The sequence below is a fragment of the Massilibacterium senegalense genome (assembly GCF_001375675.1).
GTDB classification, from domain to species: domain Bacteria; phylum Bacillota; class Bacilli; order Bacillales; family Massilibacteriaceae; genus Massilibacterium; species Massilibacterium senegalense.
Map to the genome: position 1 here is coordinate 929,561 of NZ_LN831786.1, position 57,671 is coordinate 987,231.

Here is a 57,671-nt window from a genome sequence, read left to right on the forward strand (position 1 = left end):
TCTTTGACTGCTGTAATGTCTGACCATGCTTCTCGATTCTCGATTTTATACTCTACTTTTTCTACCATATCTCCATGATATAACGTAATAATCGTATCAGGATTCCATTCAATCACTTTTTCTTCTGAAATTTGTGGCCATCCTTCTAATTCCTTCGCTACATTTTCTGCATGAATAGTCGTTAAAAATTCATCGATAAACGTATTTTTTCCAGCTGTGTAAATAGATGGACTAGGAGAAACTTCTACATATACTTTTTTCGGACTTTCCACTTGTTTGGTTTTCTCCTCAATCGCTTTTAGTTTTGTTGTCATCGATTTTACAAGGTCTTTTGCCTCTTTTTGTTTACCAGTAGCCTTCCCAATCAATTCTATAGAATCATATACTTTGTCAAAAGAACTTGCTTCGTTCACTACCAAGACTGTGATTCCTGATTCTCTCATTTGATTTAACCCATCTTCTGCAGTACTCATTGCACTAGCATGCGCTAAAACTAAATCAGGTTTTAATGCGATGACTTTTTCTACATTGACATCTAGACCACCGATTTTTTCAATGTTTTTTACTTCTTTTGGATATGTATCATAATCGGTCACACCGACCATTTTATCTCCTAAACCTAAAGCAAACGCAATTTCCGTATTACTTGGAATTAAGGAAACAATTTTTTCTGGTTCCTTCTCAATCTTTACTTCTTTTCCTGTTGCATCTTTAATGGTTACTGGATATGCTTCGCTTTCTGTTTTTGTTTCTTTCTTTTTATCAGCTGTATTATCTGCACTACAGCCAATCAACAAACCGAAAGAAAGGACAAAAACAAGCATAAATTGCCAGAATCTTTTCATTTTGCTCCCCCTTTTTATCATATAGACATAAAATAAAAAACATCCCTCCACATGGAAGGGATGAAGATTAAACAACGTTATACATAAGAAGACTTTCTTCATCGCACGATTCCTTTTCCACGAGGCTGTGCTATTACAAAAATAAGGCAGGTTCCTGACTTTTATCCGCATGTTGGATAATTACAGTGGCGGGACCGTGTTGGATTTTCACCAACTTCCCTTTTATCTCTCATGAGCACCTTATCTGATTATATAATTACTTATCATTATACCTTGAAATTATGTTTATGCAATGCACTTTTTCATTTCTTGTTTCTTATTACTATATCATTATTTCCGTTTACTATTTGGGAATCGTAAAAGTAAAGGTTGTTCCTTCATCTTTCTTACTATTTACTTCAAGCATGCCACCGTGGGCTTGAATAATATTTTTAGCGATTGCAAGACCAAGTCCTGTACCAGATTGTCCCCTCGTTCTTGCTTTATCCGCTTTGTAAAAACGTTCAAATACAAAAGGCAAATCTTCCTTATCAATTCCGACTCCTGTATCTTTTACTTGAAATTCGTATTTTCTATCTAATTCTATCAGACTTAACGTAACCATCCCGCCATTTGGAGTATGCCTAATCGCATTATCAATCAAATTGGTTAACACTTGCTCAATACGATCTGGATCGAACATCGTATCTTCTTCTTTTATTTCTGTAAGAAGTCGTAAATGAATCTGTTGTTCTTTCGCTACTCCTTGAAATTTACGAATAATTCGCTCTACAAATAACGGAAGACTAACTCGTTCTCGATTTAATTGAATTTTACCTGACTCCACTTTCGCAAGGTCTAACAAGTCATTTACAAGCCTTCCCATTCGTAACGATTCATCGTGGATAATACTTGCCATTTCTTTTTTATCTTCTTCCGTTTCCGCAATATCATCTACGATTGCTTCGCTATATCCTTGTAACATTGCAATTGGAGTACGAAGTTCATGGGAAACGTTTGCAATAAAATCTTTTCTTAACTTATCCAATTGCCGTTCTTCTGTCATATCTCGAAGGACAGCAACTGCCCCGCGAATACGTTGTTGATCAATCAATGGGGTCATGACTATCGTATAAATGTGCCCCTGCACTTCCATTTCCGTCGTTTGCTCTTTTTCCGTTTCGACCACTGTTTGAAAAAGTTCTTTTAACCGTTCAGGAATCACAGGTGCATCTTCCTCCACTTCAAATTGCCATGCTTTTAAAAAACGTAAAGCTGGGGGATTCGTAATTAAAATATTTCCAATGCTACTGAAAGTAATAACACCGTCCGCCATACTTCGTAAAATACTAGCTAATTGCTCTTTTTCTTGATTTAATGCTAAAACGTACGTATTAATTCGCCTACTCATCCGGTTAAATGTTACCGCTAACTCCCCAATTTCATCGTTTGTTACAATTGGGATATTCGCTTCAAACGTTCCTTTAGACATTTCTTGCGCAGTTTGTTTCATTTTACGTAGCGGGGCAGTTACCCTTGAAGATAAAAAGAACGCAAATACAGTCGTCATGATAATCGCAATACCTGCACAAAGTAAAATTATTTTTTTTACATGGTTAATGGTATTATCTACAACCTCTAATGATTGATAAACAAAAACTGCACCTTGTTTCCCTTCAATAAAATCGACTGGGACACCAACAATTAACATTTGTGTCCGAAATTCTTGGTCATCTTTATATGATGCATACGTCGCTCTTTTTTTAATCACTTCTCGATTCGTTAATACTTTTTGTAAATCTGGATCTTTTTTAAATTCATCAGTGGATACGTGTTCTTCTTTTTTATTTTGATTTGGTGCAATCCATTCTTTTTCTTTATCTGGAACCACAATGATTTTGGTAGAATTAGCATCAACAATTTCCCAAGTTGTTGCTAAGGCCAAGGCTTTATCATCATTTTCCTCCATCACTTTTGCCACTTTTTTAGCTAAAGTAATTAATTGTGTTTCTGATTGGTTCACATAATACGATTCAAAAAGTTGTAACAATAAAATAGTTAGAATGGAAAGAATAACGGAAACGAGTAAAATGATTGTGATCCATAGTTTTCCAACGACGCTTTTCCAAATCATTCATCATTCACAACCTCAAATTTGTACCCTACTCCCCAAACCGTTACAATCATTTTAGCTGCTTGTTTAGAAATACGATTTAATTTTTCACGCAACCGTTTCACGTGTGTATCGACCGTACGTAAATCACCAAAAAACTCATAATTCCATACATCTTTTAATAATTTTTCACGGTCAAATACTTTGTCTGGAGATTTTGCTAAATAATATAACAATTCATATTCTTTCGGTGTTAAGTTAATTTCCTTTCCATCACATGTCACACGATGGGCATCATTATCAATTGTTAAATGAGGAAACACTAACACATCTTTTGTCGTCGTTTCTGTTTGCAAAAATTTCGTTGAAGATGCTCGACGTAATAGCGCTTTCACTCGTAACACGACTTCTCTAGGGCTAAATGGTTTTACGATATAATCATCTGCACCAACTTCAAACCCTTGTACACGGTTTGCTTCTTCGCCTTTTGCTGTAAGCATAATTACTGGTGTTGCTCTTTTTTTACGTAATTCTTCACAAACTTGAATTCCGTCGATTCCCGGTAACATTAAATCTAACACAATAACATCATATTCTTTTGCTAACGCAAGATTTAACGCCTCTTCTCCGTTCTCTGCTTCTTCTACTTCATAATTTTCTCTTTCTAAATACATTTTTAACAACCGACGAATACGTTCTTCATCATCTACAACTAAAATTAAACCATCTTTTTGCATTTTTATCCCTCCATCTATCTTTTATTTTCTACCCTTTTATCAAAAAATACTAGCAAAAGAAGCATACTTTCAAAAAAAGTTCCATCACTGAGATTATTGTATATAAATCCCATTAATTGTTTTACAGAAAAATAGCGTACCCTATCTCTCTTTGTATTAAATAAAAAACCTCCACAATCGTGGAGGTTTTTTTATGCATAGGAATGTAGACCCGCTAAGACAAGGTTTACAGCAACTAAATTAAACATAATAATTGCAAAACCACCAACCGCTAACCAAGCTGACTTCTTGCCTTCCCAACCTTTTGATAAACGCAAGTGTAAGTAAGCTGCATAAAATAAAAATGTAATAAATGCCCATACTTCTTTCGGATCCCAGCCCCAAAAACGGGTCCAGGCAATTTGCGCCCAAATCGCTGCAAATATTAGTCCGCCTAACGTAAAAATTGGAAAGCCAATCGCTACGGAACGATATCCGATTTCATCTAATAATTTGATATTAGCTGATTTGACTAATGGTTGCAATGCTGCACCAATTCGTTTACGTAAAATAAGTCGTAAGAGACCATAAATCACAAGTCCTGCAAGAACAGACCAAATAAGTGTATTAAATTTACGCGGGGCGGCAGACCCATTAAACCATGATGGCGCTTCGAATAATGGACCAAATTTTTCTTTTGTAATTAAAGTTCCTTCATATGGCCCAGCGATAGCTGGCATGTCATAGTCTAATTGTGCCTCTACGCCTCGTTCATTCACCCATGTAAAAGAGGCTTTATAATCCATGAATTGGAACGTAAATGCAACGACAACGAATCCAACCGTTGTAATAATAGAAAAAAGCACAAGTTCTAACCAAAACGTTTCTTTGCTCCGTTTTGATTGATCGATTACTTTTATTAAATAAATAAGCCCTGCAATGAAACTAATCGATAAAATCCCTTCTCCGAGCGCAGCCATCGATACGTGTATTTGTAACCAATAAGATTGAAGCGCTGGAATAAGCGGTGCGATATCACGCGGGAACACGCTTGCATAGGCAATGATAACGATTGCTACCGGTAATGCAACAATTCCTAAAAAATTATTTTTATAAATTTGAAAAATCACAATAAACCCTAACACTAACATCATACTATAAAAGGTTGTGTATTCAAATAAGTTACTAAGAGGTGCATGTCCTCCTGCAATCCAACGTGTAATAAAATATCCTAATTGTGCTAAAAAACCTACAATAGTGACGATATAACCAATTTTACCCCATTTTTGTTTATGTTCTTCTTCATGACCACTTTTGAATTTTTTCCCTGTTACAGCAATACCAAAAATAATCGTTGCCGCTACATAAATAATAAAAGCAGTTAAAAGAAGCGAACTACTTAATTCTGTCACTATTGTCCCCCCTCTCTTTTGATGAATCTTTGTCTTCTAACGCTTGATCAATCGGTAATATAAGAGATGTTCCTGCTAAAATTTCCTCCAAATCTCTTGATAAACCATGCCAGTTTTTATTAGAATGGGCACTTATCCATATTCCATCTTCCTGTTGTTTCAACCAAATACGACGATGATTCCAGTACATACCTTGGACAACCCCAATCATAAAGATAGCTGCCCCTAGAATCATAAATCCAAGCGTAAAGTCTCTTTTTACTGTTAAGACAGTAGAATAACTAGGTTCCATTCCCGCAAATTTCATTTTATATTGGGTTTCACCAAGTGGTTCAATTGTTTGTCGAATTGCAACGAAACTAGTTTCCCCTTCAGGTGTTTGCGGTGTAAACATTTCAAATACGAATGCTGGATTATTAGGAAACTTTGACTTTGTTGCAAGCTCATTATTTTTCCATTCAAAGTCTGGATAATAGCCATTAATCTTCACTTTACTTCCATTTCCTAAATCATATTCTTTTTCTGGATTATATAAATCAACTTTTACTAATCCAAGTCCTTCATTCGTTTGTTTATTCGTTAATTCAAAAATCATGTATTTCATTTCTTGTTGATAGTTCGTTTGATACAATGCATACCCATCAAATTTTAACGGCTGATTTACGCGAATTTTATGTTCTGCTATGTTTTCTAAATCTGGCTTTTCACCGATTACTTTCTCTCCCTTTACTCGGTAGAGTATCGCGTTCGTTTGATAGTTTTTCGGTGACATGCCACCCATTCGATTTAAAGCATCTTTGAATTTGGCATCTTTTTTAGCATCATACATTTCTAAAATGAATTTATCATTTTTCACATAGTATTCGTTATTTGTTCCAGGTACTGCAACGGTTTCACCCTCTCGGATTAACACCATTTCATCGACATACATACCTGGAAATGCTCGCAACATCCCACCGAGTAATAAAATAAGCAACCCAATATGATTGACATACGGACCCCAGCGTGAAAAACGATTTTTTTCAGCAAATAGATTGCCATTTTCTTTTTTTACATGGTATTTTTTTTGTTTTAACGCTTGTTCTACTTTTTGTAATGTTTCTTCTTTATTTTCTACTTTTGTTTGACTAAAAAGACGTTGACGTTTCATAAATTGATCATGACGAGTAACACTTTGTTTTTTTAATGCCCGGTGTAAAGGGATAACACGGTCGAGACTAGCAATTAAAATGGATAACCCTAGTAATCCAAGCAATAAGGTAAACCACCATGAACCGTACATTTTATAAAAACCAAATACATAGTACATCCTTCCTACAAATCCATATTGTTCTTCATAATAAGTCGCTGGATTCGCTCCTGCTGGGAGAAAGTATTCTTGTGGAAAGATGGTACCAAACGCTGCACCGACTAAAACTAAAATGATTAATATAACACCCACTTTAACGGATGAAAAAAAGTTCCAAACTTTATCCACTATCGTTTTGTTATAAATTTTAGAGCGGCGTGCACTACCGTCATATCGCATATCTAACAGTTCTTGTTGTTGACCTACATCTTGTAAAGGCTTGCCACAGCTTTCACATAACTCAGTACCGAACGGATTTGTATGTCCGCACTCACATTTTATCGCTTTCATTCACATCACCTAAATCGTCTATGGTTTAATTTTTTCCATCTGTTCTGCAATCGATTCGTCGTCTAAACTTGCTGTAATTTGTCCGACAATCATTCCATCTTTGTCAATTAAAAAAGTGGTGGGGATAGGACTGATTTTGTATGCTTCCATCACTTCGCCACCTTTATCAATCACAATAGGGAAACGCAAATCATATTGTTTGGCAAACTTTTGGACCACGACATCTTGTTCATCCACATTCACTGCAAGAATTTCTACCCCTTGGCTTTTATATTTTTCATATTGACGATTCATCGCTGGCATTTCTTCTTTACATGGTTCACAATATGTGCCCCAGAAATTCAAGAAAACTCCTTTTCCGCGATAATCACTTAACTTTACAGGATTCCCCTCTAAGTCTACTAATTTAAAATCCGGTGCTTCTGTCCCTAACTCAATTGCTTTGTCCTCTTTTGTAAGCGATGAAAAAACGGCATACCCAATTGCAAGCACCATCACAATTAGAATTGCTGTTCGCATATAAAGTCGATTTTTCTTATTCATAAAGACCTCCACGATTATCATAAACTTAAATATGACGATATGGTTGCAAAATTATGAAAATTTTGTGACGGCTAATTGTTTTAATTTTTTTACTTCATATGGTCGAAGCCGTCTATATTCACCAGAAGCTAACCCATCTAATATGAGAAAGCTATATCCGACACGTTTTAATCGTTTGACACGATGACCGATTGCTTCAAACATTCGACGAACTTGTCGGTTACGTCCCTCATGAATAATTAATTCCACCATCGCTGTTTTATTTTTCTTATCCACTGAGCGAAGTTTTGCTTTCGCTTTACTTGTTACCCCGTCTTCTAATTCAATGCCTTCTTCTAACTGTTTTATCTTATGGCGATTTGGAATTCCTTCTACTTTTGCTACATATGTTTTTTCTACTTCATGACTCGGATGCATCAGAATATGTGAAAAATCACCATCATTCGTTAAAATAATTAACCCGCTCGTATCATAGTCTAATCGTCCAACTGGAAACAATCGTGCTTTTTCTCCCTCAATCAAATCCACGACCGTTGTTCTTCCTCGATCATCACCAGAACTCGAAAGAACACCTACTGGTTTATGCAAGACATAATAAACAGGTTCTTCTTTTTCAATCGGTACACCATTTACTTCAATTCGGTCTTTCGGTGTGACTTTTACACCTAGTGTTTTTACTACTTCTCCGTTAACCGTAACTACTCCTTGTAAAATAAGCTCCTCTGCTTTTCTTCTTGAAGCAATTCCCGCATGAGCAATTACTTTTTGTAATCGTTCCATTCATTCACCTCCTATTGTCATCAACTATAAAAAACCTTTGCAAGAAAGGATAATGTTCCGACTAACATTTTATCATAGTTTGCCCCTACAAACCAAAAACAAGATTACTTATTTTACGAATAAAAAATAATTTTCACAAAAAAAATGGCCATTACAAACCCCAACAAATCAGCAATAAGACCAATTTTTAATGCATTTCCCATTTTTTTGATTCCTACTGCCCCAAAATAAACTGTTAAAATGTAAAATGTTGTATCCGTACTGCCTTGAATAACAGATGCTAACCGACCTACATAGGAATCTGGTCCAAACTCTCTTATTAATTCAGCTGTCATACTTAATGCCGCTGTACCTGATAAGACACGCATAAAAAAAAGCGGAAAAATTTCATTGGGAACAGAAAAAATTTGAGCGATTGGATCAATTGCTACTAGCAACATATCCATCGCACCTGAAACTCGAAACATTCGGATTGCTACAAACATTCCAACGAGAAAAGGAAGAAGAGAAAAGGCCATTTCTAGCCCTTCTTTACCCCCTTCTACAAAACTTTCATATACATCTACTTTTTTAAAAAAAGCCACCAAAATGATGGTTAAAATAAGGGTCGGAATAAATAAAATCGATATCCATTGAATCACTTCTAACATTAGCATCACCTACTTTTTTCGTTTATGTACATAATGGTCAATAATTAGTGCTAAAACGCACGCGATAGTCGAAGCTAAAATCGTTGCAGCAACAATTTCTTCTGGAGATTGCGAACCATATTTTAATCGAATGGCAATAACAGTTGTAGGAACGAGAGTAATTCCAGATGTATTCAATACTAAAAATGTGACCATCGAACGGCTTGCTTCTGTTTTATTTCCATTTAATTTTTTCATCTCTTTCATCGCTTTAATGCCAAGTGGGGTCGCAGCATTTCCTAATCCGAAAGCATTTGCTACTACATTTGAAACGATATAACTGCTCACAGGATGTCCTTTCGGGATATCCGGAAAAATTTTCATCATTAATGGATGAATCATTTTTGCTAAATTATTTAGTAAATGAGCACGTTTTGCAATTTCCATTATCCCTAACCAAAAAGTTAAAATACTAATTAAACTAAAGGAAATCGTAACCGCTTCTTCTGCTCCTTTAAAAATGGCTTCATTTAGCTCCTCCACTCTCCCATTCCATAAAGCAAAGAAGACACTGATGACAATCAAACCTACCCAAATTACATTGATCATCCACACACCTCTTATTTCTTTGAATAAACAGGCAGCTCCGCCAGTTGGTCTCCTGCTAAATAAATCTCGACTTTCCCTACTTTTTGTTCATCCGACACTTGATTGCGATAAAGAAAAACTTCTGTTCTCACATTCCTTTCTTCTAACGAGCGCAACGGATAGAAAAATGCTCGTCTCGTGAAAACGACTTCTTCTCGCCCCTCAAGTCTTACTTTTCCTTTAGGTACAATCATTTTTAATCGAAACTGATTGTATGCCCATTCGAATAAGGTCATATGGTCTGTCCAATCATCTGGTGCATTTAGCGTGACGCAAATAAGTGTCATATTTTTTTTTTGCGCAGTAGAAACTAACGTACGTTTTGCTCGTTTTGTGTATCCTGTTTTTCCCCCTGTACTATATGGATAGAGTTGCAACAATTTATTTTTATTTTTCCAATAGCGAGTTGGCCCATTTTTCGTTGCTCGTGATTTATATTGCTTTGCTCCTGAAATTTTTTCAAACGTCTTATTCCCTAACGCATATTGTGTGAGCAACGCCATGTCGTAGGCGGTGGAATAGTGTTCTTCATGATCATCTAATCCATGCGGGTTTTGAAACATCGTATGTTCCATGCCAATTTCGCTCGCCTTCTCATTCATTAGATAAACGAATCCTTCTACACTTCCGCCAACATGTTCACTAATTGCCACTGCAGCATCATTACCTGACCTAAGCATTAATCCATACACAAGGTCTTCTAATTTGATTTTTTCTCCTTTTTCTAAAAAAATAGACGATCCTTCTGTACGAATAGCACGGTCACTTACGATCACCCAATCATCCATTTTTCCACTTTCAATCGCTAAAATAGCGGTCATGATTTTTGTAATACTAGCGATTCTTTTTTGTTCATGTGCATCTTTATCAAACAATACTCGTTTCGAACTTGCTTCCATCACAATAGCGGTCGCTGCTGAAACATGAGGTGTTTGTTTTAATAACACTTGTTCCCACGTACTAAAAAAGAAAAAAAGTGCTAAAAATAATGACAGAAATTGTTTCATAAAAAAACCCTGCCTTCAATGTAGTTTGTACCACTATATGCAGGACAATCTTATCTATTCCAACACAAAAAAGACGAACCCCCCTCTATCGGTTGTTCGTCACATCGTTTGCTCCATTGTTTTTAAAAATAAATCTGCTTCTTCTTCTACTTCTTTTTCCGTTAAATCTGGTAATATAGGTAATTCCTTTAAGGTCGTTAAACCAAAGACTCGTAAAAATTCTTCTGTTGTCCCATATAAAATAGGTCGTCCTGTCCCTTCTTTCCGGCCAACTTCTGCAACGAGCGCTTTGCCAACTAACGATTGAATTGCTTTGTCTGATTGGACTCCTCGTATCTCCTCGATTTCCACGCGAGTAATGGGTTGTTTATAAGCAATGATAGCTAATGTCTCTAACGCCGCTTGCGAAAGAGATTGCATTTTATTTGTCGCAATTAACGTTTGAATGTACGGAGAATATTCCCGCTTTGTCGTTAAATAATAACGATCCATTGCTTTTTGAATCATAAATCCGTATTCTTCTTTTTCATATCGATTTATTAACTCGTTTAGCCCTTGTATTACGACTTTTTCTTCTTGTTCTAACCCCTTCATTAATTCTGAAATCGTCAGTCCTTCATCTCCTGCAACATATAACAAACATTCGATTACTCCAATCTGTTTCTTTTCGTCCACTTTTACTCCTCCATTTATCATGCTATCGATTGTTGAAATGTATAAAAATTTCTTCCCCTGTTCCTTTTTGATAACAAATAATTTCGTTTAATTTCATTAGCTCTAATACAGCTAAAAATGTCACGACAATCTCAGCTTTTGTCTCATAATCAAATAGTTGATAAAAGGTTGTTTTTTTCTTTTTTGAAAAAATCTTTCTCATTTCTTCTATCCGTCTTTCAATAGGAATGTCTTCTCGAGTTACGGTTGCTTTTTTCGGAATCTGAAACTTTTTTCTATGTAATAACTTCTGTACCGCTTGAAGCATATCATATACGGATACTTGTAAACATTTATCATCCGCTTGTTTTTCTAAATAAGATACATCTTCCGCTGGTTTAGTGAATATATGAAACATATCTGTCTCTTTTTCTTTTAACCAGTCCGCCGCCTCTTTGTATTTTTTGTATTCTATCAATTGCTCTATTAACACTTCTCGTGGGTCTTCTTCCTCATATTCCTCTAGTTCTATATCGGTTGGTGGTGTAGGTAATAACATTTTACTTTTAATCGATAAAAGAGTGGCTGCCATGACTAAATACTCACTCGCAATATCTAATTCTAATTCTTTCATTGTATGGATATATTCCATATATTGTGCCGTGATTTCACTCATTGGAATATCATAAATATCTATTTCGTATCGCTTGATTAAATGCAATAATAAATCAAGAGGTCCTTCAAAAACTTTAATCTTCACCTTATACTCTTCCATATGGTCACCGCTTTCTACTTGCGAAAAACTGGTGTTATTATAGCATATTTCGAAAACTTTCAACAATTTGCTTTTTAAAAAAGCGGCTGTTACACTGATGATAGATGATTGATAAGGGGTAGAGAAATGACAGAAGCATTTATCCAATACTTATATTACTTTCACGGTCCAAATGATTACTTTGAATGTCATGAAGTATTAGAAGAACATTGGAAAAAGAAACAAAAAAAACACGATATATGGGTTGGTTTCATTCAACTCGCTGTTAGTTTATATCATATGAGACGTGGCAATTATAAAGGCGCTAAAAAAACAATCGATCGTTCGAGTATCATTTTCAAACAACACTTTTCTGAAATAGAACAACTTGGCATTGATCCAGAAGCATTATATAAACAAACTCTTTCTATAAAAAAACAAATACTTGCAAAACAACCGTACCAATGTTTTGTGTTACCATTTCGCGATACAGGCTTACAAAAAGACATAGAAAATCGTTGTCGAGAAGGAGGGTATACGTTTGGCTCCCCTGACTGTTTAAACGAACAAATTATCCATAAACACCGATTACGTGATCGCTCTCAGGTCATCGCCGCTCGTGTCGATGCGTTAACGAAAAGACATCCATAAAAAAACCGCCCTTTTTAGGCGGTTTCACGACATATCTATCAGAATGGTGGAAACATTATTTATGATGGATATTTTTTTATTTCGAGCAATGACATTTTTCGATAAATTTATTCGTATCTTCCGTTGTCCGGACGAAAATTCCTTTAGAAGCAAACTTTTTTTCTAACTCCTGTACCATTTTTCGTCCAATCCCTTGATTTCGATAAGAGGGGTTCACACAAATATCTTGAATGGTAACAGTGGAATCATCTTCATAATGGATTCCCAGAACACCAATCAAATCCTCTTCTTTCCATAAATACAATTTCCATTTTTTTGATTCTTCATAACGTTCAATTGTTTTTTGCAGCTCTTTTACCTTTTTATGTTGCGGCATAAAAGATAGCAAACCCATCGCAATTTTTTTATTTGTTTGATTTAGACGAATAAACATAACAAAATCCCTCATTACTGTAAAGACATTGAAATTTTCTTCTTCTTTTTATTATACCCATCTTTCAATAAAATAACTAGCAGATAAGAAGATTCATTTTGTGTTTACCAAGGGACATTTGTTTACTCAAATGATTTTGATAAGTTTGCCATTTCAATCGCAGAAACTGCTGCTTCATACCCTTTATTACCTGCTTTTGTTCCTGCTCGTTCGATCGCTTGTTCAATGCTATCCGTCGTTAACACACCGAAAATTACTGGCATAGAATAATCTAATGTTAATTTTGCTACTCCTTTTGATACTTCACTACATACGTAGTCAAAATGCGGTGTTGCACCACGAATAACTGTGCCCAACGTAATAATGGCATCATATTTTTTACTTTCCACCATTTTTTTAGCAATTAGTGGGATTTCAAACGCACCAGGTACCCACGCTACTTCAATATTTTCTTTTTGCACACCATGACGGTAAAGACCATCTTCTGCACCCGATAATAACTTACTCGTAATAAATTCATTAAATCTTGCTACTACAATACCTACTTTTAAATCTGTTCCAACCAAATGCCCTTCAAATGTTTTTCCCATTGATTTTTCCTCCTTAAATGTGTAAATAGTGTCCTAATTTGTGTACTTTTGTTTTTAAATACGATTCGTTATGTTCACTTGCTTCGATTTCTAACGGTACCCGTTCCACAATCGTTAAGCCGTGGCCTTTTAACCCAGTAATTTTTCTTGGATTGTTTGTTAATAAACGCATGTTACCTACGCCTAAATCTTTTAAAATTTGAGCACCTATTCCATAGTCACGCAAATCATCTTTAAAGCCTAACTTTTGATTTGCTTCTACTGTGTCATATCCTTGTTCTTGCAATTTGTATGCTTTCAATTTATTAATTAATCCGATACCGCGTCCTTCTTGACGTAAGTATAATAATACCCCTTTTCCTTCCTGTTCAATCGCTCTTAAAGCAGCGTGAAGCTGCGGTCCACAGTCACAACGGTGCGAACCGAACACATCTCCTGTTAAACATTCGGAATGGACACGAACAAGCGTTGGTTCTTCTTCTTTTATTACTCCTTTTACAAGTGCAACGTGTTCTTTTCCATCAATTTTACTCGTATACCCAACCATTTTAAAATCACCAAATTCTGTTGGTAATTGGATTTCTACTTCTCTTTTCACTAACGATTCTGATTTTTTACGATATTCAATTAAATCTTTAATCGTAATCATTTTCAATCCAAATTGTTGTTTGATTTCATACAAATCATCCCGCCGTGCCATGGTTCCGTCTTCTTTAATAATTTCACAAATCACACCACTAGGATATGCTCCGCATAAGTTAGCTAAGTCTACCGCAGCTTCCGTATGCCCTGCCCGACGAAGAACACCACCTTCTTTTGCTATTAACGGAAAAATATGTCCAGGACGTTTGAAATCGTTTGGCTCCGCAAACATACTAATTAAATGTTTAACGGTTAATGCACGCTCAAATGCAGAAATACCCGTCGTCGTTTGAATATGATCTACACTTACCGTAAAGGCTGTTTTTAATTGATCTGTATTTTGTGGTACCATCGGAAATAATTCTAATTCTTCTGCTCTTTTTTCTGTAATTGGTACACAAACTAATCCTCTTCCGTGTGTAATCATAAAATTAATAGCGTCTGGTGTAGCCTTTTCAGATAAAACAATAAAATCCCCTTCATTTTCACGATCTTCATCGTCGACTACAATGACAACTTTTCCTGCTTTTAAATCTTCTAATGCTGATTCAATGGAATCAAACATAGTACGTCACGACCTTTCTCAATCTAAAAATCCGTAATTTGATAAATCTTGGAGCGTTATAGATGATTTTTTTTCTGGTTGTTTTTCTTTGAATTGAAGTAATCGTGCTAAGTATTTCATCAACATATCACATTCGATATTGACGGAATCTCCTACATCTTTTTCCCCTAAAATAGTTGCTTGACGTGTATGAGGAATAAGTGAAATAAGGAAAGTTTGCTCGCTAACTTCAAAAACCGTTAAGCTAGTACCGTCTACGGTTATAGAACCTTTCTCCGCGATATATGGCATCCAATCGGGAGACGGCAATTCAATTTCATAATATTTTGCATTTCGATCATATGTTGTTCGAATAATGTTCCCAATCACTTCCACATGACCAGATACAAAATGCCCACCAAATCGGTTGTTCATTTGCATCGCACGTTCTAAGTTTACCTTTGTCCCTTTTTTAAAAGCAGATAAATTCGTTGCTTTTACCGTTTCAGGCATTACATCTACCGTAAATTGAGAAGATGTAAAAGAAGTAACCGTTAAACAAACACCGTTGACAGCAATACTATCCCCAAGTTTAACATCTTCTAAAATATGATTCGCTTTTATATGAAAGGAGTAGTGCTTAGGATTTTCATTAATTGTAACAACTTCTCCAATTTCTTCTATAATTCCTGTAAACACATCTCATCTTCCTTTCGTTTATAGACAAGCTTCAAGTCTTCTCCGATTTGTTCAGTAGACTGCAAGGTAAACATCTTCGCGTCTATCATTTTTTTGATACCTTCTCCACCAAAAGCACTTGGCGCTTTTGCTCCTCCGATAATTTTTGGGGCAATATAATGAATGATTTCATCGATTAATTGTTCTTGTAAAAAACTATTATTAACAGTTGCTCCACCTTCTACGAATAGCGATAAAACCCCTCTTTCATACAACATAGCAAGCACATCTTGTAAGATTATTTTTTCAGTTGTAAGTGAAATAATCTCTACTTGAGGATTGGAAAGCATTTGTTGTTTCTTCGATTTATCATAGTTAGCACCAGTAAAAATAACAACTTTCGTTTGTTGATCATGTAACATCGGTTCTTGTTCATTTATTTTTAACGTAGTATCCAATACTACTCGAAGTGGATGAATTCCACCATTCGGTAATCTTGTCGTTAACGATGGATGATCTGCCTGAACAGTATGTATGCCTACTAAAATAGCATCATATTGATGACGATAACGATGCACATCAAGTCGCGCTGCTTCTCCCGTTACCCATTTAGAGTCGTTTATTTCTGTTGCAATTTTTCCGTCAATTGTCGTGGCAAATTTTAAGGTTACAAAAGGACGTTTCTTCCGTAATCCGTGAAAAAACCAGCGATTTACGGTTTTTGCTTCTTCCTCTAATACCCCTACTACCACTTCTATGCCGGATTGTGTTAATTTTCTGACACCATTTCCTGCAACTTTCGGATGCGGATCTAGTGTAGCAATTACTACTTTTTTGAAACCAGATTGTACAATTAAATCCGCACACGGTGGCGTTTTACCATAATGGCTACACGGTTCTAACGTGACATAAATAGTGGCATCCTGACATTTTTCACCGGCCATCCGAATAGCTTGTACTTCTGCATGTGCATCCCCACTTTTTAAATGGGCACCAATCCCGACAATCATCGAATCCTTCACAACGACGGCACCCACTAATGGATTCGGGCTTGTTTGGCCACGAGCTGCTTCTGCTACTTGTAATGCCAACTTCATATATTCTTGATTGGTCATGCTATACCTCCTCTCTTGTCGATGAAAAGAGCAAAAAACCCCGAAGAATATCAATTCTCCGGGGTTTTGTCAACACAAACTAAAGGTATACCTATTATAGTATAGGAACCTTTCACGTTTTACACTCACTATTTTTCCTTCTCCCATCCAGACTTTCACTGTCGGTTTCGGAATTACACCGAATCAACCGTTTGGCTAAACCAAACGGGTCACGGACTAAAAAGCAAACGCTCTGCTTTATCACCGCCGGTTGGGAATTACACCCGACCCCGAAGGAATATATTATTGAATTGGGTTAAGAATAACACAATTTGTCGAAAGGAACAATAGATATGCTTACCTATTTTTCGCTTCTCTTCCGATGACAGGATATTTGTTTATTCTTCCCACACTTTTACTTCTTTCATGACATCGCCTTGACGAATACGATCCACCACATCGATACCTTCTACTACTTGACCGAATACAGTATGAACGCCGTCTAAGTGTGGTTGTGGTTCATATACGATAAAGAATTGACTGCCGCCTGTATCTTTTCCTGCATGTGCCATAGAAAGAGAACCGCGTTCATGTTTATGAGGATTGCCTTCTGTTTCACATTTAATTGTATAACCTGGGCCTCCCATTCCGTTCCCATAAGGGCAACCACCTTGTGCTACGAATCCAGGGATAACACGGTGAAATGTTAATCCGTTATAAAATCCTTCGTTTGCTAATTTTTCAAAGTTTGCTACTGTTCCAGGAGCTGCTTCGTCAAAAAATTCAATTACGACTTGTTCTCCAGTTTCAAATGTAATGCTACCTTTTTTCATCTTTTTTCCTCCTCGAATGAAAATCGCTTTCATCATACCATAAAAATTGATTTTCTTCTATTTTTCATATGGAAGATCTAATCGAACAATATCCTCATACGTTTCCCGTCGAACAACTAATTGACTCTTTCCATTTTCCACAAACACAACGGCCGGGCGTGGCAAACGGTTATAATTACTCGCCATCGAATAACCATATGCACCGGTACAAAACATTGCTAACAAGTCTCCTGCTTTTGCTTTTGGCAACGAAACATCCCAAAGAAGCATATCACCACTTTCACAACATTTCCCCGCAATTGAAACAACTTCTTCTTGTTTGTCTTGTAATCGATTTGCTAATGCCGCTTCATATTTTGCTTGATACAATGCAGGGCGGATATTATCCCCCATCCCCCCATCAACTGCAACGTATTTTCGAATGGACGGGATTGTTTTTTCACTACCTATTGTATACAAGGTTGTTCCAGCTTCACCAACAAGCGAACGTCCTGGTTCAATCCATACTTCTGGAAGTGGTAATTCACGTGTTTTTGCTTCTTTTTTCACCGTTTGTAAGATTGCTTCGACGTATTGGTCTGCAGGAAGCGGCTCGTCTCCTTCTACATAACGAATTCCGAATCCTCCACCCACATTTAAAATAGAAGGGACAAATTGATAGTTTTCTTGCCATTCCGAAATAGCAGCAAAGATTTTTTCAATAGCCATTAAAAAACCAACCGTCGTAAAAATTTGCGAACCAATATGACAATGAATTCCATCTAACTGAACAAATTCACTCTTTTTTGAAAATTCAATCGCTTCGTCTACTTGTCCACTTGTTAAATCAAATCCAAATTTAGAATCTTCCTGCCCAGTGGAAATATAGTCATGCGTATGCGCTTCAATCCCTGGTGTAATTCGAAGTAAAATGTTCGCTTTTTGTTGTTTTTCTTGACAAATACGGTCTAATAATTGTAATTCAAAAAAATTATCTACCACAAAATAGCCAATCCCTGCTTCTAATGCCATTTCTATTTCAGAAATGCTCTTATTATTTCCATGGAAATGAATTTTTTCCATCGGGAAATTTGCTTTTTGAGCTGTATATAATTCTCCACCAGAAACAATGTCTAATCCTAGTCCGAGTTCATCCATCAATTGGATAATTGCAACGCTTGAGAAGGCTTTAGAAGCATACGTTACACGCCCTTTTACTTGCTCCTTATCAAAAGCGCGTTGAAATTCATCGGCACGTTTTCTAATTTGCGCTACATCATACACAAAAAGTGGCGTTCCGTACGTTTTTGCTAACTCAACTGCACTGATTCCGCCAATTTCTAATTGTCCATCTTCATTCATTCGACTTGTTCCATGAAAGTACATCCACAATTGCTCCCCTCAGTATGAAAATTATTTTTCAATTTATCACATGAAGGAATATTTCGCAATAGGTAATACCATCTTTCATTCTGGTTCGCGTAATTTATTTTGTGGATGGACAATGCTTGGGCGTTCTTTTTCTTTGGATAACGGTTGTCGAATAAAGATATTGAATAATGCACGTCCTTCAAACGGAATAAGCGGCCAAAAATAAGGAGCATGAAAGGATTTCTTACTTACTAATAACAGGACTAATAGTGTAACCCCAATCATAAATCCTGGTACTTGGAATAATCCAACTAATGTTAATAACACAAGACGAGCTATTTTATTGGCAATACTTAATTCATAACTCGGAGTAGCAAACGTCCCCATTGTGGCAAGCGCAATATATAAAATGACTTCTCGGATAAATAACCCCACGTCAACAGCTATTTGACCAATCAATACTGCTGCCACTAGTCCCATTGCAGTCGATAAAGGAGTTGGTGTGTGGATGGCTGCCATTCGGAGCAAATCAATTCCGAGCTCCGCCACAATCAATTGAACAAAAATAGGAATATCGGATTTTTTATCAGGTCCAATAAAATCAAGCATTTTTGGTAGTAAATCTGGCTCTAACACATACAAGTACCATAACGGAAGCAAAAATAAAGAAGCGAATATTCCAATAAACCGAATCCAACGCAAATAAATGCCTATTGCCCGGTTTTGGCGAAATTCTTCAGCGTGTTGGACGTGATGAAAAAACGTCGTTGGTGTAATCATAATACTAGGGGATGTATCTACAAAAATTAAAACGTGCCCTTCTAATAAATGACTAACTGCCACATCTGGTCGCTCCGTATAACGGACAAGTGGAAAAGGAAACAACCCTTGTTTCACTAAAAATTCTTCCAATGTTTTATCGCCCATTGGTAACCCATCAATAGACATATTTTCAATCTCTGTTTTGATTGTTTTTACTAACCCGGGATCTGCAACATCTTGTAAATAACTAATGCAAATATCCGTTTTGGAACGTTCGCCTACTTGTACCATCTCATTTCGTAATCGTTCATCTCGGATTCGTCTGCGTGTTAATGCTGTATTGACGATAATATTTTCTGTATATCCATCGCGTGCCCCGCGAACTACTTTTTCTGTATCTGGTTCTTCTGGAGAACGACCAGGATATTGTCGTACATCAATTGCAAAACCTTCCGTTTCTCCTTCTACTAATATAATAATTAATCCGGACAACAATTTATCGGTTGCTTCGTCTAGCGAATGGATACTCGATACTTGTTGATGAATAAGCCGATTTTGAATGAGCGATTTCACATCGGTTATTTTCGGATGATTTTCATTTAAATTGACCACTTCTTTTATTAAATTCATAATAAATAACGATTCTGATAAGCCATTTACATAATATAATTGGATGGTTTTTCGATAAATCGTAAATGTTCGTAAACCAACATCAAATGTGGTACCTATCCCTACATGTTGTTTGAAAAATTGTTCATTTTTTTCTGGTTCGGGAAAAATGTCTGTGCTTTCCTTTGCTTTCATGACCATTCACCTCTTTTTGACGGTTTTCCCATTCCGTATGCTAGGATAGAAAAACTAATGACCCACGTTAAAAATGGAACGAGAAAAAACAAATCCATGTACTGAAAAAAACTAAGCAACGATACGATAAGCGCTCCTTTCGCCCAACTAAGAAAGCTGTCGTATAAGGAGAAATATTGTAACAATGCTCCGATTGCAAGAAAAATGAGCCACCCGTGCAGCATTGTCACATGTCGATTCAGCAAAAGCAGTTGTCCAAATAACCCGAACACTCCGCCGATGAAAAATACTATTACAAAATTCATTTACCCTTCCTCCCTTCGTTCTAACACGATAGCATGACTAATTGCTGGAATCGATTCCCCTTGCTTCACTAATGCAGCATTTAATAATGTACCAGTGGCTAAAAATAAAATTCGCGTCATCTTTTTTTGTTTTAAATGTTCGAAAAAATAACTAAACATCACAAGTGCTGGAGTAGCACATCCACTTGCACCTGCATAATATTTACGCTCTGGATGTAACAATAACATCCCACAATCAACGTGTTTTCCTTCTACATCTATTCCTTCTTTTAAAAGCAGTGTTCGGAATAAAACAGATCCATGTCTTCCTAAATCACCTGTCACAATCCAATCAAAGTCATTGAGAGAACCGGGATAATCTTTGATACATTGCAACATCGTATGAACCGCTGCAGGTGCCATAATACTTCCCATTTGAGATGGGTCAGTTTGATTCATATCTTGTACTTGTCCCATCGTAAAAGCTGTCATCATTACTTCTTGTTCTGTTTTACTAATAATAGCTGCTCCCGCCCCAGTTGCTGTCGTATTCGCTGTTTGTTTTTTTTCTGCACCAAAGGTTGGTGGGTAACGAAATTGTCGCTCTGCACTACCAAAATGACTACTCACCGCTACTAACACTCGATGACAATCATTCGTTTGTAACATAAAAGCTGCCATAATCATTGCTTCTGTAATCGTGGAACAAGCACTAGCCATTCCCATATACGGAATCGCTAGCTCGCGAGCAACATACGAACTTGTACCATTATGAAAAAGTAAATCACCTGCTAAAAAGGCATCAATATCTCGTTCGGCAATGTTTCTTTTTTTAAAACATTCATCTACCGCTTCTAACATTAATCCTCGTTCTGCTAATTCAAAACTTTTATATCCACCATACAGGTCATGGAAATAGCGAGAAAAAAAATAACCAAGCGGGCCCTTTTTTTCTTCTGGTCCCACACACAACCCCGTCGATTCAATATATATAGGATTTTGTAACACATACGATGTTTTTCCGATTTTTTTTAACACAACACCCTCATCCTTTGCTTAAAAAAATCCATTGCACAAAATAATAAAACATTAAAAAAACAGCAATTTGTTCGAAAATTTTTGGTGTCGCTCCTTTTATCCACCCTTCTTTTCTAGCATCTATGGCAGCGCTAAAAACAACATTAAAAAAACCAAGTATAGAAAACATAATTCCTCCAGCGGCCAAAAAACTTAATTTTCGAAACAGGTACATTTTTGTTCCTAGTAAGCTTATAACCATCCATGCGATTATAACGGAGTAAATAGCAATATCCATTGATACAAGGAATATACGTTGTATGAGGATAATTCCACATTCCGTAAGTACAGATAATAAACCAGACAACACAAAAGAGAGAAACAACCTAGTTCCAATCGGTTCTTTCGGTTTTGTCGCCGAAACCGTTCGCTTATATAATTGTGTTTGATTCATTTTTTCACCAACTTTTTCTTTTGTGTAAAACGTACTAATATTTCTTTCAACACCATGGATCACGCATACATTATTTCCAAATGAAATATAACCATTGAAATAGAGATCCAGCCATTTTTCCTAGCGCAAGAGCAGATAAAAACCAAAGAACAGCATGATCTGCATAAATTCGTTTCGCTAAAATTGGTAATACATTTAATACTTCTGTTAATGCAGCTGCTAATAAACCGATAAATATACCACATAAAGCACCAACAAATAGCACGAAAGCTTTCCCAACATGAAAATGAACCGTAGTAAAACTAACGAAACAACCAATCATCGAACCGATAATAATCGCTACTTCATATCCACGAATAAAAAAGTTCGTTTTTGACAGTTGCATTAGCCGTGGCAAAATTCCAAGCACAGATAAAAAAGCCACATATCCTGTACCAACTGCCAATCCGCCACTTAAACCGATGATTACCACAATGGCTATCATCTTTTTTCTCCATATTTTTGTTCCGTTGTTTTCACATAGCGATCTAAATCTTCTTGGTAGTTAAACATTTCTACTTCTAACGGGCTCGGTTCATCATTGAAACGTTTTTTGAATATATGGTTAAAAAATAAAACCATTCCTACCGCAATTCCTATAGAATATGGTACTTGCAACCAATATAATTGATTCGTTCGTTCGCCGGTTAAAATATAATATAATTTTTCATGTACCGCTTTCATGCTCACATCTTCATGAAAATTCATGATAGCTAATCCGCTTCCAATAAAAAGTAACCACCAGATTAAAAAAATCCAAAAAGGCTTTAGTAATTTTTTTTTATCTTTTTGTTCAATGACGATTTCTGTTTCTCCATATGAAATCACTTCAATCGTCGCATCCCATTGATGAATTCGTTCCATCACAGATAAAGTGGATATTATACTAAAACGCCCGTCATCTTTGTTCACTTTTTTAATCGGTAGTTGTCGTAACAATTGTTTTTTTTGCTCATCTTTCATGTATAACGTTGCTACTTTTCCTAGTGTAATGATTTCCTCAGCTTCTACTTGTATTCGATTGACATAGTGAAGGTATAGTCGTTGTTTTGTATCCACCTTGCAAACCCCCTTCTCGTCTATGTGTAGTATGGTTGTTTTTTATAAAAACCATACAAAAAAGACCAAATGCTACTTGCTCATTTGGTCTTTTAACTGACGTAATATTTTTTTCTCTAATCTCGATACTTGCACTTGCGAAATACCTAACCGTTCGGCAATTTCCGCTTGTGTTTGATCTTTAAAATAACGTAAATACACAATTAATCGTTCTCTTTCTTGTAACTCTTCTAAAAGCTGATGTAAGGCTAGCTTATCAAACCACATGGATTCTGATTTTTCTGTTAATTGATCAAGCAAATAGATTGGATCTCCGTCATTTTCAAATACTGTTTCATGAATGGATGTTGGCGTTTTTCCCGCTTCTTCTGCTAACACAAGTTCTTCTTTCGATATATTTAAATCGTCGGCAATTTCTTGGATTGTTGGATTTCGATGTAACTGTTTTGTTAACGTTTCTTTTGATTGACGAATTTTATGATGTAATTCTTTTAAGGACCTGGACACCTTAATCGTGCCATCATCCCGAATAAATCGCCTAATTTCTCCAATAATCATCGGTACCGCATACGTCGAAAAACGGACATCATAAGAAAGGTCAAATTTATCGACTGCTTTTACTAATCCAATACAACCAATTTGAAACAAATCATCCGCTTCATATCCCCGATTTAAAAAACGTTGCACGACCGACCAAACCAACCGTAAATTATGTTCAATTAATTGGTCTCGTGCAGATGCATTTCCTTCTTGTGCTTGTTTAATTAACGATTTTACCTCTTCATCTTTTAACGGGACGCTACGCTTTAATTCCACTTCCATACCCATTCTCCTTAATTACACAACGCTTTTGATTTTGACAGCACTTTCACAAGGTGAACCGTTGTTCCGCTCGATGGAGCAGATTCGATTTTCATTTCATCCATAAAATTCTCCATAATCGTAAACCCCATACCAGAACGTTCTAACTCTGGCTTTGTTGTAAATAAAGGCTCACGTGCTTGTTCAATATTCCCAATTCCTACTCCGTGATCTTGAATCGTAATCATCACAACCCCGTCTTCTAATATAACGTGTACGTACACTCGCCCTGTTTCCTCGTTGTTATAGCCGTGAATAATCGCATTTGTTACCGCTTCTGATACGACTGTTTTAATTTCGGTCAATTCATCTAACGTTGGATCGAGTTGGGAAATAAAAGCTGCGACAGTCACGCGAGCAAATGATTCGTTTTCGCTTTTTGCTAAAAACTCAAGCTTCATTTCATTTCTCATCTACACCCACACCCCTACTCTTTTTAATGCTTCTTCTTCATTTTTTTCCACCGGGATAATTTTATAGATCCCGCTCATTTCAAACAATTTATCAATTTCTTGTGATACGTGACAAACAATTAATTTACCACCAATTGCATCTACTTGTTTGTAACGTCCGAGAAGCACCCCTAATCCCGAACTATCCATGAACTGAAGACCTTTTAAGTTAAATACAAGGTGCGTAATTTGTTCTCGACTCATCATTTGTTCCATTCTTTCCCGTAACATTTTTGCAGTATGATGATCTAACTCACCAATTAAACGGACGACTAACGTTTCTTCTATTTTTTCGAGGTCGATATGTAGACCCATTCACCATTCCTCCTTTAATCACACTATTTCTTGAAGTTCGTGAATGGGGAGAAGAACTCCTTCTCTATGACAAAATTAGAAGAAAGGTGATCACTTTTGACAATTGTTAACGATGGGTTAAAGAACGTAATGACCGAGTAAAAAAGGTGAACACACTTGCTTCTTCTATCGTTTCTTTTGCGATTAAATCTGTCTCAACCATTACTTTTCCTTCTTGTTTTAACGTTAACTTCCCTACTTTTTGTCCTTTCTTGATTGGAAGTGTAAGTTCATCTAGATGAATCGACTCTTCCCATTTTTCCGTTTGTCCTTTTTTTGTTAAAATGGACACGTCTTCGTTTGTTACTATCGAAATCGTTTGTTGTTTTGCCTTTTCAATCGGAACATTTCTCACAACCGATCCTTTTGTATATTGTTTCTTCGTTTCAAAAGAAGAAAAGGCATATGCAAATAAGTCCATTGTCATTTTATTTCGCTCTTTTGGACTTTCGGCTCCCATTACGACGCTAATGACTCTCATATCTCCTTTTTTAGCAGTTGCCGTTAAACAATATTTTGCTTCACTCGTATATCCTGTTTTTAACCCATCTACCTCATCAAAAAAACGGACAAGACGATTCGTATTTACTAACCAAAATTCCCTATCTGTTCCTTTGCGTAAATAATCTTCGTATTGCTTCGTATAATCGATAATTTTTTCATGTTTTAATAATTCTTTCGCCATTTTTGCCATATCATATGCACTGCTGTAATGATTTTTTGCTGGTAATCCCGTAGCATTTTCAAAGTGCGTATTTTTTAATCCTAATTGTTTCGCCTTTTTATTCATTTGTTTAACGAATGCTTCTTCGCTTCCGTATAAATGTTCTGCTAGCGCTACGGATGCATCATTTCCTGATGCAATGGCCACTCCTTTTAATAAATCGTTTACCGTCATTACTTCTCCCGCTTCTAAAAAGATTTGTGAGCCCCCCATAGAGGCTGCTCGTTCACTAGCTACCACTTCTTCTTTTAAGGTTATTTTTTTCTCATCTAATGCTTCCATAATAAGAATCATCGTCATAATTTTCGTCATACTTGCTGGTGGTAATTGCTCATGACTATTTTTTTCGGTTAACACAACACCCGTATCTCGCTCTATTAAGATTACGGAGGGTGCTGGGATTTCCATTTCTTTTGCATCACTAATTGTTCCACTACATAAAAAAATAAGCAGACTAATTGCCACTATTTTTTTCCTCATATGTATTCGCCTCCTTTTCACTACACATTTTTTCCAACCTATTTTCTTTTATACATCTATTTCCGATTTTGCCTACATAAAAAGCCACTCGGTTTCTAACCGAGTGGCTTGCCTATTGGATAACTTGTAGTAAAACAGTTGGTTTTTCTACTATACTGGTTGAATATGAAAAAGCATCTTTCACTAATTGGACGCTTTCTTTATATGATTCATTGTTTACATAAATTGTAGCAATAACGGTATATGGATGGACTTCATCTCCTATTTTTTTGTGGATAATAATTCCTACTTGATGATCGATTGTCGATTCTTTTGTTGCTCTTCCGGCCCCAAGTTTCATTGCGGCTATCCCAATGGCATGTGCATCTATTTGTTCAATGTATCCTGTAAATGATGCTTGGATATCAACTTGAAATTTCGTATCTCCCCATTTTTCAGGATGGTCAATATATGTTTTATCCCCGCCTTGATTGAGGACAAAGGTACGAAACTTTTCTAATGCTTTTCCTGACACAATAGCTGTTTGTAATTGTGCGCGTGCTTCTTCTATCGTGGCGGCTTTTTTACTTAAAAGTAACATGTAACTTCCTAATGTTAGACATAATTCCAGCACATCCGCTGGACCTTCCCCGTTTAAAGTAGCAATCGCTTCTTTTACTTCGAGTATGTTTCCCACTGCATGACCGAGCGGTTCTGCCATGTTAGAAATAACCGCAATCGTTTGCCTTCCTACTCTTCCCCCTATATTCACCATTAACTCTGCTAATGCTGCTGCTTCTTGTTGCGTTTTCATAAATGCCCCATTCCCACATTTTACATCTAACACAATCGCATCTGCACCTGCAGCAATTTTTTTACTCATGATGGAGCTTGCAATTAGAGGAATGGAATCGACTGTTGCCGTTACATCCCTCAACGCGTACATTTTTTTATCTGCAGGCGTCAATTGAGCACTTTGTCCAATGATAGAGATACCATGTGTATTTACTAGGTCAAAAAAAGTCTCTTTTGGAATCGCTACTTGAAATCCTGGAAATGATTCTAATTTATCAATTGTACCACCAGTATGGCCGAGACCTCTGCCGCTCATTTTTGCTACTTTTCCGCCACAAGAGGCCACTAACGGACCTAGCACTAAACTTACTTTATCTCCCACTCCGCCTGTACTATGTTTATCGACTTTAATTCCATCAATGGGTGATAAATCCATCTGATCGCCACTTTGAGCCATCGCCATTGTTAAATAAGCACTTTCTTCTACCGTCATTCCTTTAAAATAAACTGCCATTAAAAAAGCAGACATTTGATAATCTGGAACCACACCTGCAGTATAAGCTTGTATCATTTGTTCTATCTCTTGTTTTGTTAACGAAAAACCATTTCGTTTTTTTTCAATCCACTCTATCATTCTCATCTAAATACCCTCTTTACTCATTCGGAATTTGAGCGATGATATCTGTGACAAGTGCAATAAACGTTGGTTTCGTTTTGTTTGCTACTTCTACCACTTGCTCGTGCGTTAACGGCTCTAATTCTTCTCCAATGGCCATGTCCGTAATACAAGAAATACCTAAAACGCGCATATTCATATGACCTGCAACAATCACTTCTGGAACAGTAGACATGCCGACCGCATCTGCCCCAAGATTTCGAAGCATGACAAGTTCAGCACCTGTCATATAACTTGGTCCTGTAATTCCGGCGTACACACCTTCTTGAAGAGTGATTCCTTGTTTGATCGCCACTTGTTTTGCTACTTCCCGTAATGAAATAGCATACGCTTTGCTCATATCTGGAAACCTTGGGCCAAAAGCTTCTATGTTTGGTCCAATTAGCGGATTGGTACCCGTCATATTTAAATGGTCCATAATCAACATTAAGTCACCAGGACGAAAAGATGCATTCATTCCCCCGCAAGCATTCGTAACGATTAAGGTTTCAATTCCTAATGCTTTCATCACGCGTACCGGAAACGTTACTTCTTGCATCGAATACCCTTCATAATAATGAAAACGACCTTGCATCATTAATACTTGTTTCCCTTGAAATTGTCCAATTACTAATTGTCCTGCATGTCCTTCCACTGTCGAAATTGGAAAATGGGGAATCTCTTCATAAGGAATAATGGTAGCTTCCTTTACTTCATCTGCCATCTCCCCTAATCCAGAACCTAAAATAACCCCAATGCTTATCGGTTGCCCAATTTTTCTTTGGATAAAATGTGTTGCTTCTTGTACTTTTTGAAATACACGTTCCACTTTATTCACCCTTTCTAACCATTTCTACTACCACTTCTTTCGCTAATGTTTGAAATGTCTCTTTCACTCGCTCTGTCGTTTCGATGACTTCTTTGTGTGACAATGTATGCGTGGAAACACCAGCTGCTAAATTCGTAATACACGATATTCCTAAAACAGGTAATTTCGTATGACCAGCAACGATTACTTCTGGAACGGTAGACATCCCAACTGCATCTGCTCCTAATGTTCGAAACATCCTAATTTCTGCAGGTGTTTCATAACTTGGTCCCGTTACTGCTATGTATACCCCTTCTTTGATTGAAATACCTAACCGTTTTGCTACTTCCTTCGCCATGGTACGATAACTTTCTTTATATACTCGGCTCATATCTGGAAACCGAGCTCCTAATTGTTCGTCGTTGCCCCCAATCAATGGATTCGACCCCATCGCTTGAATATGATCGTTAATAATCATTAGATCACCAGGTACAAATGATTCATTTATCCCTCCAGCTGCATTTGTTACAAGCAAACTCTCAATCCCTAATGCTTTCATTACACGCACTGGAAATGTAATTTCTTGCATCGAGTATCCTTCATAATAATGAAAGCGACCTTGCATCATAATAACTGGAATGTCATGTAAATACCCAATTATCATATTCCCTCCATGTCCTTCTACCGTTGAAACGGGAAAATGCGGAATTTGTTCATATGGAATTACTTTACATGATGTTACTTCCTCTACTAATCCACCTAATCCAGAGCCTAAAATGATACCTATTTTCGGCTGTATCTTCCCTTTTTCTTGTAAAAATTGGGTCGCTTCTTTTATTTTTTTCTTCATTCGATACCCCTTCCTTATGCTAGATGATTGCTCGTAAAAAACTCATTCCATTTTTCGGCATCCTCACGTTGAAATTTTCAGCTATCGTTGCTCCTACATCACTGAATGTAGCACGAATACCTAGATTTTCCCCTCGCTTCATTGTGCGATGATAACAAATTAATGGTACATATTCCCTTGTATGATCTGTGCCACGATATGTCGGATCGTTTCCATGATCGGCTGTAATAATGAGCAAATCATCATCTTTTAATAAGGAGCATGTTTTTTTTAATCGCTCGTCAAATACTTCTAATGCTTGTGCATACCCAATAGGATCACGGCGGTGGCCATATTGTGCATCAAAATCTACAAGATTTAAAAAAGATAATCCAGAAAAATCTTGTTGTAACACTTCCTCTAATCGATCCATCCCATCTTCATTTGAAGTGGTTCGAATTGCTTTTGTCACACCCTCGCCATCATAAATATCGTTAATTTTTCCAATTGCGATACAATCATATCCATTATCTTTTAATTCATTCATGACGGTTCGTCCAAACGGTTTTAATGCATAATCATGTCGGTTAGGGGTACGAGTGTATGCTCCTTTTTCTCCAATAAACGGACGAGCAATAACTCGTCCCACACGATATTGTTCATCTAACGTTAATTCTCGAGCAATTTGACAGATATCATATAACTCCTCTAACGGAATTGTTTCTTCGTGTGCAGCAATTTGCAATACAGAATCTGCAGATGTATAAACAATAATAGCACCTGTTTGCTGATGAATCTCTCCTAGTTCTTCAATAATAGCTGTCCCACTTGCAACTTTGTTTCCGATTATTTTTCTACCTGTCCGTTCCGTCAATGCATCGATTAATTCATTTGGAAATCCATTTGGGAATGTTTGAAAAGGAACATCTATCCGAAGGCCCATTAATTCCCAGTGTCCCGTCATCGTATCTTTTCCACTCGATATTTCTTGCATTTTCCCATAATGGCCATGGGGCAACATCGTCTGTTTTATTCCCTTGATTTCTTCTATATTTCCTAAACCTAGTTGCTCCATATTCGGCATATGTAATCCATTGACTTGTTCTGCTATATGACCAAGCGTATGTGCACCTTCGTCATGAAAAAGTGCTGCATCTGGCGCTTCCCCAATCCCAACAGAATCTAATACAATTAAATGAATACGTGTAAATCGTTGCTTCACCATAAACACTGTCCTTTCTTCTATCCATTTACGCACGTGGATGGAATTGTTTATATACATCTTTTAAATGAGTTTTTGTTACATGGGTATACATTTGTGTAGTAGAAATATCTACATGTCCAAGCATTTCTTGTACAGCCCGTAAGTCAGCCCCATTTTCTAATAAGTGTGTTGCAAAGGAATGTCTTAAGGTATGAGGGGTAAGTGTTTTTTGGATATTTGCTTTTTGAGCCATTTGTTTTAACAATTTCCAAAAACCTTGTCTCGTTAACCTTCTCCCGTGGTGATTTAAAAATAATGCTGTGGTTTGTTCTTTTTTTAATAATGCTGGGCGACCTGTCTGTAAATAATGTGAAACAGCTCGAATCGCTACCTTTCCTAATGGAACAATTCGCTCCTTATTTCCTTTTCCAAGACAGCGTAAAAAACCCATTTGCAAATGAATATCGTCTACATTCAACTGCACTAATTCTGATACACGAATACCAGTCGCATAAAGTACTTCTAACATCGCTTGGTCTCGTATCCCAAAGATGGTGGTCGTATTTGGAACCGACAATAATGCTTGCACTTCTTCTTCCGATAACACTTGTGGTAATTTTCGCTCTAACTTTGGAGTTTCTAAATAAGCTGTTGGGTCACTTGTCACTTTTTCTTCCCGTACTAAAAAGTGATGAAACGTCCGAATAGAAGCTAGCTGCCGGGCAATAGTCGTCGATTTCCGTCCTTTTTCTTGTAAAAACTTTAAGTACGATACGACGTGAACCCGCTGTACAAGGTCAAAAGAGGAAAGCTGTTCGATTTGTTGTAAATAGTGCACATACTGATATAAATCTCGCTTATATGCTTGTATCGTATTTTGTGCTAGTCCGCGTTCAATCATTAAATATTGCAAAAAAACGTTTATTGTTTCTTTCATATATTGTTCATCCTATTCTCCTAAGTAATAAAAAAGTTCGACTCGATCAATCCACGAATGTTCCCCTTCCTCTTGAACAGGCAAAGAGTCTTTCGTCGGTTCACTTGGCGTATTTGTTTTTTCTTTTAAAAAAAGAATACCATAATAAAACAGGAGCGTACATATAACGAAAAACAGCACGATTTTCATCAGACCAAACATTGTCTTCATTCTTCCGCCTCACTTTTTTTCTTTGCTGTAACCAGTATATGTAGCAAAACATAAAAAAACCTTTTCTTTTTGGAAAAGGTTTTCGTTTATTTTTTATTTTTTTGTTGACATTGTCTGCATATTCCATGAAAAGTTAATCTGTGGTCTTTTACTAAAAATTGAAATTCTTTTTCGACTACTTTTTCTACATCATCAAGTAAGTCTTCTTCAATTTCTTCTACAGCTCCACATTCTAAACAAACAAGGTGATGATGGAAATGATCGGCCCCTTCTTTTCGTAAATCATAGCGGGAAACACCGTCACCAAAATTAATTTTATCAACCACTTTTAGTTCGGTTAATAATTCTAACGTCCGATAAACGGTAGCTAAACCGATTTCTGGTGCTTTTTCTTTTACGAGGAGGTAAACATCTTCCGCGCTTAAATGGTCTGTTTCATTTTCTAATAATACACGCACGGTTGCTTCACGTTGTGGTGTTAATTTATAGCTTTGTGCATGCAATTGTTTTTTTATTCGCTCAATTCGATTTTCCATTGTCATTTTTACATTACCCTCCCTCGCCATTCACATTATCATTATAAGCACAGTTTACGAAAGTGTCAAATTATAATAATTATTATTGAAAAAAACGAGGGAATTCCATATTCACCTACACCCATCAACCTTTTGAAAGCGATAAAAAATTCTCAATTACGTGTTTCATTATTTATAGTTGATAATCATTTTCATCAAAAGTGGTGAAAGGTATGCTTCCAAAAAGCTTGCCACTACAATGAAGAAGAAAGAAAGTAGTAAATATAAACTGTATCGAAAAAATAATGGACCAAACAAAAAGCGACTTTTCCCTAATTGTTGTTTAATTAACGTTAAAGAAAACGAAAGAGCCATCGTAGTAATTAAAATAATGGTTGGAATCAACAAAATATTTTGCGGAATGATCGAAGCAAAAGAAAGAAAGAAACCGTATAAACCCATTTGATTGACGAGAAATCCTACCGTAAAACCAATCATTACCCCTTTTAAAAACAACAAAATGAGTAAAATTGGCAATCCGATAACCGATAATCCCAACAACCAAATTAAACCAATATATTTACTATAATGAATAATTCCTTGGATCCAAATATCTTGCGCACTAACAAGTTGTCCATCGGAAACTTGTCCAAAAAAGCGGGTTAAATAACCATAGAGATCTTTTTTCTGTTCAAATGTTAAACTATTTACAATAATCGCTCCAAACATAACGCCCATCACAAACAAAATAATGGTGAATACGTATAAAGATGAATACGTTTTAATGTGAAGCTGTACCCAATTGGAAAACCGCCCGTTCATATTGCTCCTCCCTACTACTCATTTAGTTCATCTATATGTAGGGAAAGAAAAAATATAACAAAGGCGGTTTCGATTATTTATTTATATGTAACTCCATATATTGTACAGCATACATCGTTTTTGCATCACAAATGTCTCCGGACTGAATGAGTGCTTTCGCTTCTTCTAACGTAATCGTTAGCACATCCATAAACTCATCGTCATCTCTATTTACGACACCGATGTCAAGATTTTTTGCTACATACATGTGAACAAGTTCATCTGCAAAGCCAGGAGACGTGTAAAAAGTCGTCATATACGTCATCTCTTTCGCTATGTATCCTGTTTCTTCTTCTAATTCGCGATGTGCGGACGCTTCTGGTTGCTCCCCTGGTTCTAACTTACCTGCAGGAATCTCAATAATTGTTTTTTCTAATGCTTTGCGAAATTGACGAACAACCACTATTTTTCCCTCTTCCGTAACTGGAATAATCGCAACTGCTCCAGGATGATGCACTAATTCTCGTACTGTTTCTTCTCCATTTGGTAATTGGACGTTTTCTGTTCGTAATGAAATAACATTTCCTTTAAAAATTGATGTCATTGATATTGTTTTTTCATATAAATGGTCCACAAAGCATCCTCCTTCTGTTCCATATCATTCCTTTTCAGTCTAACAAATCGGAATATACTTGAAAAATAATATGGTTTTAACGAATTTCCGTTTTGAAAATCGCATTCATTTTTTGTAAAAAAGTGTCATGATGATTCGTAAATGTTGCTGTTGCACGTTTATACGCAACCGTTTGAAATCCCCTTGCGTACGCTCCATATGCGGTTAAGAAATCACAAATATCTGTACAAACCCCTGCAATATGTACTTTCGTCACGTGACGACGCTTTAATTCTTCTTCTAAAGAAGTGTTAAAAAATGCATCGTATTCCGCTTTTGGGATATACAATACTTGGTCTAACGGTTTATGTTGTTCATACCAATCGTACAAATCTCCATATAGTTGTTGCCCTTTTGTTCCTTTTATGTTGTGCGGTGGCCATAATGTAAAATGCTCATCATTTTCTTCATGCGCATCCATGCAAATTGCTACGACTTGACCATTTTCAATAAATTCATTCGCTAATCGAATAATTTCTGGAACAATTTGTTGTGCTGCTTTTCCAACAGTTAAAGAACCATCATCTGCAACAAAATCGTTACTCATATCCACAATTAACAAAGCTTCTTTCATCATACATGCCTCCTTTTTTCAAACGTAACACAAAGAATCTTTGCAAGCAACGAAAGACATCCTTTTAAACAGAAGATAATGGTTCTTTTTGCATGAAATAGATACATTACGATACAATAAACAAAGATATATATAAAGGGGGAATCAGGATGAAGAAAAACCAGTTAGGAAACTCCGATTTAATTGTAAGTGAAATTGGTTTTGGGTGCATGTCTCTTCCATCTAATGAACAAAAAGCTATTTCCCTTATTCATCGAGCGATAGATGAAGGGATTACCTTTTTTGATACAGCAGACCTTTACAGTAAAGGTTGGAATGAGGAAATTGTTGGGAAAGCACTAAAAGGAAAACGGGAAAAAGTTATTTTAGCGACAAAGGTCGGTAACCATTTTACAAAAGGGAAAGATGACTGGTTTTGGGATCCTTCAAAGGCGTATATAAAACAAGCGGTGAAAAATAGCCTTCGTCGACTACAAACGGATTATATCGACCTTTATCAATTACACGGAGGAACGATTGATGATCCAATCGATGAAACAATTGAAGCTTTTGAAGAACTAAAACAAGAAGGAATCATTCGTGAATATGGCATTTCTTCTATTCGTCCAAATGTGATTCGTGAATATGCAAAACGATCCAAGATCGTTTCAGTTATGATGCAATATAGCTTACTTGATCGTCGCCTTGAAGAAGAAATGCTTTCCTTTTTGGATAATCATCATATTAGTGTGATTGCGCGTGGCCCAGTAGCAAAAGGATATTTATCCAATAAGGCGCACGAAAAAATACAAAAAGAGGGGCAATACCTATCCTATAATCAAGAACAATTAGCAGAGATTACAGACGCATTGCACCCATTTTGTCATGCTACACGTACATTATCGCAACTTGCCATTCGATACACCCTCCACCATCCAGCTGTCGCAACCGTCATTCCTGGTGCAAGTAATGAAATTCAGTTGATAGAAAATATACAAACAAAGCACGTCTCGCTAACAGACGAAGAAATCGTAAAACTTCAACAAATAACACCAATGAATAAATATCATGCACACCGGTAAAAGTCTATCTCCCTAGATAGATTTTACCGTTTTAAACGCATTCTAGCATTAATAATCTGTTCTTTATTACTTAGGCGGAATGTTAATGTTTCAGGATTGTATGCTAATTGCAATTCGTCCGTTAAATAAATCCGTAACATTTTAGATACATATACTTCTAGACCATCTGATTCCATGGCAATATCTTTAGAATCTGGAGATTGGTCACTTAATGTTAAATAAAAAATGCCATCGTTTGCACACCCGCAACCCTCTGTGTCATAACGTAAATATAAAAACTGTCCTTCCTTTTTTTCCGCATTTAATTTTTCCTTCGCTTCTTGACTCACATTAATTTTCATTTTATCAATCCTCTCTAATACCTATCTATCGATTCAAAATGGCGTCACATGACAAGATGTCATTCGGAAGAGGGAATAAACACATAAGCGAACTTTTTCTTCCTACATACACATATTACTATTTCCTATTTCGGTTTCTTTTTTACAATTCCTTTTTCTTATTCATCTAAATAACTTGAACAAAATATACACAAAACATATATTTAATTTTATACTAATAAAATAATGATGACATTTTAAAACAGAAAGGGTGAACCATTTTATGAATTCCACTACAAAGTTTAGTCTAAAAAATCCATTTGCTGTTTTTATTTTAGCATTTCTTTTAATTGTTGGCGGACTTTATTCTTTTCGCTCATTAAAAGTAGATTTACTTCCAGACATTGAATTCCCACAATTAACGATTCAAGTTATTTATCCAGGGGCATCCCCGCAAGATGTCGATGAACAAGTAACGAAAAAATTAGAAAATGAATTAAAATCGATTGAAGATTTAAAAACGATGTCGAGCTCTTCTTTAGAGAGCACAAGTATCATTACATTAACATTTCCCTTTAACACAGACTTAGAAAAAATTAAACAACAGGTAAATGATGAAATAGACAAACTTGATTTACCAGAGAACATTGAAACGCGTGTTGACCAGTTTTCGTTCGGTGCTGTTCCTATTTATAATATATCGCTATTTGCCAAAGATAACACCAACATCGAACAATTATTAGAAAAATCTATCTTACCAGAATTGAAAAAAATTAATGGTATTAGCAGTGTGTCCGTTGGTGGGGAAAACGAAAAGTTTGTTCAAATTACAGTTGATAAAAAAAAGGCCCAACAAGCTGGTCTTACATTAGAGCAAATAAAACAAGCCATTAACAGTAAATTTTTATCTTTTCCTGCAGGAGCTGTAACGGCTGAAAATATCCAAATTCCTGTCCGGGTAGAAGACAAAGTAAAAACAATCGACGAATTAAAAAAATTATCGATTACACCGATGAATAACGCTAGGCAAGGCGGATCAAACGCAATAGCTGTTCCTGTTACATTAGAAGATATTGCAGTGATCGAAGCAAACACTAGACAAAATGAATATACACGCTACAACAATCAAACGTCTTTATCTATTTCTGTTTCAAAAAAGCAAACAGCAAATACGGTAGAAGTAGCAGATCAAGTCATGAACGTATTGAATAAATACGAAAAAGACATGGATTATGTCATTGGATTTGACCAAGCGACAAATATTAAAAATTCTGTTACAACATTAATCAAAGAAGGATTATTCGGAGCGTTATTCGCATCGCTTTCTGTTTTATTATTTTTACGCAATGTACGTGCTACCCTTATTACGATTATTTCCATCCCATTATCCCTACTCATTACAGCCATTTTCTTAAAAGAGCTAAATATTACGTTAAATATTATGACCCTCGGGGGCATGGCTGTAGCTGTAGGGCGAGTGGTAGATGACAGTATTGTCGTGATTGAAAATATTTTTAGAAGAATACGGAAATCTAATGGAGAAGAGAATAAAGATGAACTTATCGTTAGTTCTACGCAAGAAATTTTAAAAGCGATTACTTCTTCTACTATTACAACCGTGGTTGTCTTTTTACCGCTTGGATTAGTCGGGGGCATTACATCGCAATTTTTCTTACCTTTTGCGTTAACCGTTGTTTTTGCCCTTTTAACGTCTTTAGTCGTAGCTATTACAATTGTACCGACGCTTTCTAAGTTTTCGTTCAAAAAAGTAAAGCCAGAAACAAAGGAAGGCAAAGTGACACAACTTTATGCCTCTTTTTTACAAGCTTCTCTACGTCATAAAGGAGTGACGATTGGTTTATCTATCGCCTTATTAATGGGTTCTTTATTTCTCGTCAAACCTTTAGGATTTGTCTTTTTACCAAATGAAAAACAAAAATCACTCATTGCTCAAATTGAGATGCCATCTTCTACACCATTAGATCAAACAAATGTGATTTCGCTAGAAGCTGAAAAAGTGTTGCTTAATAAGAAATCAATTGATGATGTCACAATTAGTATTGGTAGTCGTGATTTTGCAACAGGTTTGAAACGACAAAATCTCGCTAATTATTTTATTAATTTAAAAGATGGTTCTGATATCGATAAAGAAATTAAAGCCATTGAAAAGGATTTAAACGGTGTAGCTAGTCGTTACTCTAAAAAGGCGATTATTTCTGTGCAAGAAGCACCATCTGGTGGACCGCCATCAAGCAATAAATTAACGATTGATTTGTTTTCGAATGACATAGATGCACTAGAAGCAAAATCGAAAGAAATCGAAGCATTAATGAAAAAGGAAGAACGTTTAAAGTATGTAACGAATAATTTCCAAGAAAAACAGCAACAATGGCTTGTTTCGATTGATTCCGAAAAAGCAAGCAATTTAGCTATTTCTAACTTTATGATTCTCAGTTTAGTAAGTGATCAAACAAAGCCTGTTTCTGTTGGAAATCTTATCCTAGATGGAAAAGAACAAAATGTAGAACTTGCATATAATACACCACTTGCATCTAAAGAAGAACTTGAAAACATTCTCGTTTTTAGCAATCAAGGACCAATTCCGTTAAAAGAAGTAGCAACAGTAGAAAAAGTGAATGCGGTAACATCTATTCAAAAATTAGACAGAAAGGTGTATGCTCAAGTTTCTGCACAAATTGATGATAAAAATTTACGTCAAGTAACAACTGATGTAAAAGCAAAAGTAAACAAAGAAATTGACTTCCCTGATACGATGAAAGTACGTGTTGCTGGTGATACAGAAGACGCAGAAGAAACGTTCCAATCCCTTGGTCTAGCAATGATTGTAGCCATCGGTCTTGTGTATGTCACAATGCTTATTACATTTGGTCAAGCAAGAATTCCATTAATTATTTTATCGTCGCTCGTATTCGTACCAATTGGTTCGTTTGGCGGATTGTTTATTTCTGGTGAGCCATTGTCTGTAAGTGCGATGATTGGGATTTTAATGTTAATTGGAATTGTAACGACAAACGCTATCGTTCTAGTCGATCGAATTGGTCAAAATAGAATAAAAAAAGGCATGAACATTGAAGAAGCATTAATAGAAGCAGGTAAAACACGATTACGTCCCATCTTAATGACTGCTTTTGCTACAATTGCTGCTTTACTACCACTTGCATTCACTACTTCGAGTGGAACATTAATTTCAAAAGGCTTAGCAATTGTTGTCATCGGTGGATTAACAACTTCTACTTTATTAACACTTATTCTCGTTCCAGTCCTTTATGAACTATGTTTCTTCCGCCAAGTAAAAAAAGAAAAAAAAGCTACTAAATAAGAACTTTTAAAAAGGAAGTGCATGTTGTATATGATATAATAACGAAAAAGGAGGCGTTTCATCATGCAAGAATTAACGACATTAGAAGTATTCAACGAAGTAATCAATGGTGAAAAAACGACCATTGTCAAATTTTATACAACATGGTGCCCTGATTGCACTCGCATGAATATGTTTATTGAACCAATTATAAAAGAACATGCCGATAAAGATTGGTACCAACTTAATAAAGACAATATTGAAGACGTTGCGATGAAGTATGATGTAATGGGAATACCTAGTTTACTTGTATTTAAAAACGGTGAAAAAATCGGCCATTTACATAGTGCAAATGCTAAAACACCAGAAGAAGTACGTGAATTCTTATCTCAATTCTAATCAAAAGGCAACGAATGCTTATTAAGTAGTTAGAACATTAAAAATCCCTTGTTTTGCATTACAACAAGGGATTTTTTGTATACTTCTTTTTGTTTAGATTTTATGCTACATATATTTATCAAATAAGACGGTTCCTCATTTACTTATACTGTAAAAATTTCTTTACAATCTTTCTGAATACAATTTACTACTTCGTCTACTGTTTTATATTTGTCACCAAGTCGGTAACGTGCAATCGTTAAAGCAGATTGAAAAGAATGACCACCTGTTTTTAATACTCGAACCATTTCTTCACAACACTCTTTTTCCATTTCTGTCACATCTTCGCCTTTTTGCACTACTTCGTTAGACATACATTTTTCGTATAACACTTCAAAACCGTCTTTCAACTTATCAATTTCCAATGGTTTTACTTCTACAACACTACTTTGGATCATTTTTATTCACCTCATAGAATGATTAATGAACAGCTTCATCTTTAATATAGCATGGATTTGTAAATAAAGTGTGACAGATTTATTAACTTTTTGAAAAAAATATGCATTCTATTCATTAAATGTGTCATACTATTTTTACACTTTTATGCCTGATGTCCTCCAATTAACTTACTTCGTTCATGAATCGTACTTCCTTTCGTATAAGAAACAGCACGAAGCAACGAAGTGGTACCATACTTTTTTCGAATTTCATCCATTGCATACCCAAGTTTTCGTTCTTTTTCTTTATTAGGGTGAAACAAATTCAACTGCATTGTATCATCATTTGCCAAATGGGAGAGAGAGATGTGAATTTGTCGAACCGCTTGATTTGGATTATCATACTTCATAAAAATAGCTTTACACGTTTCGTAAATGTCCATTGTAATATTTGTTGGTTCCTCTAACGTTTTAGCATGTTGAAAAGAATAATAATTGCTATATCCAATGGTCAACATGACAGTTTGGGCAACTTGGTGATCTTCCCTAGCTCTTCTTGCAATTTCTTCTGCCATCTCTAATAACACACATAAAACTTCTTTGCGATGATGATAATCACGCAATAAAATTTGTCCCTTTTCATATCCTTTCCTTGCGACCTCAGACTGTTCTCCAATATTGGTTATATCAATCCCATGTGCATGATAATAAAGTTGCTCTCCAATCATTCCAAATTCTTTTTTTAACGTTGCAACCGGAGCGTGTGCCAACTGACCAACTGTCATAATTCCTAATCGATGCAAGCGCCTTTCTATTCTTTTTCCAATTCCCCACATTTTATGAAGTGGTTTTACCGGCCATAGTTTTTCTGGTACATCTTCATATTTCCAATGCGCAATCCCCACTTGCTTCGCTTCTAAATCTAAACTTAATTTAGCAAGCAACATATTGTCTCCAATACCAACAGAAGACGGCAAACCGTATGTACGTTTAATATCATCTTGTATCCGATAAGCCGCCTCTTTCGCTTCCCCCCATAGACGTTTCGTTCCGTCCATGATTAAAAAACTTTCATCAATACTATATGGATAAATACATTCTTTTGGAACGTATCGATAAAATAATTGAGATAGTTTTACCGACATCTGCAAATATTCCCTCATATCAGCATTTACAATAATAATATCTGGATGATTAGGAATCTCGAATAATCGATTTCCTGTTTTGATGGAAAATCGTTTTTTCATCATTGGACTAGAAGCTAACACGACACTGCCTTGTCGCGATTGATCCGATACAACCGCTAAACATACTTTTTCTGGATCATATCCATATTTCACTGCAGAACAACTAGCAAAAAAACCTTTCATATCAATACAAAATACAGTTTTTCTCGGTAATGTACGTATGTCCATCTTTTCTACCTCCATCAAGAACAAATGTTCTATAAATATCATATCAGGGAACGAATGTTCGAATCAAGAGGAAAAAAATAAAAAAGCAACCAAATCCGTACTGGATTGGTCACTTTCTCATTTCATTTTAAAAGAATCTCCACCAATTTTTTCTGTTATGGATGGTGCGAGCTGGTATGCTTTTGCTCCAATTCCCATCCACCATGGTAAATTGATTTCACGTTTTGGCTGATGAATTGCTTCGATTACTTTTTTTGCAACAAATACTGGATCTAACATATATCGTTCTACTGCTTTTTCGTATGTTCCACTGCGATCAGCTAATTCGAAAAAGTTTGTGCGAATTGGTCCTGGGTTCAACAATGTCACGTCAATATCGGTCGTAGATAATTCCAACCGTAGTGCGTTCATCATCCCAATCACAGCATGTTTAGTTGCTGCATATATACTCGACTTAGCGGTTGCCATTTTTCCTGCAATAGAAGCAGTTGTAATAATATGCCCCTTCTGTTGCTTTTTCATTATTTTCAGCGCTTCTTGGGTACAATAAAAAACGCCAAAAACATTTACTTGAAACATCCGCTTCATTTCCTCATCCGTTATATCCATGAATGTTTCAAAAATACCAAAACCGGCATTATTCATTAATACGTCTATCGTTGGATACGTTTCTCCTATTCGTTGAAAAACAGATGCCACTTGTTGTTGATTTGCCACATCTACTGGATAAATAGAAACACTTCCTGTTCCTTTTTGGTCTAATTCTTTTTTTATTTCTACTAATACATCTGCTCTTCTTGCCAATAAGATAACATTCGCATGTTGTTCAACACATTGTCCCGCTATTTCTTTTCCAATTCCACTAGAAGCTCCTGTAATTACAATCGTTTTATCTCGTAAACTCGTCATTATTTTCTACTCACATTCTTTCTTATTCATCGTTTTTTATTTCTTTCATTTTAGCATGGAAGGTAGCTTTTAGCGATATTTCTATCGCAGAACAACCGCCTTGACACATCCCCTTTTCAGTTGCATAATGACTTCAAGTACGCGTCGTCATAATCAGAAAGGATGATACTATGATACATAATAAGAAGATAGCTTTTTACGGTGCAGGGGCGATGGCAGAGGCAATTATTAGCGGCATCGTAAAAAGTGAACTAATCCCATCTACTAACATTTTAGCAATAAACCGTAGTAACAAGGATAGATTAACATATTTAGAGGAAATTTATCATATTCAGACATCACAAAACCTACAAGATTTACAATCTGCTACCATTATATTTTTAGCTATGAAGCCAAAAGATGTACATAAGGCACTTTTACCGTTGCAACAATTTTTGCATAACGATGCGCTGATTATTTCTGTTGCTGCCGGCATTTCTTGTGCACAAATTGAACAAGCTTGTCAAAAACAAGTGGCTGTTATCCGCTCTATGCCAAATACATCCGCAACGTTAGGGCTTTCTGCAACTGGGATTGCGAGAGGGATGTATGCATCCGACACACACGTTCAAACAGCAAAAACATTATTACAAACAATTGGGATTGTTGAAGAAGTAGAAGAAGACCAACTACATGTCATTACAGGATTATCAGGAAGCGGTCCTGCTTATTTTTACTACGTAGTAGAAGCAATGGAAGTCGCAGCTATTCAATTAGGATTGCCTGAAAATTTAGCACACGATTTTGCTGTACAAACCATTTTAGGTAGTGCGTCGATGTTAAAAGAAACCCAAAAACCAGCACCATTACTTCGTAAAGAAGTGACGAGTCCAAATGGGACAACGGAAGCAGGTATCCGTACACTCGATGAATATCATGTGAAAGAAGCTATTCAACAATGCGTCAAAAATGCAACAAAACGATCGATAGAATTAGGAAAGTAAGTATTAACCATAAAAGGGGGGGGCAAACGGTGAAAACACTCATTATCGCACATCGAGGTGCCAGTAAAGTATGTCCCGAAAATACAATGGCTGCTTTTAAACAAGCATTAACGTATAAAGCAGATGGTATTGAATTAGATGTACAACTAACAAAAGACGGAATACCCATTGTAATTCACGATGAGACGTTAGGAAGAACAACGAATGGAAAAGGATACGTATGTAACCATTCTTTACAACAATTAAAAGCCTTAAACGCTGGATCGTGGTTTCATCAATCATTTGCAAAAGAAACGATCCCTACATTAGAAGAAGTACTTCAATGGCTTCACACCAAACCTTTACTTTTAAATATTGAATTAAAAAATGCCATTATAGATTATCCACAACTAGAACAATCGGTACTTCATTTAATAAAAGCTTATCATATGGAAGAACGAACCGTATTCTCTTCTTTTAATCATAATAGTTTAGTACGTTTAAAAAAATTAGATCCATTTGTAGAAGTAGCTCCTCTTTACAATGCGCGATTAATGGAACCATGGAATTATGTTGCACAGTTTGGGGGGATAAGTATCCATCCTGCCTTTCGGACATTAGACGAAAAAAGTGTTCGATCCTTCCAACAACACGGTTTGACGATACGCTCGTATACTGTTAATCGAAAACAACAACTGCGCAAAGCTTTTCAGTGGAATTTAGATGCTATCGTCACAGATGTTCCAGATATCGCACGCACCATTCGAAACGAATATAAGTAAAAAAAAGCGGTCAGATTGATCGCTTTTTTTTTATGATATATGTGGTTTTTGGTGAGAAGAAAATTTACGAACAAGACGAACAGTAAATGGATCACGCACACGATACAAGATATTAAACATAACCCCAAGATACGTAACAACTGTTAAAGCAATAAATGCCATAACCATGATTCACACCTCGTTTTTCCGTGATATAAGTATATAAACGTTTTTAGTAACGATATTGAGTATTGTTTTCATTTATGATTATAGCATGACTGAGAATAATATTCAATCCTTTTTGTTTTTTTACGAAAAAAAGAAAGCTTCTATCAATAAAAGAAGGACCCTTAATAGAAGATTTCTTTACATGCAAACACCATATTTTATTTTCTCGCGATAGAATACGTCAAAAAATCGGATGCAATAGTAACAGCTGGAAAGCACTGCTTTGCTTCTTCTATAAAGGAAACAAGTGCCTCTCCTTGGAACCTTGCACTAATATGCGTTAAGATGAGCTCTCTTGCATTGGAGTCCTTTGCAATTTGAGCAGCTTCTTTTGTAGTAGAGTGAAAAAAACGAACAGCATGTTCGGCTTCTTTTTCCGAAAAAGTTGCCTCATGAATTAATACATCTGCCCCTTCTGCCAATGCAACTGATGCTTGCGTTGGTCTAGTATCACCTAAAATCGTAACAATACGACCTTTTTTCTTCGGTCCTACAAATTCCGATGCAACTAAAAAGCGTCCGTCTTCTAACAGAACATCCACACCTTCTTTTAGCTGTTGATAAATAGGTCCTGGTGTTACGTGTAACGCTCTCAATTTTTCTACTAGTAAAATTCCTGGTTGTTCATACTCACAAATACGGAATCCAAAAGAGGGAATACCATGTTTCAATTGTTTTGCCGAGACAACTGCTTGATTCGTATGTAACTCCCACCCATCTTGTATTTCTTCAATATGAAGAGAATACCGCAAATGAGTTTGACTAACGTGAAGACCCGTTTCAATAAACGTACGTATGCCCGCTGGACCATAAATAAAAAGAGGAGTCGTACCATCTAAAAAAGAGCGACTAGATAAAAGACCTAACAAACCAAAAATATGGTCCCCGTGAAGATGGGTAATAAAAATTCTAGCAATTTTTCTTGGCTTTAACGATGTATGTAATAGTTGATGTTGTGTTGCTTCGCCGCAATCGAACAACCAGATTTCTCCTTCTTTGTTTAACCAAGATAAAGCGATGCTTGCCACATTTCGTTCTTTTGCTGGCATCCCCGCACCTGTACCGAGGAATGTAAGTTGCATCTTGTTACCTCCTTACTTTACCATATCGGTTCCCGCTTGCTCGTTCCCCATTTGCGCATATTGTTCTCTCGTTACACGCCATTGTTCTCTTGCCATTTGAACGTATTTTGGATACATTGATTTCATAGAATGATTAGCTGCTTGTGAAAAATATTGTATAGCGTCGTGGTAATTTCCCAGACGACGATATATTTCCCCAATTAAATAAATGACACTAATTTCAGGCACTTCCGATGTCGCATAGTCTCCATATGTATATGCTTGTTCATATTCTTGAAGTGCTAATCGTAAAAAGCGTTCTTCTAAATCCACTTGTTCAAGTTGACGATATAGCCAAGCTAATCGCATACACAAGCCTGCAAGTACAATATGCTTTTCTCCTTTTAAAGAAGCAGATAAAATAGCTAATTTATACGTTTCAATCGCCATTTGTTTCGTGCGCTTATCACTAAAACTATGCTTTATCCACTTACTAACTATCTCTTTTTCGATTCGTTCATAAGCTCCCGGCGGAAAATAAGATGGGGTATGATCAGAAAAAGAAAAACCACATTCAGGACAAACATTAATAAAATAAAGAACAGGATTACAATCATCCTCTTCATAATACGAACAAAAATCTGTATCTGTTTTAATGGGGCGGGCAAATTTCGTTCGTACTTTTTTCGACGTAAATTTATGGTGACAATGCAAACACGTAACTCGCTTGTCATACAAAGGCTTTAATGGTTCATTCATAAATGTCACCTTTCTTGTTCACTAAAACTCCTACCTTACATCCTACTATTGTCTTATAAAAAACAGCGAAAGGAAAGGCATTTAATCAAATTTTAAAAAAGAAATCTGGATTAACGTAGGTCTTATCACCTGTTAATAAAAAATAAGTTTATTATTTTTACGTTTATTTCTCCTCAACAGGCAGTAAGATCCCCATTTCATAAAGTGAAAAAGCAGTTGAATGTGGAAAAGCAAAAACCCCATCTGATAGAAGATTTCGTTATTCCTTTTAGTTCTCTTTTTTAATCAAAAGAATATCCTAATCCCGCTCGCTTATGCTTTTGCTGCTTCTTTCATAATTGCTACAACCATTTCGGTTGCCTTAACTAATTCTTTAATGGGCATTTTTTCATGAACAGTATGGATTTGTTCATAACCAATAGCTAAGTTGACAGTAGGCACCCCGTATCCAGCAATGACATTCGCATCACTTCCACCGCCACTTTTAACTAGTTTAGGTGTACGACCAATCATTTCTGCTGCTCGTTTTGCCATTTCTACTACTTCATCCCCGTCTTTATAAGAAAATCCTGGGTACATCACTTCTGTATGAACATTTGCTCGTGCACCCAGTTTTGTAGCTGTTTCTTCAAAAATGTCTTTCATTAACTGTACTTGTTTACTCATTTTTTCTTCTGTTAAAGAACGAGCTTCTGCTAAAATTTCCACGTAATCACAGACGATATTCGTTGCGCGTCCACCGGCAAAACGACCGATATTTGCAGTTGTTTCTTCATCAATCCTACCAAGTGGCATTTTAGCAATCGCTTTTGTTGCTACTGTAATACTAGATACCCCTTTTTCAGGCTCTACACCAGCATGTGCTGTTTTACCCAAAATTTCTACTTTCATTTTTGCTTGTGTCGGAGCAGCAACCACAATTTCACCTACTTCTCCATCACTATCTAATGCATACCCGTATTTCGCAAGTAATCGACCACTTTCTAAATGCTTGGCACCTTGTAATCCTGATTCTTCTCCTACTGTAATAACAAATTGAATCGTTCCATGTTCGATATTTTGTTCTTGTAACAGACGAAGTGCTTCAAACATGACACTAAGCCCAGCTTTATCATCCGCACCTAAAATGGTCGTTCCATCGGTTACGACATATCCATCTTGAATCAATGGTTTGACACCATTTCCAGGTGTAACAGTATCCATATGAGATGTAAAATAAATAGGAGTTCCTTCTGTTGTCCCTTTTAATGTACAAATTAAATTTCCAGCGCCATGACCTGTTTGATTCTTAGAATGATCTTCATACACTTCTAGACCAAGCGATTGGAATTTTTGTTTTAAAACCTTTGCGATTTTTTCCTCATGTTTCGTTTCAGAATCCACTTGCACTAACTCTAAAAACTCTTGTACTAATCGTTCTTCGTTTACCATAAAAAAGCCTCCTTATAATCGTACAATAAAATGGCTACTTTATTGTACCGTATAAGGAGGCAAACTTCAAAAGAGATATTATAAAGGAATGTTACCGTGTTTTTTGTATGGACGAGTATCTTGTTTGTTACGTAACATTTCCAATGCTTGGATTAATTTAATACGTGTTTCACGAGGGTCGATAACATCATCTACCATACCGCGAGCTGCTGCAACGTAAGGATTTGCAAATTTTTCACTGTATTCTGCAATTTTTTCTGCGCGTGTAGCTTCTGGGTCAACACTGCTGTTAATTTCGCGAGCAAATACGATATTTGCTGCCCCTTGTGCGCCCATTACTGCGATTTCTGCATTTGGCCAAGCAAATACTAAATCGGCACCAATTGCTTTTGAGTTTAATGCCACGTAAGCACCACCATATGCTTTACGTGTAATAACTGTAATACGTGGTACAGTAGCTTCTGAATATGCATAAAGGATTTTCGCACCATGACGGATAATTCCACCGTGTTCTTGTTTAACACCAGGGAAGAATCCAGTTACATCTTCAAACGTAATAACAGGAATATTGAAAGAATCACACGTACGAACGAAACGAGATAATTTATCGGATGAATCGATATCTAAACCACCTGCCATAAATTTCGGTTGGTTACATACAAGACCAACAGTTTCTCCTTTAATACGCGCAAATCCAACTACGATATTTTTTGCAAAACTTTTATGCACTTCCATAAATGAATCTTTATCTACTACCTCTGCTACTACTTTACGAACGTCATATGGACGAGTTGACTCAATTGGCACAATATCTGCTAATTCCGGACGGTAATCATCTTCCTCTTCGTAAGGAACAACCGGAACTTTTTCACGGTTATTTTGCGGAAGATAGCTAAGTAATTTTCTTACTTCATCTAACGTTTCTTTTTCTGTTTTTCCGGTAAAGTGTACGTTACCACTTACTGTACTATGTACGCACGCTCCACCAAGGTCTTCAGAAGTAATTTTTTCTTTTGTAACTGTTTCAATTACTTTTGGTCCTGTAATAAACATTTGACTTGTTTTTTCAACCATGAAAATAAAGTCTGTAATCGCAGGAGAATATACTGCCCCACCTGCACAAGGTCCCATAATAACAGAAATTTGTGGAATTACCCCAGAATAAATACTGTTACGGTAGAAAATGTGGCCGTAACCATCTAATGATACAACCCCTTCTTGAATACGAGCACCACCAGAGTCATTAAGACCGATAAACGGCGCACCATTTTTTGCAGCTAAGTCCATTACTTTTGCAATTTTTAATGCGTGCATTTCTCCAAGAGCTCCACCGAATACAGTGAAATCTTGTGCGAAAAGATAAACGTCACGACCGTTTACTTTTCCGTACCCTGTTACTACCCCTTCACCTGGACCTTTTTGTTTGTCTAAACCAAAGTCTGTACAACGGTGTTCAATGAATGGATTTAATTCAACGAATGTTCCTTCATCTAGTAAATATTCAATACGCTCACGAGCAGTTAATTTACCTTTTGCGTGTTGTTTTTCAATTCTCGCTTCACCACCACCGCGAGCGACTTCACTTTTACGATCTTGTAGTTCAAAAATTTTATCGAACATATCCATGTTTGTTTGCCCCCTTATTGATTAATTATTATTTTGCTTCTTTCTTCTCACATAATTCATAAAGTACTTTTCCAGAAGATGCAGGATGGATAAATGCAATGCGTGCTCCACCTGCACCTTCTTTTGCTGTTTCATTGATCATGCGCAAACCATTTGCTTTTAATTCTTCAATGCGCCCATCAATATCATCTACACCAAGGGCCACGTGATGAATTCCTTCTCCGCGTTTCTCTATATATTTAGCAATTGGACTTTCATCATGTAATGGTTCAAGAAGTTCAATTTTAGACTCCCCAATTTGTAAAAACGCAACTTTTACGCCTTCTGATTCAACAGCTTCAATTCCGAGAAGTTCCATATGTAGGTGTTCGGTATAAAATGGTAATTTTTCTTCTAGTGACCGCACGGCAATACCGATGTGATCGATTTTCTTAGGTTGCTTTGCCATGTCCCCTCATCCTTTCTTGCATTCATTGAGTATTCTAAATTTTCTAAAAGATACTCGTAATTTATACCCTTGTCTATTTCGCTAATTGTTTGTAAAATGGTGTAAGAATTACAAAAGGAGTGGACGATTGTGTCAAAAAAAACAATGCGCTTCATGATCTATCTAATGATTGCGACAATGTTAGTTTCAACGCTTCTTGTCGGTATATCATTCTTTTAAAAGAGTAGGTGAACCATCACCTATTCTTTTTATTTTGTTGGAATGATTGCTCAATGACAAAATACTCTTCCATCTCTAAAATAAAGTAAAACAATTGCGAACGTGTTTCAAATTCATCACGTGTAACAGGCAAAGGCATTTTACGATAATCTTCTTTCATCTGATGGAGTCTTTTTTGAAACACTTGTCCAGTGTTTACTGGTTGAATGGAACGACTCACATCATCTAATAGTGTAGCAATCGGCTCAGCGTGAATAATGGTTCTATCCATTAAAGAAATAATTCGCATTAATCGCTCGATTGTTTTCAACTGCTTCTCCCGCATTTGAAAGTATTGATAAAATTCGTCATCATTTCGTAACACGTGATTTTCGACATTTCGAAACGCTAAACTTTTCGCAACTTCGATTATATCATACACTTCATAAAATTCTTTTCCATCCCAATTCCGATCTCCATGGCGTAAATATTTCGAAAACTCTTGAAAAATAATCATAAAGTGGTGTTCGACTTTTGTTTTATACTGGTTCAATGGTTTTTCTAAACTTGGCATATAAACATTCATTAAGAGCGCAACTAACACACCAACTGTAATTAACAAAAGTTCATTCGTAATAATTATCCAAGAAATCGTTTGTAAGGAATAGAGATGCAAGATGATAACAGAACTTGTCACAATACCTTCTTTTACATTAAATAATACCGCAAGTGGGATAAAGAATAAAATGACAATTGCTAGTGTAATAGGATGATAGATTGTACTTTCAAAAATAATGATTGCTACTATCATACCGATTAAACAAGCAAGGATTCGATCTATCGCACTTACAAGTGAACGCTTTTTGGATTCTTTTACACATAAAATTGTAATAATCCCAGCGCTCGGTGCAAACTGTAGATGTAACAGTTGAGCAATCGAGACACTGATTGCCACTCCTATTGCTGTTTTTAATGTACGATATCCTATTTTCATTGCGCTACCCTCATTCAACGAATGTCTATCTTCTATTTTAAACATTTCTGTGATATATAACAACCGTATAAATCTAAAACTGTTTAAAAATTTTAAAAAAATTAAAAAAACCTCGAAAAATTCGAGGTTTTATAACACTTTTTGTAAAAATTCTTTTGCACGAACCGATTTGGGGTTGGTAAAAAATTCATTAGGCGGTGTATCTTCCACTAATTGACCGTGATCTAAAAAGAAAACGCGGTCCGCCACTTCTTTTGCAAAATTCATTTCATGGGTAACGATTGCCATAGTCATTCCCGTATGCGCTAAATTTTTCATCACATCCAGTACTTCTTTTACCATTTCAGGATCTAGCGCACTTGTCGGTTCATCAAAAAGCATCATATCCGGTTTCATTGCTAATGCTCTTGCAATCGCAACACGTTGTTTTTGTCCACCAGATAGTTGATTAGGGTAAACATCTGCTTTATCTGGAAGTCCTACTTGTTCTAACAATTTCATTGCTTCTTCTTCTGCAATTTTATCATCTACTTTTTTCACTACTTTCGGTGCATATGTTAAGTTATTTAATACCGTCATATGCGGAAATAAATGAAAGTGTTGAAAAACCATGCCGATATTTTGACGCATTTTCATTAAATCTGTTTTCGGATTGGTTACTTCGTCCCCGTTTATCCAAACCTCACCAGAAGTTGGCATTTCTAACATATTTAAACAACGAAGAAAGGTAGACTTTCCTGAACCTGAAGGACCAATAATCGCTACTACTTCTCCTTTTTGAATCGTAGTAGAAATCCCTTTTAACACTTCTAATTTTCCAAATGACTTGTGTAAGTTTTTCACTTCAATTGCACTTTCCTGGTTAACCGTCATTTCGGCTCAGTCTCCTTTCTACCGCTTTTCCAATCATCGTTAAGATCATCACAAGCACATAATAAATTAGCCCAGCGATCAAGTACGGCTCAAAATATAAATACGTATCTGCTGCTACAATATCTGCCCGGCGCATAATATCTACCGTTCCGATTACTGCTACAATCGCCGATTCTTTCGTTAATGAAATAAACTCGTTCATTAATGCTGGTAAAATATTTTTAATAGCTTGCGGTAAAATGATATTTAACATCATACGATTATAAGGAATTCCAAGCGCTTGTGCTGCTTCTGTTTGTCCTTTATCGATAGCTTGAATACCTGCACGAATAATTTCTGATACGTAAGCAGCAGAGTTTAATCCAAATGCTAAAATGGCAGCTAAAAACGGCTCCATTTTATATCCAGTAAGTTGAGGAACAGCATAATAAAGCGTGACGAGTTGTAATAAAAGCGGTGTTCCGCGGAAAATAGAAGTATAAATATTTGCTATCCATTCTAGCAATTTTAATCGACTAATTTTCATTAAAGCTAAAATCGTTCCAATGAAAACACCTAAAAGAATGGAAACGATAACAATTTGTAATGTAACCCCTATTCCTTGTGCAATAAAAGGAATAGAGGGCACGATTCGTTCAAAATTCATGCCCTGTTAGTCCTTTCTTTATTGTTGTTTAGAAAACCATTTATCTTGTAATTTTTGTAGTTCACCGTTTTCTTGTAATTTTTTAATTTCTTTATCAAATTGTTCTTTTAATTCGCTATCTTTTTGAAAAGCAATCACGTAATTTACGTCTTCAGAATCTGGTAATAAAAAGCTTTTTAAGTTTTGATCACTTTCTAAATAACCTTTTGCAACTGATTCTTCAATCAGCGCTGCATCCATTCGACTAGATTTAATTTCTTGCACTAGTTCAGGAATTTTATTTCGTTTTTCAATTTTTACATCTTTTAAATTATCTGCTATTGCTTCTTGTGTAGAACCTAATTGAACACCAACTACTTTTCCTTTTAAATCTTCTTGTGACTGTAAGTTCGTATTTTCAAGAAATACAACAGAATGTTTCGATTTATAATATGGAACGGAAAAATCTACTGACTTCGCACGTTCAGGATTTGGGTTAATGCCACTTAATGCAAAATCAGCTTGTTTTTGTGTAACAGCTGGAATAACCCCTTTAAAATCCATGTTTTTAATTTCTAATTCATACCCTAAATTTTCTGTGATTTTTTTCGCTAAATCAATGTCAAAACCAATGATTTCATCGCCTTTTTTCGTGTCCATATACTCAAACGGAGCATAGTCTGCGGACGTTGCCATCACTAATTTTTTATCGCCATTTGCACTATCTTGTTTGTTGCATCCTGAAAAAATACCTAACAGTAAGATAGCGGCCGTTACCAATGCCATCCATTTTTTATTCATGTATGCTCATCCTTTCAAAATTGTTTATATCATTTTATTTTAATAATTATACACTGATACGAATTTTAACACAATCCTAATATATATCAATACTTTTGAAAAGAAAAGAAGTGAATTTATATTTTTTAAAATTTTCATAAAATATAAATAATATTACTTTAACCTGTATTCCTTTCTCTCTATATATTTATTATTATACATATAAACTTATTTTTATTCAATGTTTTTTATTTTTTATATGACAGTGTACCTATTACATAAAAAAATAAAAAAACTTTTTAAAAAATGTTTAAATTAAAAAGGTCATGGGTATATTATAAATATCATCTAGACCCCACACCCCCTAAACTCCCTATAAGAATAAATTTTTACAAGAGCAACTGGCACCCCCACCGTTGCTCTCTTTTTTTATCTAAAACTCCTATCTATTCTTACAAGCTTTCTTTTTTGTCTTAGAAAACAAAAAACTAGGGGCGATTTATTCCCCTAGCAATGTTTCCATATCTAGCTGTTGTTCGATAATAGTTAATCGTTCTTCTAAACTTTCGTTTGTAAATTTCGGAATCACACCTAACACTGGGATATCCGTAAACGCATCGAGCATCCATTTATTTGTTTTTTCTGCAATTCCAGCTTTTTCTCCATTTCCACCATTTAAAATGATTCCTTTAATAGGAAGACCTTCTGTTTTAGCATAATGAACCGTTAATAACAGATGATTTACTGTTCCAAGATTTGCACGCCCCACAATAATAAGTGGTAATTTTGTTTCTTTTACAAAATTACTTACCATGCAATCATCCGTATAAGGAACATATAACCCACCTGCTCCTTCTATAAGAAAGCAGTCGTGTTTTGGTTTGATATCATTCCATTTTTCTACTAAGTGTCGTTTTTCAATCGATGTTTTATGTAATTTTTGTGCAATATATGGGGAAACTGGTTCTAAAAATGTATAGGGAGCAATTTCTTCTAAAGAATCACTTACACCAGAAAATGTTTTTAATTGCATCGCATCGCTAATTGGGTCATCTATTTTTGTCCCGCTCATCATCGGTTTAAAAACTCCAACATCGACCTTTTTTTTCTTTAATAATGCTGCTAAATGGCTCGTTACAAATGTTTTTCCGATTTCTGTGTCAGTCCCTGTGATGAAAAAACCATTCATTTTATGGACACCGCCTCTTTATATGCTTCTTTGGTTACTTCATCAATCGCTTGCTTTACAATCGCTACCATCTCTTGTAACTCTTCTTTCGTCGTAACGTGTGGTGGCATAAAAACAATCACATCTCCTAAAGGACGAGTGAGGAGGCCTAATTCTCGCATTCGTAACGTTGCTTTATACCCTACTCGTTGTGAAGCATCAAATGATTCCTTCGTTTCTTTATCTTTCACTAATTCAATCCCAGTCATAAATCCAAGTTGACGAATATCTCCAACATGATCGAGTGCGTTCACATCCTTTAACAATTTTGCTAAATAAACAGATTTTCCCGCGACTTGTCCTACGATATTGTCTTGTTCGAAAAGTTCTAGGTTTTTTAAAGCAACCGCACAACCTAAAGGATTTCCCGTATAAGAATGGCCATGGAAAAAGGTTTTCATTTTATCAAAATCGTCATAAAACGCTTCGTAAATTTTCTCTTTTGTTAATGTAATCGCGACTGGTAAATATCCACCTGTTAAACATTTTCCTGCTGTCATAATATCAGGAGTCACTCCGTCATATTCAACAGCAAATAATTTTCCTGTTCGGCCAAATCCTGTTGCTACTTCGTCACAAATTAATAAAACATTATATGTATCACATAACTCTCGAACTTTTTTTAAGTATCCAAAGGGCATATTAATCATTCCACCCGCACCTTGCATCATCGGTTCACAGATGACTGCACATACGTCTACGTGATATTGTTTTAATTTTTCTTCCAACTGATTTAAACAATCTTGCACACATGCTTCTTCGTTACCAGATGGATGACGATAAACGTAAGGGTATGGAACGACATGACTTTCAAACATAAGCGGCTGATAGATTTGGTGAAAAACATCTACAGCACCAACACTTACAGCACCAATTGTGTCGCCGTGATAACCATTTTTCATCGTAATGAAAGTTGTACGTTTTTCACCAAGGTTCAACCAATATTGATACGCCATTTTTAATCCAATTTCCACACTTGTTGCCCCACTATCCGAATAAAAAACACGTGTTAATCCTTCTGGCGTAATTTCCACTAATTTTTTTGCAAGTTCTGTTGCAGGAACGTTTGTCATTCCTAGTAAAGTAGAATGTGCAATTTTATCTAATTGCTCTACAATCGCTTCGTTTAATTCTTTCTTTTGATGCCCATGTACATTTAACCAAACAGAGGAAAATGCATCATAGTATTCTTTTCCTTCTGTATCGTATAATTTTATGCCTTTTCCTTCTGCAATCACTAATGGATCTGCATCATAATCTTTCATTTGTGTAAAAGGTAACCACAAACTATCTTTACTCGTTTGAATATATTCTTCGTGTTTCATCTTTCTTCCCCCTCTTTTGTTAACCTATTTATATTATATAGTTAACATTTAAAAATGCAAAGAGGGAAATCAAAAAATGAGGAAATTTTCCATCATGGTGATCTTACTGCTCGTTCGTGAGCGAAAAATCAATTATATTAGACTTTTCCCTTTTCCTTCATTACAATAAATGAAGAAATAATCGAGAAAGGACGAAAACAATGAAACGGTTCATCGCTTTATTAATTCTTGTTATTCCCGCTATTGTCGCTGGTTACGGCGTAAAATTAATGCGCGATACATTATTTATTCAAAAAGCGAGTTGGATTCCATCTAATACGCTTCAGTTTATTATCGGGCTTTTATTGTTTATTTTTGGTTTATGGTTTGTAGGTGGTTTTATTTTTTATCGTGATCGCAAACAAAATAAAGTACAAGATCGCTTTAAATTAAAAAAATAAAGAAATCTGCCATTAATTAAGTTCTCATTTTTCCCATGCTAAACTATTTTTCAGTACCACCTTCTCATTTTGAAATGGGGACTTACGCACATTCATAAATAAGGGAATAAAAAAGATACCTTCCTTTTTATTATTCATTCAAATAATAAAAAAAGGTATCTTTATGTTCTTTATTGGTGTCAAAAGGTAGTTTATTGGTGTTTACGAAGTGAATGTCACAATATACCAAAAAATAAAAAACATTGATATATCAGTATTTCCCCTCTTAATTCGTTACTTTATGTTCAATGCGAAGCTTATCTGCAACCATCGCGATAAATTCCGAGTTCGTTGGTTTTGCCTTTGTCATGGATACTGTATATCCAAATAATTCTGAAATAGCATCGATATTTCCACGACTCCAAGCTACTTCAATAGCGTGTCGAATCGCACGTTCTACCCGACTAGCTGTTGTGTTATATTTTTTAGCGATATCTGGATAAAGCACTTTTGTTATTGAACCTAATAATTCGATATCATTATATACCATCGTGATTGCTTCTCGTAAATATAAGTATCCTTTGATGTGCGCCGGTACACCGATTTCATGAATAATACTCGTAATACAAGCATCTAAATCTTGTTTTTTATCAACATATACACTACTACTCCGACTTGGCGTATTGATAAATGAAGATCGATAATTCGCGCCATCACTAGTAGACGATAATTTGCCCGCTACTTGACGAATTTGACTTGCTAAACTTTCCATATCAAATGGTTTTAGCATAAAATAAGATGCTCCTAATTCTACTGCTTTTTTCGTTACATCTTCTTGTCCAAATGCTGTTAACATAATTACATTTGGTTGTGCATATTCTTCCGGATTTCGTTTCATTTTTTGTAATACTGCTAGTCCGTCCAAATGAGGCATAATAATATCTAATACTAAAATTTCCGGTTTTGTTTTCTTTAATAGTTCCAAACATTCTTTTCCATTATATGCAACGCCCATAACTTCCATATCCTCTTGTTTGACCATAAATTCTTTTAAAAGGCGAATTAATTCCCGATTATCATCTGCTAAACATATTTGGATTTTAGACACTATTTTTCCTCCTCAACACAACTTGCCATTATTTTTCACTTTAAATATTTTCGACAACACGATTAGAAACCCTTTTACATTTTCAAAAACTACCCATTTGACCTATGTGTTTATAAACTATTGTAACAAAAAAAGCGAGAGGAGGGAACTTTATCCCGCCTTTCGCTGTATAATTTCCTTTTCTTCCTGTGTTTCACGCAACATCCATTCAATTTGTACACCATATCCACTTGATGGATCGTTTACAAACACGTGTGTCACAGCTCCGACTATATGCCCATTTTGAATAATTGGACTTCCACTCATCCCTTGAATAATACCACCTGTTTTTTCTAATAAACGTTCATCGGTTATTTTAAGAACCATCCCTTTAGGATTTGGTACTTTTTGATGGGTGACATTTGTAATTTCAATCTCAAAAGCTTCTACCTTTTCTCCTTCAATTACTGTTAACATCGTTGCCTTTCCTTCTTTTGGCGTAGAAATTGGCAAGGATTCCTGAAACAAAGGTTGTTCCGTTGGATATTCTAATTTCCCAAATATACCATATGGACTGTTTTTTTCAATGGACCCGATTTTAACATCACGCATCGAAAGCTCTGCTAACTTTTCCCCAGCTTTCCCTTGCTGCCCTTTTTCAATCGCGGTTACGGTTGAAAATAATAACTGCCCATCTTTTATTTTTACTGCTTTTTTCGTATCGATATCCGTAATAACATGACCTAATGCTCCGTATTTTTTTGTTTGTGGGTCGATAAAGGTTAATGTTCCTATTCCTGTTGCAGAATCACGTACAAATAAACCAATTCGAAATCCGTCGTTTTTCTCATCCTTTACTGGCTTTATTTTTACATGTAATGTCTCACGGTCGCGCTGAAGCGTCATCATAACAGGCACACCACTTTCTCCTGCTTCATTGACAAATTGTCGAACATCATGCATTTTTACCACTTTTTGTTTATTAACATGTGTAATGACATCGCCAATTTTAATTTTTGCCATTTCTCCTGGAGAAATACGTGAGCCATTTTGATCAAGAAAATGATATCCCACGACAATAACACCTGCTGTATTTAATTTAACTCCAATTGAATGGCCACCGGGAATCAATCGGACAGAAGATGTTGTTTTTTCTTTTGCTTCGATTGGCAAGACGGTTGAAGCTGGCGGTACTGGATATAATAAGGCAAGGAGAAATACCA

Annotated in this window: 65 protein-coding genes and 2 riboswitches (2 of these 67 running past the window's edge); of the genes, 8 read left to right on the top strand and 57 right to left on the bottom strand. The window is 36.0% G+C overall.

The genetic code is table 11. The features are described from left to right. The 12 genes from BN1372_RS08015 to BN1372_RS08070 all read right to left on the bottom strand — a co-directional run. Positions 1–845: the 5' portion of an ABC transporter substrate-binding protein gene (locus BN1372_RS08015; protein WP_062198359.1), read on the bottom strand. 112 nt of this gene lie to the left of the window's left edge; the window shows 845 of its 957 coding nt (coding positions 1–845); its start codon is at positions 843–845; its stop codon lies beyond the left edge, outside the window. Positions 846–973: 128 nt separating this feature from the next. Further along, positions 974–1,103, bottom strand: a riboswitch (cobalamin riboswitch). Between the two features lie 85 nt (positions 1,104–1,188). Beyond that, complete coding sequence (locus BN1372_RS08020) at positions 1,189–2,958, bottom strand: ATP-binding protein (protein ID WP_062198361.1); 1,770 nt, start codon at positions 2,956–2,958, stop codon at positions 1,189–1,191. Beyond that, the gene (locus BN1372_RS08025) at positions 2,955–3,674 is read right to left on the bottom strand and encodes a response regulator (RefSeq protein WP_062198364.1); all 720 of its coding nucleotides are present in this window, start codon (positions 3,672–3,674) and stop codon (positions 2,955–2,957) included. Before BN1372_RS08025 ends, BN1372_RS08020 begins: the two co-directional genes overlap by 4 nt. Before the next feature lie 191 nt (positions 3,675–3,865). Further along, positions 3,866–5,065 carry a c-type cytochrome biogenesis protein CcsB gene (gene ccsB, locus BN1372_RS08030; protein WP_062198366.1) on the bottom strand — a complete coding sequence of 400 codons (1,200 nt, stop codon included), beginning with the start codon at positions 5,063–5,065 and terminating at the stop codon, positions 3,866–3,868. Further along, the gene (gene resB, locus BN1372_RS08035; protein WP_062198367.1) at positions 5,049–6,704 is read right to left on the bottom strand and encodes a cytochrome c biogenesis protein ResB; all 1,656 of its coding nucleotides are present in this window, start codon (positions 6,702–6,704) and stop codon (positions 5,049–5,051) included. The genes ccsB and resB overlap by 17 nt, the downstream gene beginning before the upstream one ends. Before the next feature lie 18 nt (positions 6,705–6,722). Beyond that, on the bottom strand, positions 6,723–7,247 hold the full coding sequence (gene resA / locus BN1372_RS08040; protein ID WP_062198369.1) for a thiol-disulfide oxidoreductase ResA: 525 nt from the start codon (positions 7,245–7,247) through the stop codon (positions 6,723–6,725). A gap of 51 nt (positions 7,248–7,298) precedes the next feature. Continuing rightward, positions 7,299–8,027: a pseudouridine synthase gene (locus tag BN1372_RS08045; RefSeq protein ID WP_062198371.1), complete on the bottom strand. Its 729-nt coding sequence runs from the start codon at positions 8,025–8,027 to the stop codon at positions 7,299–7,301. 113 nt (positions 8,028–8,140) lie between these two features. Continuing rightward, positions 8,141–8,677: a spore maturation protein gene (locus BN1372_RS08050; protein WP_062198373.1), complete on the bottom strand. Its 537-nt coding sequence runs from the start codon at positions 8,675–8,677 to the stop codon at positions 8,141–8,143. A gap of 9 nt (positions 8,678–8,686) precedes the next feature. After that, positions 8,687–9,265, bottom strand: a complete 579-nt coding sequence (locus tag BN1372_RS08055; protein ID WP_062198375.1) for a nucleoside recognition domain-containing protein — start codon at positions 9,263–9,265, stop codon at positions 8,687–8,689. A gap of 11 nt (positions 9,266–9,276) precedes the next feature. Next, complete coding sequence (locus BN1372_RS08060) at positions 9,277–10,311, bottom strand: D-alanyl-D-alanine carboxypeptidase family protein (RefSeq protein WP_062198376.1); 1,035 nt, start codon at positions 10,309–10,311, stop codon at positions 9,277–9,279. A 99-nt stretch (positions 10,312–10,410) separates the two neighbouring features. Continuing rightward, positions 10,411–10,986, bottom strand: a complete 576-nt coding sequence (gene scpB, locus BN1372_RS08065; RefSeq protein WP_187118401.1) for an SMC-Scp complex subunit ScpB — start codon at positions 10,984–10,986, stop codon at positions 10,411–10,413. Positions 10,987–11,008: 22 nt separating this feature from the next. After that, positions 11,009–11,740, bottom strand: a complete 732-nt coding sequence (locus tag BN1372_RS08070; protein WP_062198380.1) for a segregation/condensation protein A — start codon at positions 11,738–11,740, stop codon at positions 11,009–11,011. A gap of 126 nt (positions 11,741–11,866) precedes the next feature. Between BN1372_RS08070 and BN1372_RS08075 the strand changes: the two genes are divergently transcribed. Beyond that, on the top strand, positions 11,867–12,370 hold the full coding sequence (locus BN1372_RS08075) for a DUF309 domain-containing protein (RefSeq protein ID WP_062198382.1): 504 nt from the start codon (positions 11,867–11,869) through the stop codon (positions 12,368–12,370). A 76-nt stretch (positions 12,371–12,446) separates the two neighbouring features. Here BN1372_RS08075 and BN1372_RS08080 read toward each other — a convergent pair whose 3' ends face one another. The 27 genes from BN1372_RS08080 to BN1372_RS08210 all read right to left on the bottom strand — a co-directional run bounded on the left by BN1372_RS08080 (position 12,447) and on the right by BN1372_RS08210 (position 33,807). Beyond that, positions 12,447–12,803, bottom strand: coding sequence for a GNAT family N-acetyltransferase (locus tag BN1372_RS08080; protein ID WP_062198384.1), 357 nt, complete (start codon positions 12,801–12,803; stop codon positions 12,447–12,449). A 122-nt stretch (positions 12,804–12,925) separates the two neighbouring features. Next, positions 12,926–13,393 (bottom strand): 6,7-dimethyl-8-ribityllumazine synthase, encoded by a 468-nt coding sequence (gene ribH / locus BN1372_RS08085; RefSeq protein WP_062198386.1) that lies wholly within the window; start codon positions 13,391–13,393, stop codon positions 12,926–12,928. Positions 13,394–13,406: 13 nt separating this feature from the next. Next, positions 13,407–14,600 (bottom strand): bifunctional 3,4-dihydroxy-2-butanone-4-phosphate synthase/GTP cyclohydrolase II, encoded by a 1,194-nt coding sequence (locus tag BN1372_RS08090; protein ID WP_062198388.1) that lies wholly within the window; start codon positions 14,598–14,600, stop codon positions 13,407–13,409. Between the two features lie 18 nt (positions 14,601–14,618). Further along, the gene (gene ribE / locus BN1372_RS08095) at positions 14,619–15,278 is read right to left on the bottom strand and encodes a riboflavin synthase (protein WP_062198390.1); all 660 of its coding nucleotides are present in this window, start codon (positions 15,276–15,278) and stop codon (positions 14,619–14,621) included. Next, entirely contained in the window at positions 15,260–16,372 is a 1,113-nt protein-coding gene (ribD, locus tag BN1372_RS08100; RefSeq protein WP_062198393.1) for a bifunctional diaminohydroxyphosphoribosylaminopyrimidine deaminase/5-amino-6-(5-phosphoribosylamino)uracil reductase RibD, read from the bottom strand. Before ribD ends, ribE begins: the two co-directional genes overlap by 19 nt. A 131-nt stretch (positions 16,373–16,503) precedes the next feature. After that, positions 16,504–16,653, bottom strand: a riboswitch (FMN riboswitch). Positions 16,654–16,749: 96 nt separating this feature from the next. Beyond that, on the bottom strand, positions 16,750–17,184 hold the full coding sequence (locus BN1372_RS08105) for a peptidylprolyl isomerase (RefSeq protein WP_062198395.1): 435 nt from the start codon (positions 17,182–17,184) through the stop codon (positions 16,750–16,752). A 57-nt stretch (positions 17,185–17,241) separates the two neighbouring features. After that, entirely contained in the window at positions 17,242–18,549 is a 1,308-nt protein-coding gene (gene lysA / locus BN1372_RS08110; RefSeq protein WP_062198397.1) for a diaminopimelate decarboxylase, read from the bottom strand. Positions 18,550–18,630: 81 nt separating this feature from the next. Continuing rightward, positions 18,631–20,100, bottom strand: coding sequence for a spore germination protein (locus tag BN1372_RS08115; RefSeq protein ID WP_062198399.1), 1,470 nt, complete (start codon positions 20,098–20,100; stop codon positions 18,631–18,633). Continuing rightward, positions 20,097–20,405, bottom strand: a complete 309-nt coding sequence (locus BN1372_RS08120) for a SpoVA/SpoVAEb family sporulation membrane protein (RefSeq protein WP_062198401.1) — start codon at positions 20,403–20,405, stop codon at positions 20,097–20,099. Before BN1372_RS08120 ends, BN1372_RS08115 begins: the two co-directional genes overlap by 4 nt. Next, the gene (locus BN1372_RS08125; RefSeq protein WP_062198403.1) at positions 20,406–21,422 is read right to left on the bottom strand and encodes a beta-ketoacyl-[acyl-carrier-protein] synthase family protein; all 1,017 of its coding nucleotides are present in this window, start codon (positions 21,420–21,422) and stop codon (positions 20,406–20,408) included. 7 nt (positions 21,423–21,429) lie between these two features. Then, on the bottom strand, positions 21,430–21,855 hold the full coding sequence (locus BN1372_RS08130; protein ID WP_147515358.1) for a SpoVA/SpoVAEb family sporulation membrane protein: 426 nt from the start codon (positions 21,853–21,855) through the stop codon (positions 21,430–21,432). A gap of 70 nt (positions 21,856–21,925) precedes the next feature. Further along, entirely contained in the window at positions 21,926–22,339 is a 414-nt protein-coding gene (locus tag BN1372_RS08135; RefSeq protein ID WP_062198407.1) for a stage V sporulation protein AB, read from the bottom strand. Next, complete coding sequence (locus tag BN1372_RS08140) at positions 22,336–22,953, bottom strand: stage V sporulation protein AA (RefSeq protein ID WP_062198409.1); 618 nt, start codon at positions 22,951–22,953, stop codon at positions 22,336–22,338. Before BN1372_RS08140 ends, BN1372_RS08135 begins: the two co-directional genes overlap by 4 nt. Positions 22,954–23,025: 72 nt before the next feature. Next, complete coding sequence (sigF, locus tag BN1372_RS08145) at positions 23,026–23,775, bottom strand: RNA polymerase sporulation sigma factor SigF (protein WP_062198417.1); 750 nt, start codon at positions 23,773–23,775, stop codon at positions 23,026–23,028. Positions 23,776–23,786: 11 nt separating this feature from the next. Beyond that, complete coding sequence (spoIIAB, locus tag BN1372_RS08150) at positions 23,787–24,227, bottom strand: anti-sigma F factor (protein WP_062198419.1); 441 nt, start codon at positions 24,225–24,227, stop codon at positions 23,787–23,789. Continuing rightward, positions 24,228–24,581 (bottom strand): anti-sigma F factor antagonist, encoded by a 354-nt coding sequence (spoIIAA, locus tag BN1372_RS08155; RefSeq protein WP_062198421.1) that lies wholly within the window; start codon positions 24,579–24,581, stop codon positions 24,228–24,230. It abuts the gene before it with no gap. Positions 24,582–24,687: 106 nt separating this feature from the next. Then, positions 24,688–25,824, bottom strand: coding sequence for a D-alanyl-D-alanine carboxypeptidase family protein (locus BN1372_RS08160; protein ID WP_062198423.1), 1,137 nt, complete (start codon positions 25,822–25,824; stop codon positions 24,688–24,690). A gap of 112 nt (positions 25,825–25,936) precedes the next feature. After that, complete coding sequence (locus BN1372_RS08165; RefSeq protein ID WP_062198425.1) at positions 25,937–27,238, bottom strand: pyrimidine-nucleoside phosphorylase; 1,302 nt, start codon at positions 27,236–27,238, stop codon at positions 25,937–25,939. A gap of 13 nt (positions 27,239–27,251) precedes the next feature. Then, positions 27,252–28,082: a purine-nucleoside phosphorylase gene (locus BN1372_RS08170; protein ID WP_062198427.1), complete on the bottom strand. Its 831-nt coding sequence runs from the start codon at positions 28,080–28,082 to the stop codon at positions 27,252–27,254. A gap of 1 nt (position 28,083) precedes the next feature. Then, positions 28,084–28,911 (bottom strand): purine-nucleoside phosphorylase, encoded by an 828-nt coding sequence (locus BN1372_RS08175; protein WP_062198428.1) that lies wholly within the window; start codon positions 28,909–28,911, stop codon positions 28,084–28,086. Positions 28,912–28,930: 19 nt separating this feature from the next. Further along, positions 28,931–30,115, bottom strand: a complete 1,185-nt coding sequence (gene deoB, locus BN1372_RS08180; RefSeq protein ID WP_187118402.1) for a phosphopentomutase — start codon at positions 30,113–30,115, stop codon at positions 28,931–28,933. 25 nt (positions 30,116–30,140) lie between these two features. Beyond that, the gene (gene xerD / locus BN1372_RS08185; protein WP_062198430.1) at positions 30,141–31,031 is read right to left on the bottom strand and encodes a site-specific tyrosine recombinase XerD; all 891 of its coding nucleotides are present in this window, start codon (positions 31,029–31,031) and stop codon (positions 30,141–30,143) included. A gap of 12 nt (positions 31,032–31,043) precedes the next feature. Next, positions 31,044–31,241, bottom strand: a complete 198-nt coding sequence (locus BN1372_RS08190) for a DUF4227 family protein (protein WP_062198432.1) — start codon at positions 31,239–31,241, stop codon at positions 31,044–31,046. Between the two features lie 86 nt (positions 31,242–31,327). Continuing rightward, a complete protein-coding gene (gene fur, locus BN1372_RS08195; protein WP_062201199.1) occupies positions 31,328–31,777 on the bottom strand; it encodes a ferric iron uptake transcriptional regulator in 450 nt (149 codons plus the stop codon). A gap of 168 nt (positions 31,778–31,945) precedes the next feature. Then, positions 31,946–32,578, bottom strand: a complete 633-nt coding sequence (spoIIM, locus tag BN1372_RS08200) for a stage II sporulation protein M (RefSeq protein WP_062198434.1) — start codon at positions 32,576–32,578, stop codon at positions 31,946–31,948. 73 nt (positions 32,579–32,651) lie between these two features. Next, a complete protein-coding gene (locus tag BN1372_RS08205; RefSeq protein WP_062198436.1) occupies positions 32,652–33,191 on the bottom strand; it encodes an NUDIX domain-containing protein in 540 nt (179 codons plus the stop codon). Between the two features lie 76 nt (positions 33,192–33,267). Further along, on the bottom strand, positions 33,268–33,807 hold the full coding sequence (locus BN1372_RS08210) for a cysteine hydrolase family protein (RefSeq protein ID WP_187118403.1): 540 nt from the start codon (positions 33,805–33,807) through the stop codon (positions 33,268–33,270). Between the two features lie 146 nt (positions 33,808–33,953). On the opposite strand from BN1372_RS08210, the gene BN1372_RS08215 reads away from it, so the two are divergent. Beyond that, positions 33,954–34,865 (top strand): aldo/keto reductase, encoded by a 912-nt coding sequence (locus BN1372_RS08215; RefSeq protein ID WP_062198441.1) that lies wholly within the window; start codon positions 33,954–33,956, stop codon positions 34,863–34,865. Positions 34,866–34,888: 23 nt separating this feature from the next. On the opposite strand, the gene BN1372_RS08220 is transcribed toward BN1372_RS08215, so the two are convergent. Continuing rightward, entirely contained in the window at positions 34,889–35,206 is a 318-nt protein-coding gene (locus BN1372_RS08220) for an iron-sulfur cluster biosynthesis family protein (RefSeq protein ID WP_062198443.1), read from the bottom strand. Between the two features lie 262 nt (positions 35,207–35,468). Here BN1372_RS08220 and BN1372_RS08225 point away from each other — a divergent pair, with 262 nt between their 5' ends. Beyond that, entirely contained in the window at positions 35,469–38,525 is a 3,057-nt protein-coding gene (locus BN1372_RS08225; RefSeq protein WP_062198445.1) for an efflux RND transporter permease subunit, read from the top strand. A gap of 63 nt (positions 38,526–38,588) precedes the next feature. After that, the gene (locus BN1372_RS08230; RefSeq protein WP_062198447.1) at positions 38,589–38,903 is read left to right on the top strand and encodes a thioredoxin family protein; all 315 of its coding nucleotides are present in this window, start codon (positions 38,589–38,591) and stop codon (positions 38,901–38,903) included. Positions 38,904–39,046: 143 nt separating this feature from the next. Here the strand turns inward: BN1372_RS08230 and BN1372_RS08235 are convergent, their stop codons facing one another. The 3 genes from BN1372_RS08235 to BN1372_RS08245 form a co-directional block, all read right to left on the bottom strand. After that, positions 39,047–39,340, bottom strand: a complete 294-nt coding sequence (locus BN1372_RS08235) for a hypothetical protein (RefSeq protein ID WP_062198449.1) — start codon at positions 39,338–39,340, stop codon at positions 39,047–39,049. Positions 39,341–39,483: 143 nt separating this feature from the next. Next, the gene (locus BN1372_RS08240; protein WP_062198451.1) at positions 39,484–40,734 is read right to left on the bottom strand and encodes a Y-family DNA polymerase; all 1,251 of its coding nucleotides are present in this window, start codon (positions 40,732–40,734) and stop codon (positions 39,484–39,486) included. Between the two features lie 117 nt (positions 40,735–40,851). Further along, the gene (locus tag BN1372_RS08245) at positions 40,852–41,643 is read right to left on the bottom strand and encodes an SDR family NAD(P)-dependent oxidoreductase (protein WP_062198453.1); all 792 of its coding nucleotides are present in this window, start codon (positions 41,641–41,643) and stop codon (positions 40,852–40,854) included. 170 nt (positions 41,644–41,813) lie between these two features. On the opposite strand from BN1372_RS08245, the gene proC reads away from it, so the two are divergent. Further along, on the top strand, positions 41,814–42,626 hold the full coding sequence (proC, locus tag BN1372_RS08250) for a pyrroline-5-carboxylate reductase (RefSeq protein ID WP_062198455.1): 813 nt from the start codon (positions 41,814–41,816) through the stop codon (positions 42,624–42,626). Positions 42,627–42,655: 29 nt separating this feature from the next. Next, complete coding sequence (locus tag BN1372_RS08255) at positions 42,656–43,387, top strand: glycerophosphodiester phosphodiesterase (protein ID WP_062198458.1); 732 nt, start codon at positions 42,656–42,658, stop codon at positions 43,385–43,387. A 30-nt stretch (positions 43,388–43,417) separates the two neighbouring features. On the opposite strand, the gene BN1372_RS15215 is transcribed toward BN1372_RS08255, so the two are convergent. From BN1372_RS15215 to mce, 6 genes are all read right to left on the bottom strand, one after another. Beyond that, on the bottom strand, positions 43,418–43,555 hold the full coding sequence (locus tag BN1372_RS15215) for a hypothetical protein (protein ID WP_154662980.1): 138 nt from the start codon (positions 43,553–43,555) through the stop codon (positions 43,418–43,420). A 197-nt stretch (positions 43,556–43,752) separates the two neighbouring features. Then, positions 43,753–44,676 carry a ribonuclease Z gene (gene rnz, locus BN1372_RS08260; protein WP_062198461.1) on the bottom strand — a complete coding sequence of 308 codons (924 nt, stop codon included), beginning with the start codon at positions 44,674–44,676 and terminating at the stop codon, positions 43,753–43,755. Between the two features lie 12 nt (positions 44,677–44,688). Beyond that, a complete protein-coding gene (locus BN1372_RS08265; RefSeq protein WP_062198463.1) occupies positions 44,689–45,414 on the bottom strand; it encodes a DUF2225 domain-containing protein in 726 nt (241 codons plus the stop codon). Positions 45,415–45,726: 312 nt separating this feature from the next. Continuing rightward, complete coding sequence (locus BN1372_RS08270) at positions 45,727–46,845, bottom strand: M20/M25/M40 family metallo-hydrolase (protein WP_062198465.1); 1,119 nt, start codon at positions 46,843–46,845, stop codon at positions 45,727–45,729. Positions 46,846–46,923: 78 nt separating this feature from the next. After that, a complete protein-coding gene (locus tag BN1372_RS08275) occupies positions 46,924–48,471 on the bottom strand; it encodes an acyl-CoA carboxylase subunit beta (RefSeq protein ID WP_062198467.1) in 1,548 nt (515 codons plus the stop codon). 28 nt (positions 48,472–48,499) lie between these two features. Further along, the gene (mce, locus tag BN1372_RS08280) at positions 48,500–48,919 is read right to left on the bottom strand and encodes a methylmalonyl-CoA epimerase (protein WP_062198469.1); all 420 of its coding nucleotides are present in this window, start codon (positions 48,917–48,919) and stop codon (positions 48,500–48,502) included. A gap of 144 nt (positions 48,920–49,063) precedes the next feature. On the opposite strand from mce, the gene prli42 reads away from it, so the two are divergent. Further along, positions 49,064–49,138, top strand: coding sequence for a stressosome-associated protein Prli42 (prli42, locus tag BN1372_RS15560; RefSeq protein ID WP_267902270.1), 75 nt, complete (start codon positions 49,064–49,066; stop codon positions 49,136–49,138). A gap of 16 nt (positions 49,139–49,154) precedes the next feature. Here the strand turns inward: prli42 and BN1372_RS08285 are convergent, their stop codons facing one another. The 6 genes from BN1372_RS08285 to bioA form a co-directional block, all read right to left on the bottom strand. Further along, on the bottom strand, positions 49,155–50,111 hold the full coding sequence (locus BN1372_RS08285) for an aromatic acid exporter family protein (protein WP_062198470.1): 957 nt from the start codon (positions 50,109–50,111) through the stop codon (positions 49,155–49,157). A 129-nt stretch (positions 50,112–50,240) separates the two neighbouring features. Further along, a complete protein-coding gene (locus tag BN1372_RS08290) occupies positions 50,241–50,984 on the bottom strand; it encodes an amino acid ABC transporter ATP-binding protein (RefSeq protein ID WP_062198472.1) in 744 nt (247 codons plus the stop codon). Next, the gene (locus tag BN1372_RS08295) at positions 50,974–51,630 is read right to left on the bottom strand and encodes an amino acid ABC transporter permease (protein ID WP_062198474.1); all 657 of its coding nucleotides are present in this window, start codon (positions 51,628–51,630) and stop codon (positions 50,974–50,976) included. The genes BN1372_RS08290 and BN1372_RS08295 overlap by 11 nt, the downstream gene beginning before the upstream one ends. 18 nt (positions 51,631–51,648) lie before the next feature. Beyond that, the gene (locus BN1372_RS08300) at positions 51,649–52,410 is read right to left on the bottom strand and encodes a transporter substrate-binding domain-containing protein (protein WP_074018159.1); all 762 of its coding nucleotides are present in this window, start codon (positions 52,408–52,410) and stop codon (positions 51,649–51,651) included. Positions 52,411–52,888: 478 nt separating this feature from the next. Beyond that, positions 52,889–53,578 carry a dethiobiotin synthase gene (gene bioD, locus BN1372_RS08305; protein WP_062198476.1) on the bottom strand — a complete coding sequence of 230 codons (690 nt, stop codon included), beginning with the start codon at positions 53,576–53,578 and terminating at the stop codon, positions 52,889–52,891. After that, positions 53,575–54,942 (bottom strand): adenosylmethionine--8-amino-7-oxononanoate transaminase, encoded by a 1,368-nt coding sequence (gene bioA, locus BN1372_RS08310; RefSeq protein ID WP_062198481.1) that lies wholly within the window; start codon positions 54,940–54,942, stop codon positions 53,575–53,577. Before bioA ends, bioD begins: the two co-directional genes overlap by 4 nt. Before the next feature lie 200 nt (positions 54,943–55,142). Between bioA and BN1372_RS08315 the strand changes: the two genes are divergently transcribed. Beyond that, positions 55,143–55,382 (top strand): DUF2627 domain-containing protein, encoded by a 240-nt coding sequence (locus BN1372_RS08315; RefSeq protein ID WP_062198483.1) that lies wholly within the window; start codon positions 55,143–55,145, stop codon positions 55,380–55,382. A 265-nt stretch (positions 55,383–55,647) separates the two neighbouring features. Here BN1372_RS08315 and spo0A read toward each other — a convergent pair whose 3' ends face one another. Both spo0A and spoIVB read right to left on the bottom strand, forming a co-directional pair. Continuing rightward, a complete protein-coding gene (gene spo0A / locus BN1372_RS08320) occupies positions 55,648–56,469 on the bottom strand; it encodes a sporulation transcription factor Spo0A (RefSeq protein WP_062198485.1) in 822 nt (273 codons plus the stop codon). A 150-nt stretch (positions 56,470–56,619) separates the two neighbouring features. Next, positions 56,620–57,671: the 3' portion of a SpoIVB peptidase gene (gene spoIVB, locus BN1372_RS08325; RefSeq protein WP_062198487.1), read on the bottom strand. 31 nt of this gene lie beyond the right edge of the window; only the last 1,052 of its 1,083 coding nucleotides appear in the window; its start codon lies beyond the right edge, outside the window; the stop codon is at positions 56,620–56,622.

Bases quoted from the DNA above. Each gene is read 5' to 3' on its own strand.
- BN1372_RS08020 (WP_062198361.1), bottom strand. From the start codon at position 2,958: ATGATTTGGAAAAGCGTCGTTGGAAAACTATGGATCACAATCATTTTA.
- BN1372_RS08025 (WP_062198364.1), bottom strand. From the start codon at position 3,674: ATGCAAAAAGATGGTTTAATTTTAGTTGTAGATGATGAAGAACGTATT.
- resB (WP_062198367.1), bottom strand. From the start codon at position 6,704: ATGAAAGCGATAAAATGTGAGTGCGGACATACAAATCCGTTCGGTACT.
- resA (WP_062198369.1), bottom strand. From the start codon at position 7,247: ATGAATAAGAAAAATCGACTTTATATGCGAACAGCAATTCTAATTGTG.
- BN1372_RS08045 (WP_062198371.1), bottom strand. From the start codon at position 8,027: ATGGAACGATTACAAAAAGTAATTGCTCATGCGGGAATTGCTTCAAGA.
- BN1372_RS08050 (WP_062198373.1), bottom strand. From the start codon at position 8,677: ATGTTAGAAGTGATTCAATGGATATCGATTTTATTTATTCCGACCCTT.
- BN1372_RS08055 (WP_062198375.1), bottom strand. From the start codon at position 9,265: ATGATCAATGTAATTTGGGTAGGTTTGATTGTCATCAGTGTCTTCTTT.
- BN1372_RS08060 (WP_062198376.1), bottom strand. From the start codon at position 10,311: ATGAAACAATTTCTGTCATTATTTTTAGCACTTTTTTTCTTTTTTAGT.
- BN1372_RS08070 (WP_062198380.1), bottom strand. From the start codon at position 11,740: ATGGAAGAGTATAAGGTGAAGATTAAAGTTTTTGAAGGACCTCTTGAT.
- BN1372_RS08075 (WP_062198382.1), top strand. From the start codon at position 11,867: ATGACAGAAGCATTTATCCAATACTTATATTACTTTCACGGTCCAAAT.
- BN1372_RS08080 (WP_062198384.1), bottom strand. From the start codon at position 12,803: ATGTTTATTCGTCTAAATCAAACAAATAAAAAAATTGCGATGGGTTTG.
- ribH (WP_062198386.1), bottom strand. From the start codon at position 13,393: ATGGGAAAAACATTTGAAGGGCATTTGGTTGGAACAGATTTAAAAGTA.
- BN1372_RS08090 (WP_062198388.1), bottom strand. From the start codon at position 14,600: ATGTTTGATTCCATTGAATCAGCATTAGAAGATTTAAAAGCAGGAAAA.
- ribD (WP_062198393.1), bottom strand. From the start codon at position 16,372: ATGACCAATCAAGAATATATGAAGTTGGCATTACAAGTAGCAGAAGCA.
- BN1372_RS08105 (WP_062198395.1), bottom strand. From the start codon at position 17,184: ATGAAAAAAGGTAGCATTACATTTGAAACTGGAGAACAAGTCGTAATT.
- lysA (WP_062198397.1), bottom strand. From the start codon at position 18,549: ATGTACTTTCATGGAACAAGTCGAATGAATGAAGATGGACAATTAGAA.
- BN1372_RS08115 (WP_062198399.1), bottom strand. From the start codon at position 20,100: ATGAAAGCAAAGGAAAGCACAGACATTTTTCCCGAACCAGAAAAAAAT.
- BN1372_RS08120 (WP_062198401.1), bottom strand. From the start codon at position 20,405: ATGAATTTTGTAATAGTATTTTTCATCGGCGGAGTGTTCGGGTTATTT.
- BN1372_RS08130 (WP_147515358.1), bottom strand. From the start codon at position 21,855: ATGAATCAAACACAATTATATAAGCGAACGGTTTCGGCGACAAAACCG.
- BN1372_RS08135 (WP_062198407.1), bottom strand. From the start codon at position 22,339: ATGATAGCCATTGTGGTAATCATCGGTTTAAGTGGCGGATTGGCAGTT.
- sigF (WP_062198417.1), bottom strand. From the start codon at position 23,775: ATGGAAGTGGAATTAAAGCGTAGCGTCCCGTTAAAAGATGAAGAGGTA.
- spoIIAB (WP_062198419.1), bottom strand. From the start codon at position 24,227: ATGAGAAATGAAATGAAGCTTGAGTTTTTAGCAAAAAGCGAAAACGAA.
- spoIIAA (WP_062198421.1), bottom strand. From the start codon at position 24,581: ATGGGTCTACATATCGACCTCGAAAAAATAGAAGAAACGTTAGTCGTC.
- BN1372_RS08160 (WP_062198423.1), bottom strand. From the start codon at position 25,824: ATGAGGAAAAAAATAGTGGCAATTAGTCTGCTTATTTTTTTATGTAGT.
- BN1372_RS08165 (WP_062198425.1), bottom strand. From the start codon at position 27,238: ATGAGAATGATAGAGTGGATTGAAAAAAAACGAAATGGTTTTTCGTTA.
- BN1372_RS08175 (WP_062198428.1), bottom strand. From the start codon at position 28,911: ATGAAGAAAAAAATAAAAGAAGCGACCCAATTTTTACAAGAAAAAGGG.
- deoB (WP_187118402.1), bottom strand. From the start codon at position 30,115: ATGGTGAAGCAACGATTTACACGTATTCATTTAATTGTATTAGATTCT.
- xerD (WP_062198430.1), bottom strand. From the start codon at position 31,031: ATGAAAGAAACAATAAACGTTTTTTTGCAATATTTAATGATTGAACGC.
- BN1372_RS08190 (WP_062198432.1), bottom strand. From the start codon at position 31,241: ATGAAGACAATGTTTGGTCTGATGAAAATCGTGCTGTTTTTCGTTATA.
- fur (WP_062201199.1), bottom strand. From the start codon at position 31,777: ATGGAAAATCGAATTGAGCGAATAAAAAAACAATTGCATGCACAAAGC.
- spoIIM (WP_062198434.1), bottom strand. From the start codon at position 32,578: ATGAACGGGCGGTTTTCCAATTGGGTACAGCTTCACATTAAAACGTAT.
- BN1372_RS08210 (WP_187118403.1), bottom strand. From the start codon at position 33,807: ATGATGAAAGAAGCTTTGTTAATTGTGGATATGAGTAACGATTTTGTT.
- BN1372_RS08215 (WP_062198441.1), top strand. From the start codon at position 33,954: ATGAAGAAAAACCAGTTAGGAAACTCCGATTTAATTGTAAGTGAAATT.
- BN1372_RS08220 (WP_062198443.1), bottom strand. From the start codon at position 35,206: ATGAAAATTAATGTGAGTCAAGAAGCGAAGGAAAAATTAAATGCGGAA.
- BN1372_RS08225 (WP_062198445.1), top strand. From the start codon at position 35,469: ATGAATTCCACTACAAAGTTTAGTCTAAAAAATCCATTTGCTGTTTTT.
- BN1372_RS08230 (WP_062198447.1), top strand. From the start codon at position 38,589: ATGCAAGAATTAACGACATTAGAAGTATTCAACGAAGTAATCAATGGT.
- BN1372_RS08235 (WP_062198449.1), bottom strand. From the start codon at position 39,340: ATGATCCAAAGTAGTGTTGTAGAAGTAAAACCATTGGAAATTGATAAG.
- BN1372_RS08240 (WP_062198451.1), bottom strand. From the start codon at position 40,734: ATGGACATACGTACATTACCGAGAAAAACTGTATTTTGTATTGATATG.
- BN1372_RS08245 (WP_062198453.1), bottom strand. From the start codon at position 41,643: ATGACGAGTTTACGAGATAAAACGATTGTAATTACAGGAGCTTCTAGT.
- proC (WP_062198455.1), top strand. From the start codon at position 41,814: ATGATACATAATAAGAAGATAGCTTTTTACGGTGCAGGGGCGATGGCA.
- BN1372_RS15215 (WP_154662980.1), bottom strand. From the start codon at position 43,555: ATGGTTATGGCATTTATTGCTTTAACAGTTGTTACGTATCTTGGGGTT.
- rnz (WP_062198461.1), bottom strand. From the start codon at position 44,676: ATGCAACTTACATTCCTCGGTACAGGTGCGGGGATGCCAGCAAAAGAA.
- BN1372_RS08265 (WP_062198463.1), bottom strand. From the start codon at position 45,414: ATGAATGAACCATTAAAGCCTTTGTATGACAAGCGAGTTACGTGTTTG.
- BN1372_RS08270 (WP_062198465.1), bottom strand. From the start codon at position 46,845: ATGGTAAACGAAGAACGATTAGTACAAGAGTTTTTAGAGTTAGTGCAA.
- BN1372_RS08275 (WP_062198467.1), bottom strand. From the start codon at position 48,471: ATGGATATGTTCGATAAAATTTTTGAACTACAAGATCGTAAAAGTGAA.
- mce (WP_062198469.1), bottom strand. From the start codon at position 48,919: ATGGCAAAGCAACCTAAGAAAATCGATCACATCGGTATTGCCGTGCGG.
- BN1372_RS08285 (WP_062198470.1), bottom strand. From the start codon at position 50,111: ATGAAAATAGGATATCGTACATTAAAAACAGCAATAGGAGTGGCAATC.
- BN1372_RS08290 (WP_062198472.1), bottom strand. From the start codon at position 50,984: ATGACGGTTAACCAGGAAAGTGCAATTGAAGTGAAAAACTTACACAAG.
- BN1372_RS08295 (WP_062198474.1), bottom strand. From the start codon at position 51,630: ATGAATTTTGAACGAATCGTGCCCTCTATTCCTTTTATTGCACAAGGA.
- BN1372_RS08300 (WP_074018159.1), bottom strand. From the start codon at position 52,410: ATGAATAAAAAATGGATGGCATTGGTAACGGCCGCTATCTTACTGTTA.
- bioD (WP_062198476.1), bottom strand. From the start codon at position 53,578: ATGAATGGTTTTTTCATCACAGGGACTGACACAGAAATCGGAAAAACA.
- bioA (WP_062198481.1), bottom strand. From the start codon at position 54,942: ATGAAACACGAAGAATATATTCAAACGAGTAAAGATAGTTTGTGGTTA.
- BN1372_RS08315 (WP_062198483.1), top strand. From the start codon at position 55,143: ATGAAACGGTTCATCGCTTTATTAATTCTTGTTATTCCCGCTATTGTC.